The 54546-nt window shown below is 65.5% G+C and carries 63 protein-coding genes and 1 tRNA gene (1 of these 64 only partly in view); 19 read left to right on the forward strand and 45 right to left on the reverse strand.

Going from position 1 to position 54546, the window contains the following annotated elements:
• Positions 1–16: 16 nt before the first annotated feature.
• From KA217_07425 to KA217_07490, 14 genes are all read right to left on the reverse strand, one after another.
• Positions 17–418: a hypothetical protein gene (locus KA217_07425; protein ID MBP7712276.1), complete on the reverse strand. Its 402-nt coding sequence runs from the start codon at positions 416–418 to the stop codon at positions 17–19.
• Positions 418–1170 (reverse strand): hypothetical protein, encoded by a 753-nt coding sequence (locus tag KA217_07430; GenBank protein MBP7712277.1) that lies wholly within the window; start codon positions 1168–1170, stop codon positions 418–420. The genes KA217_07425 and KA217_07430 overlap by 1 nt, the downstream gene beginning before the upstream one ends.
• Positions 1171–1172: 2 nt before the next feature.
• Positions 1173–1376 carry a hypothetical protein gene (locus tag KA217_07435; protein MBP7712278.1) on the reverse strand — a complete coding sequence of 68 codons (204 nt, stop codon included), beginning with the start codon at positions 1374–1376 and terminating at the stop codon, positions 1173–1175.
• 4 nt (positions 1377–1380) lie between these two features.
• A complete protein-coding gene (locus tag KA217_07440) occupies positions 1381–1806 on the reverse strand; it encodes a hypothetical protein (protein MBP7712279.1) in 426 nt (141 codons plus the stop codon).
• Positions 1807–1816: 10 nt separating this feature from the next.
• Complete coding sequence (locus tag KA217_07445; GenBank protein ID MBP7712280.1) at positions 1817–2095, reverse strand: hypothetical protein; 279 nt, start codon at positions 2093–2095, stop codon at positions 1817–1819.
• A complete protein-coding gene (locus KA217_07450; GenBank protein ID MBP7712281.1) occupies positions 2095–3117 on the reverse strand; it encodes a major capsid protein in 1023 nt (340 codons plus the stop codon). Before KA217_07450 ends, KA217_07445 begins: the two co-directional genes overlap by 1 nt.
• 74 nt (positions 3118–3191) lie before the next feature.
• Positions 3192–3569 carry a head decoration protein gene (locus KA217_07455; GenBank protein ID MBP7712282.1) on the reverse strand — a complete coding sequence of 126 codons (378 nt, stop codon included), beginning with the start codon at positions 3567–3569 and terminating at the stop codon, positions 3192–3194.
• A gap of 3 nt (positions 3570–3572) precedes the next feature.
• Positions 3573–4880: a S49 family peptidase gene (locus KA217_07460; GenBank protein MBP7712283.1), complete on the reverse strand. Its 1308-nt coding sequence runs from the start codon at positions 4878–4880 to the stop codon at positions 3573–3575.
• 1 nt (position 4881) lies between these two features.
• Positions 4882–6414, reverse strand: a complete 1533-nt coding sequence (locus tag KA217_07465) for a phage portal protein (protein ID MBP7712284.1) — start codon at positions 6412–6414, stop codon at positions 4882–4884.
• Positions 6415–6416: 2 nt separating this feature from the next.
• Positions 6417–6638, reverse strand: coding sequence for a hypothetical protein (locus KA217_07470; protein MBP7712285.1), 222 nt, complete (start codon positions 6636–6638; stop codon positions 6417–6419).
• Positions 6638–7030 (reverse strand): hypothetical protein, encoded by a 393-nt coding sequence (locus KA217_07475; GenBank protein ID MBP7712286.1) that lies wholly within the window; start codon positions 7028–7030, stop codon positions 6638–6640. Before KA217_07475 ends, KA217_07470 begins: the two co-directional genes overlap by 1 nt.
• A complete protein-coding gene (locus KA217_07480; protein ID MBP7712287.1) occupies positions 7030–7521 on the reverse strand; it encodes a hypothetical protein in 492 nt (163 codons plus the stop codon). The genes KA217_07475 and KA217_07480 overlap by 1 nt, the downstream gene beginning before the upstream one ends.
• Before the next feature lie 17 nt (positions 7522–7538).
• Positions 7539–9500, reverse strand: coding sequence for a phage terminase large subunit family protein (locus tag KA217_07485; GenBank protein ID MBP7712288.1), 1962 nt, complete (start codon positions 9498–9500; stop codon positions 7539–7541).
• Positions 9500–10048, reverse strand: a complete 549-nt coding sequence (locus KA217_07490; protein MBP7712289.1) for an elements of external origin — start codon at positions 10046–10048, stop codon at positions 9500–9502. The genes KA217_07485 and KA217_07490 overlap by 1 nt, the downstream gene beginning before the upstream one ends.
• Positions 10049–10165: 117 nt before the next feature.
• On the opposite strand from KA217_07490, the gene KA217_07495 reads away from it, so the two are divergent.
• From KA217_07495 to KA217_07515, 5 genes are all read left to right on the forward strand, one after another.
• Positions 10166–10363: a hypothetical protein gene (locus tag KA217_07495; GenBank protein MBP7712290.1), complete on the forward strand. Its 198-nt coding sequence runs from the start codon at positions 10166–10168 to the stop codon at positions 10361–10363.
• A 94-nt stretch (positions 10364–10457) separates the two neighbouring features.
• Complete coding sequence (locus KA217_07500) at positions 10458–11021, forward strand: DUF3489 domain-containing protein (protein MBP7712291.1); 564 nt, start codon at positions 10458–10460, stop codon at positions 11019–11021.
• A gap of 129 nt (positions 11022–11150) precedes the next feature.
• The gene (locus KA217_07505) at positions 11151–11510 is read left to right on the forward strand and encodes a hypothetical protein (protein ID MBP7712292.1); all 360 of its coding nucleotides are present in this window, start codon (positions 11151–11153) and stop codon (positions 11508–11510) included.
• A 97-nt stretch (positions 11511–11607) separates the two neighbouring features.
• Positions 11608–11970, forward strand: coding sequence for a hypothetical protein (locus KA217_07510; GenBank protein MBP7712293.1), 363 nt, complete (start codon positions 11608–11610; stop codon positions 11968–11970).
• A complete protein-coding gene (locus KA217_07515; GenBank protein ID MBP7712294.1) occupies positions 11970–12194 on the forward strand; it encodes a hypothetical protein in 225 nt (74 codons plus the stop codon). Before KA217_07510 ends, KA217_07515 begins: the two co-directional genes overlap by 1 nt.
• Here the strand turns inward: KA217_07515 and KA217_07520 are convergent.
• The 21 genes from KA217_07520 to KA217_07620 all read right to left on the reverse strand — a co-directional run bounded on the left by KA217_07520 (position 12154) and on the right by KA217_07620 (position 28453).
• Positions 12154–13389, reverse strand: a complete 1236-nt coding sequence (locus KA217_07520; GenBank protein MBP7712295.1) for a site-specific DNA-methyltransferase — start codon at positions 13387–13389, stop codon at positions 12154–12156. The two genes, KA217_07515 and KA217_07520, sit on opposite strands and share 41 nt — an antisense overlap.
• The gene (locus KA217_07525; GenBank protein ID MBP7712296.1) at positions 13386–14798 is read right to left on the reverse strand and encodes a site-specific DNA-methyltransferase; all 1413 of its coding nucleotides are present in this window, start codon (positions 14796–14798) and stop codon (positions 13386–13388) included. The genes KA217_07520 and KA217_07525 overlap by 4 nt, the downstream gene beginning before the upstream one ends.
• A 328-nt stretch (positions 14799–15126) precedes the next feature.
• On the reverse strand, positions 15127–15513 hold the full coding sequence (locus KA217_07530; GenBank protein MBP7712297.1) for a helix-turn-helix domain-containing protein: 387 nt from the start codon (positions 15511–15513) through the stop codon (positions 15127–15129).
• Positions 15506–15709: a hypothetical protein gene (locus KA217_07535; protein MBP7712298.1), complete on the reverse strand. Its 204-nt coding sequence runs from the start codon at positions 15707–15709 to the stop codon at positions 15506–15508. Before KA217_07535 ends, KA217_07530 begins: the two co-directional genes overlap by 8 nt.
• A gap of 1 nt (position 15710) precedes the next feature.
• Positions 15711–16175, reverse strand: coding sequence for a hypothetical protein (locus KA217_07540; protein ID MBP7712299.1), 465 nt, complete (start codon positions 16173–16175; stop codon positions 15711–15713).
• Between the two features lie 126 nt (positions 16176–16301).
• Positions 16302–18593 (reverse strand): hypothetical protein, encoded by a 2292-nt coding sequence (locus KA217_07545; protein MBP7712300.1) that lies wholly within the window; start codon positions 18591–18593, stop codon positions 16302–16304.
• On the reverse strand, positions 18586–18813 hold the full coding sequence (locus tag KA217_07550; protein MBP7712301.1) for a helix-turn-helix domain-containing protein: 228 nt from the start codon (positions 18811–18813) through the stop codon (positions 18586–18588). Before KA217_07550 ends, KA217_07545 begins: the two co-directional genes overlap by 8 nt.
• Entirely contained in the window at positions 18810–19547 is a 738-nt protein-coding gene (locus KA217_07555; protein ID MBP7712302.1) for a hypothetical protein, read from the reverse strand. The genes KA217_07550 and KA217_07555 overlap by 4 nt, the downstream gene beginning before the upstream one ends.
• Complete coding sequence (locus KA217_07560) at positions 19544–20032, reverse strand: hypothetical protein (protein MBP7712303.1); 489 nt, start codon at positions 20030–20032, stop codon at positions 19544–19546. The genes KA217_07555 and KA217_07560 overlap by 4 nt, the downstream gene beginning before the upstream one ends.
• A 9-nt stretch (positions 20033–20041) precedes the next feature.
• Positions 20042–20671, reverse strand: coding sequence for a hypothetical protein (locus tag KA217_07565; protein ID MBP7712304.1), 630 nt, complete (start codon positions 20669–20671; stop codon positions 20042–20044).
• A gap of 5 nt (positions 20672–20676) precedes the next feature.
• The gene (locus KA217_07570) at positions 20677–21537 is read right to left on the reverse strand and encodes an ATP-binding protein (protein MBP7712305.1); all 861 of its coding nucleotides are present in this window, start codon (positions 21535–21537) and stop codon (positions 20677–20679) included.
• Positions 21537–22295, reverse strand: coding sequence for a hypothetical protein (locus tag KA217_07575; protein ID MBP7712306.1), 759 nt, complete (start codon positions 22293–22295; stop codon positions 21537–21539). The genes KA217_07570 and KA217_07575 overlap by 1 nt, the downstream gene beginning before the upstream one ends.
• Before the next feature lie 2 nt (positions 22296–22297).
• Positions 22298–22579 carry a hypothetical protein gene (locus tag KA217_07580; GenBank protein MBP7712307.1) on the reverse strand — a complete coding sequence of 94 codons (282 nt, stop codon included), beginning with the start codon at positions 22577–22579 and terminating at the stop codon, positions 22298–22300.
• A gap of 5 nt (positions 22580–22584) precedes the next feature.
• Entirely contained in the window at positions 22585–23061 is a 477-nt protein-coding gene (locus tag KA217_07585) for a hypothetical protein (GenBank protein ID MBP7712308.1), read from the reverse strand.
• An 11-nt stretch (positions 23062–23072) separates the two neighbouring features.
• Positions 23073–23336, reverse strand: coding sequence for a helix-turn-helix domain-containing protein (locus KA217_07590; protein ID MBP7712309.1), 264 nt, complete (start codon positions 23334–23336; stop codon positions 23073–23075).
• A 174-nt stretch (positions 23337–23510) separates the two neighbouring features.
• Positions 23511–23975 (reverse strand): hypothetical protein, encoded by a 465-nt coding sequence (locus KA217_07595; GenBank protein MBP7712310.1) that lies wholly within the window; start codon positions 23973–23975, stop codon positions 23511–23513.
• Positions 23972–25384 carry a recombinase family protein gene (locus tag KA217_07600; protein ID MBP7712311.1) on the reverse strand — a complete coding sequence of 471 codons (1413 nt, stop codon included), beginning with the start codon at positions 25382–25384 and terminating at the stop codon, positions 23972–23974. The genes KA217_07595 and KA217_07600 overlap by 4 nt, the downstream gene beginning before the upstream one ends.
• Complete coding sequence (locus tag KA217_07605) at positions 25381–25854, reverse strand: DUF2924 domain-containing protein (protein ID MBP7712312.1); 474 nt, start codon at positions 25852–25854, stop codon at positions 25381–25383. The genes KA217_07600 and KA217_07605 overlap by 4 nt, the downstream gene beginning before the upstream one ends.
• 385 nt (positions 25855–26239) lie before the next feature.
• Positions 26240–27124, reverse strand: a complete 885-nt coding sequence (gene bla, locus KA217_07610; GenBank protein MBP7712313.1) for a class A beta-lactamase — start codon at positions 27122–27124, stop codon at positions 26240–26242.
• Positions 27125–27184: 60 nt separating this feature from the next.
• Positions 27185–28033: an ImmA/IrrE family metallo-endopeptidase gene (locus tag KA217_07615; GenBank protein MBP7712314.1), complete on the reverse strand. Its 849-nt coding sequence runs from the start codon at positions 28031–28033 to the stop codon at positions 27185–27187.
• An 84-nt stretch (positions 28034–28117) separates the two neighbouring features.
• On the reverse strand, positions 28118–28453 hold the full coding sequence (locus KA217_07620; protein MBP7712315.1) for a helix-turn-helix transcriptional regulator: 336 nt from the start codon (positions 28451–28453) through the stop codon (positions 28118–28120).
• 244 nt (positions 28454–28697) lie between these two features.
• On the opposite strand from KA217_07620, the gene KA217_07625 reads away from it, so the two are divergent.
• Positions 28698–29933, forward strand: a complete 1236-nt coding sequence (locus tag KA217_07625) for a hypothetical protein (GenBank protein ID MBP7712316.1) — start codon at positions 28698–28700, stop codon at positions 29931–29933.
• Between the two features lie 3 nt (positions 29934–29936).
• Positions 29937–30887: a hypothetical protein gene (locus KA217_07630; GenBank protein MBP7712317.1), complete on the forward strand. Its 951-nt coding sequence runs from the start codon at positions 29937–29939 to the stop codon at positions 30885–30887.
• 263 nt (positions 30888–31150) lie between these two features.
• On the opposite strand, the gene KA217_07635 is transcribed toward KA217_07630, so the two are convergent.
• Positions 31151–31226: transfer RNA gene (locus tag KA217_07635), tRNA-Phe, on the reverse strand.
• A gap of 104 nt (positions 31227–31330) precedes the next feature.
• Between KA217_07635 and arfB the strand changes: the two genes are divergently transcribed.
• The gene (arfB, locus tag KA217_07640; GenBank protein ID MBP7712318.1) at positions 31331–31753 is read left to right on the forward strand and encodes an aminoacyl-tRNA hydrolase; all 423 of its coding nucleotides are present in this window, start codon (positions 31331–31333) and stop codon (positions 31751–31753) included.
• Here the strand turns inward: arfB and mutY are convergent.
• The 6 genes from mutY to KA217_07670 form a co-directional block, all read right to left on the reverse strand.
• Positions 31729–32859: an A/G-specific adenine glycosylase gene (gene mutY / locus KA217_07645; protein MBP7712319.1), complete on the reverse strand. Its 1131-nt coding sequence runs from the start codon at positions 32857–32859 to the stop codon at positions 31729–31731. The genes arfB and mutY overlap by 25 nt on opposite strands.
• The gene (locus tag KA217_07650; protein MBP7712320.1) at positions 32856–35171 is read right to left on the reverse strand and encodes an AsmA family protein; all 2316 of its coding nucleotides are present in this window, start codon (positions 35169–35171) and stop codon (positions 32856–32858) included. The genes mutY and KA217_07650 overlap by 4 nt, the downstream gene beginning before the upstream one ends.
• 241 nt (positions 35172–35412) lie before the next feature.
• Positions 35413–36909, reverse strand: a complete 1497-nt coding sequence (locus KA217_07655) for a Ni/Fe hydrogenase subunit alpha (GenBank protein ID MBP7712321.1) — start codon at positions 36907–36909, stop codon at positions 35413–35415.
• Positions 36910–36968: 59 nt separating this feature from the next.
• Positions 36969–37508, reverse strand: a complete 540-nt coding sequence (locus tag KA217_07660) for an NADP oxidoreductase (protein ID MBP7712322.1) — start codon at positions 37506–37508, stop codon at positions 36969–36971.
• Complete coding sequence (locus tag KA217_07665) at positions 37501–38232, reverse strand: (2Fe-2S)-binding protein (GenBank protein MBP7712323.1); 732 nt, start codon at positions 38230–38232, stop codon at positions 37501–37503. Before KA217_07665 ends, KA217_07660 begins: the two co-directional genes overlap by 8 nt.
• A 10-nt stretch (positions 38233–38242) precedes the next feature.
• Complete coding sequence (locus tag KA217_07670; GenBank protein MBP7712324.1) at positions 38243–40033, reverse strand: NAD(P)H-dependent oxidoreductase subunit E; 1791 nt, start codon at positions 40031–40033, stop codon at positions 38243–38245.
• A gap of 435 nt (positions 40034–40468) precedes the next feature.
• On the opposite strand from KA217_07670, the gene KA217_07675 reads away from it, so the two are divergent.
• The 10 genes from KA217_07675 (at position 40469) to KA217_07720 (ending at position 49504) form a co-directional block, all read left to right on the forward strand.
• The gene (locus tag KA217_07675; GenBank protein ID MBP7712325.1) at positions 40469–40789 is read left to right on the forward strand and encodes an ATPase; all 321 of its coding nucleotides are present in this window, start codon (positions 40469–40471) and stop codon (positions 40787–40789) included.
• Between the two features lie 4 nt (positions 40790–40793).
• Positions 40794–41813, forward strand: a complete 1020-nt coding sequence (locus KA217_07680; protein MBP7712326.1) for a V-type ATPase subunit — start codon at positions 40794–40796, stop codon at positions 41811–41813.
• The gene (locus KA217_07685) at positions 41814–43706 is read left to right on the forward strand and encodes an ATPase (protein ID MBP7712327.1); all 1893 of its coding nucleotides are present in this window, start codon (positions 41814–41816) and stop codon (positions 43704–43706) included.
• Between the two features lie 80 nt (positions 43707–43786).
• Positions 43787–44239: an ATPase gene (locus KA217_07690; protein MBP7712328.1), complete on the forward strand. Its 453-nt coding sequence runs from the start codon at positions 43787–43789 to the stop codon at positions 44237–44239.
• Entirely contained in the window at positions 44239–44559 is a 321-nt protein-coding gene (locus KA217_07695; protein ID MBP7712329.1) for a hypothetical protein, read from the forward strand. The genes KA217_07690 and KA217_07695 overlap by 1 nt, the downstream gene beginning before the upstream one ends.
• Entirely contained in the window at positions 44556–45206 is a 651-nt protein-coding gene (locus KA217_07700) for a V-type ATP synthase subunit E (GenBank protein MBP7712330.1), read from the forward strand. The genes KA217_07695 and KA217_07700 overlap by 4 nt, the downstream gene beginning before the upstream one ends.
• On the forward strand, positions 45199–46980 hold the full coding sequence (locus KA217_07705) for a V-type ATP synthase subunit A (protein MBP7712331.1): 1782 nt from the start codon (positions 45199–45201) through the stop codon (positions 46978–46980). Before KA217_07700 ends, KA217_07705 begins: the two co-directional genes overlap by 8 nt.
• Positions 46977–48371, forward strand: a complete 1395-nt coding sequence (locus KA217_07710) for a V-type ATP synthase subunit B (GenBank protein ID MBP7712332.1) — start codon at positions 46977–46979, stop codon at positions 48369–48371. Before KA217_07705 ends, KA217_07710 begins: the two co-directional genes overlap by 4 nt.
• A 7-nt stretch (positions 48372–48378) precedes the next feature.
• Positions 48379–49005: a V-type ATP synthase subunit D gene (locus KA217_07715; protein ID MBP7712333.1), complete on the forward strand. Its 627-nt coding sequence runs from the start codon at positions 48379–48381 to the stop codon at positions 49003–49005.
• Positions 49006–49186: 181 nt separating this feature from the next.
• Positions 49187–49504, forward strand: coding sequence for a hypothetical protein (locus KA217_07720; GenBank protein ID MBP7712334.1), 318 nt, complete (start codon positions 49187–49189; stop codon positions 49502–49504).
• Between the two features lie 51 nt (positions 49505–49555).
• Here KA217_07720 and KA217_07725 read toward each other — a convergent pair whose 3' ends face one another.
• Positions 49556–51031, reverse strand: coding sequence for a CRTAC1 family protein (locus KA217_07725; GenBank protein ID MBP7712335.1), 1476 nt, complete (start codon positions 51029–51031; stop codon positions 49556–49558).
• Positions 51032–51343: 312 nt separating this feature from the next.
• Between KA217_07725 and KA217_07730 the strand changes: the two genes are divergently transcribed.
• Entirely contained in the window at positions 51344–52183 is an 840-nt protein-coding gene (locus KA217_07730; GenBank protein MBP7712336.1) for a Dam family site-specific DNA-(adenine-N6)-methyltransferase, read from the forward strand.
• Positions 52184–52239: 56 nt separating this feature from the next.
• Here KA217_07730 and KA217_07735 read toward each other — a convergent pair whose 3' ends face one another.
• A complete protein-coding gene (locus tag KA217_07735; GenBank protein MBP7712337.1) occupies positions 52240–52584 on the reverse strand; it encodes a histidine triad nucleotide-binding protein in 345 nt (114 codons plus the stop codon).
• Positions 52581–54546, reverse strand: the 3' portion of a protein-coding gene (locus KA217_07740) for an SUMF1/EgtB/PvdO family nonheme iron enzyme (GenBank protein ID MBP7712338.1). The gene runs 14 nt beyond the window's last position; 1966 of the gene's 1980 nt are visible here — the last part of the coding sequence; its start codon lies off the right edge, out of view — the gene reads right to left on this strand; the stop codon is at positions 52581–52583. The genes KA217_07735 and KA217_07740 overlap by 4 nt, the downstream gene beginning before the upstream one ends.

Genomic DNA, 54546 nt, shown 5'->3' on the forward strand with positions numbered 1-54546 from the left:
CGGTGCCCAGCGCGGATCAGGCGGGCAATGGCACTGTCCCAGCCGAGGTCGTCAGTGAGCGCAGCGTCGGCGCGAGTCGCTGGGCCGCGCCCTGAATCGCCGGGACGACGTGCGCCACGAAAAAATCTGCGTTCACCTCGAACACGGCGGCGGCCAGTTGCACGGCGTCCGCAAGCTGAAGGTCGTTGATCCACGCGCGTTCACGCCGGGTGGTGATCGCCAGCAAATCCAGCACGGCATCGCCGTGCCGTCCCAGCAGCGCCATCCAGTCCGGATCGCTGGTGATTTCCTCGGCCAACGGGCGCACCACGGCCAGCAGCCGTGGCAACTCGCCCAGACGGATCGGCGTCAGTTCCAGCGCGGTGCCGGACAGCGTCACGACCACAGGCTCAGGGGGAAAGGTCTTGAAGCCGTCCATCACAGCAGCACCAGACGTCCGAACTGACCGAGATCACCGCCGACTGGCTTGGTCAGATCCGCCAGCACTTGGCCCGACAGCTCGAACTTCAGCAGTTCGTCCGTGATGATCGAGAGCTCCTTGGCCGGGTTGATGGCCACGCGGTAGAGGTCGATCACCACCTCGCGGTTGCCGTCGGCGGTGTTGAGTCCCTCGAAGCGAATCCAGCGCTCGGGCAGCGGCTGAGTGAACATCGCCGTGCTCTGCGCTGCGCCATAGGCGTAATCAACGGTGAAGGGCTCGGTGTACGGGCCACCCGACGTGGCATCCAGCACCACGAGCGAGCCGTGCTTGGCGTTGACGCTGTACTGGCTGAGGGGCAACGTCTGGGGCGTGGCGTCGGAGTCCTGCACCTGCACGGCGGACACGTTTTGCATGGCCAGCGGGTACAGACTGCCCGGGGTGACCGGGTTGGGCAGCAGCTCGCCGGTCACAGTGCCGGGGGTGATCGTGGTCGTGGTGCCATAGAGCGCGAGCGCCAGGTTGGTTGCGATCAGTTCTTCCAGCGTGCAGGCGAATTCGCCTTTCTTGGTCTTGATGAGTTGCAGGTCGGTCAGGCGCTGGCCCGACTGCGCTTCCTGGTGCTCGATGGTGTCCACCGACAGCGACACCTTCAGCTCGGGCACGTTGCCGACGAAGGTCATTCCGGCCGGGTTGCCATTGTCATCACGCGCGCCGATGTAGACGCGACCTTGTCCGGAAAAGTAAGCCATGTTCAGTCTCCTTGGGTGGCTGCAGTTGTGGAAACACCGGACGTGGCATCACGGCGGGTGGGTTTGGAATCAGTGGCTGGGGTGGCCGCTTTGGCCGAGCCTTGTGTGATCAGCCAACGGGCGCTGGCGTCATTCAGATCAAGGCGATCACCCACGGCGAGGCGCTTGCCTGCGTGGGTATGGGGTTTCAGTAGTTCGATGTGCATGGGTTCATCCTGTTTGGGTGAGGTCGATGGCGTGGGTGCGGTAGCGGATCTCGTAGCGGGCGGGGAGCGCGACGGCCCCGGCGTCGGCGTCGTCGAACTCCCATTCGCAGTCGATCTCGCGCACGGCGATGGCCAGACCGCCCAGATTCGGGTCGGCGAGCATTGCCGCGTGGGCCGCGACCAGCGCCTGGTCGGCGACGTCGAAGGCATCCGCACCGCGTGCCACCACGGCAAGCCGGACGATCAGCAATCGGTCGACCAGGTGGTTGGCGTGGGCGGTGATGCTGTCGCCATCGACGAACAGCAGCAGCGCTGGACTGGCCTCGCGGGTGACCGGCACGGCAGGCATGCGCAGCACCGGTATCGGGGCAATCGCAGATGCCAGGCGCGTGACGATCTCCCGCAAGACGCGCTCGCGGACGGAGTTCATGGGGCGTTCCTCAGAGTTGGGAGAGCGAGGCGCGACGCTCGGTGCCGTCGCCGATGGCGCGCACGTCGCGCACCTGATAGGTGTTGCCTGCCACCTCGACCGCGTCCCCGGCAGCCAGCGTCAGCCAGGACGCCGGGTAGTCGATCTGGTAGTCCCGCGATAGCGCAAAACCATCCAGCACGGTTTCGTCCGGGGCACGGAAGGCGCAGTGCACGGTGCTGCCTGCCACCGTGACGGCGGTCAGCAGTCCTGCGCTGCGGGCCGCCTCATACAACGTCGCGACATCCATCAGGCTGCAACGAGCTTGATCAGCACGCCCGGGCGGTGGCACATCGGCAGCGGGTTCGACTGCGTGTGCAGATCGGTGCCCCGATCAAACTTGCGTGGCTCCTGCTTGGCATACAGCGGCTGGCCGATGGTGTTCACGGTCTCGTTGAAGTCCGCTGGCGCGAAGTAGGTCGCGAAGGTATCCACCGTGCCGACCGGGAAGGCATGGGCTTCCCCTGCGGCGATGAAGCGGCGCGATCCCAGCGTACCGTCGGCGTGCACAAACGAAGCCTGGCCCCGGTATTCCTCGAAGGTGATGCCGCTGTAGCTGAAACCCGAGCGCATGTCGTTAATCAGCACTGCGCCCTGCTGCCAGTTCTGGTAGGCGGTCTTGACCTCCTTGTGGGTCGTCAGCGCCCGGAAGAACTCGGTCGAGCACAGCACATGCACGCCGGTCGAGAACTCGCCGGTGAGCCCATCTTCCATGAGGCCCAGCAACTCGAGGCAGGCAGTCTTGATTTGCCCGTTGTCGGCCGCCGTCGAAAACTCGAAGGACACCGATTGCGCGGTGATGTCGAACTCGTCGAACAGATCGACGAGCTCACTGCCATCAGCGTCGAGGATCTTGCCCTTGAGCGCACCCATGCGCAGATGCTCCAGGGTGATCGCGTGCTTGTTGCGCATGGTCTCCAGATGGCGGGCCATGACACCGCCGATGGCTTCCATTTCGGTTTCGGAACCGAAGGCGCGCAGTCCTTGCACTTCCTCGGGCAGCACCACGTCGTCGTGGGGGATGTGCGGGATCACGAAGGAGCGCAGGTTGCGCTTGCCACGTTCACCCACCGTGCCGGGCGAACCGGGCGCCCGGGTGGGCAGCAGGTTCAGACGACCGGCGTACTCCTCGACGATGATCTGCCGGGTGCGCACCGGCTTGGCCGGGAACAGGTTGAGTTGCTCCAGCCGCCCATAGCGGTTGGGCAGGAGGTTGATGGCGGCCGTCAGGCTGGCCATCGAGAAGCCGGGGTTTTCAAAAGGGTTCTGCATTTGGGATCTCCAGAAATGACGAAACCCGCCAGCGGCGGGTTTTGGGGGGAGTGAAACGGAGCGTTGGAAGTGGGTCAGGCGCTATCGCGGGCCAGGACTCCACGTTCTGCGAGTTGCTTGATGGCAGCCACTTTGTGCGCAGTGCTGATGCCGGTCGGCCAGATCAATGCGCCGCGCGCGACGATGGCGTGGCGGGCGATCAGGATCGCGTCCTCACGGTCAATCAGCGTCGCATCGACGTCATTGCCGAGCACGCCGACGGCGGTTTCCGTGCCGTCCGAAGCGCTCGGGTCGATGGCCTTGAGCTTGGCGGTAGCCGTTTCGCGGCCCACCACGGTACCCAGCGACAGGTTCTGCGCGGCCGCGACGGTGTCCTGGTCACGCGAGTAGAGATTCGGCGCTTCGTACTTCAACAGGTCGCCGAGATTCTTGGGTTGAGAGACAGTGGGCATGGCTTACTCCTTGGCGGTGAGTTTCTTGACGGCAGCGACCACCGGACTGTTTTCCGGGTGCTGGCTGGTTCCTGCCTCGGCGGTGATACGCGAGGCAATTTCGGGTTGGTCGGCACGGGCGTCGAGCAAGGCGCGGCGCACCTGCGCTTCCGAGAAGCCTGCTGCGAGGAATTCCGCCGTGCGTTGGGACTGGCCCGCGATCAGGCACATCTCTGCAATGGCCTGAGCTTGGCCGCGCCCGCTGGCGAAGGACTGCGACAGTGCGGCTTGGGCGGCAGGCGTCGGTTGCGGATCGCTGTCGGTTTGCGGCTGGTCGCCCTGTGGGTCGGTGTCGGCCGGATGCTTAAGGTTTTCGTGGTCGTCTTTGGGGTCGGTCATGGTGTTCTCCAGGGTGAGAGGTTTGCTTCGGGGCGGGTTTGAAATGGCTTGCGCGGACAGGCTTCGCGGCGAGGCGCGGGCCACGCCGGGCTGCGCCAGCCGCTGCTTGGCCGCCAGCGCGTCGGTGAACTCGGTCATCACCGCATCAAACGGCATCACTGCGTCGGCGAGGCCTGCTGCCACCGCCTGCTCGCCGTAGAACAGCCCCGCCTCGGTGGCGCGCACGGCATCCGGATCGAGGCCGCGCATCTGTCCGACCTGATTCACGAAGATGTCGTAGAGACGATCCACCTCGGTCTGCAACGCGGTAGTGGCCTGGGGAGTGAGTGGCTCGTGCGGGGAGAAATCGTTCTTGTGGCTGCCCGCGAAGACAGCGGTGTAGTTCAGGCCGTCTTTGGCGTCCTTCACCGACTGGTCGACGTGCAGCGCGATCACGCCAATCGAGCCGACGCCAGCGGTCTGCGACAGCGTCAGGCGCTGGCAGGCAGCCGCGATGGCAAAAGCTGCCGAGTACGCGGCATCGTTGGCGTGCGCCCAGATCGGCTTGATGGCGCTGGCTGCGCGGATGCGCTCGGCCAACTCGAACACACCCGATGCCTCGCCGCCGGGCGAATCCAGATCGAGCAGGATGCCCGCCACCTGTGGGTCGGCCAGCGCGGCGTCCAGTCGGGCTTCGATCTCGCCGTAGGACATCAGGCCAGAGGCGGCTTCGATACCCATCGAACGTCTGACCAGCGTGCCGACCACCGGGATGACGGCAATGCCCGCCTGCCCCGATGTGGTGCTCTGGCGCGGCATGGGCAGCGGCATCGCCATGTCCAGATCGGGCAAGCCGATGCGGGAACCCAGCACGGAGAGGATCACGTCGAGTTTGGGACGCGCAATGAGGAGCGGCGTCCCGTAGAGGCGGGACGCCAGATGAACGAGTTGCATGTCAGTTGTCCTGTTGGTCTTGCGGCACGGCCACCGTGGCGGCCGCATTTATGGGAGCGCCCGATGTCGATGGTTGGGGCGCTTTGTCGTGACGCGGGTCAGAGTCGAAGACCAGTCCGAGCGCATCGGCACGCTGGTTGTCGGCGGCGATCTCGCGGTCGATGTCCTCGGCGTCGTAGCCGAAGGCCGAGATGGCTTCCGATCGAGACAGCAGCCCGGCGCGAATAGCAGTCAGCATCGCGTCGAATTCCTTCTTGGGATCGACCCACTGCCAACCCTGTGGAATCCATTTGGCCGCGAAATAGTCGCGCTTCTTCTCGGTGAACTGCGGCAACGCCAGCGCGCCTTCAAGTAGCGCCTGCTCCATCCAGGCACGCCAGATCGGGCGGCACAGCTGGTGGACGATCACGCCGTGCTGGATGGCCTCACAGCGGCGGCGAAACTCCAGCAGCCCAGCCCGGATCGACGAGTAGTTCACTTGCGTCAGGTCGCCGGTCAGCATCTCGTAGGTGATGCCCATCGCCGCTGCCACCGCCCGGAACTGCATGCGCAGGAATTCGGCGTAGCTCGCGCCAACGTCGGCGGGCTGACTGAACTTCACGTCCTCGCCGGGCTCCAGGATCTGCATCGTGCCCGGCTCCAGCCCGGCCAACGCTGCACCACTGGCATCCGGCAGTCCTTCACCCATCAGGTTGTCCTCGGGTGACAGGCGCGTGATGAAGCCCGCGAACATCGCGGCGGTTTTCTTGCGCACGAGCTCGGCGTCGTCGTACTGGTCGAGTTCGTTAAGCTTGACCAGTGCGCGCGCCAGCCATGGTTCGCCCCGGATCTGTCCAGGCCGCAAGGGACGAAACAGGTGGATAATTTCGCTGGCCGGCACACGCACTGTGTCGAGACCGCCCACCACGCCACCGGTGCTTGACATCGGGGCCAGTGAGCCATCACCCGGATGCGAGCGATACAGGTGGTAAGCCACCCGCCGTCCGAGCTTGTCGAACTCGATACCCGCACGGATGACGTTTCCGGAAGCCAACTCCTGATTCAGAGTGGCTGGCAGGTGTTCGGGTTCGAGCAACTGCAATTGCAGGCCCACCGGCAGGCCATCCTCCGGGCGGCGATAGCGCAGCCGCACCAGACATTCCCCGCCTTCGAGCATGGCGCGACAGGCCAAGGCCTGCAGTCCGTAGAAATCAGTCAGTCCGGCGGCATCGGCTTCCTCGCACCAGTCCCACCACAGGCTGTGGATCGCTTCGCGCAGGGGCTGATCGGCCAGCATGCTCTGCGGCTTGATGCCGGTGCCGATGGCGTTCGAGACAAAGGCTTCAACGCCTGCCGCTGCCCAGGCATTGCGGCGCACCAGATCGCGGCTCTTGGCGCGCAATTCGTTCTGGGTGAACGCCAGTGCTGCGACTGCGCCTGGATTGCCGACCTGCCACGCCAAGGCGCGACGGCCGCCACCGATACCGTCATAGAACGGGGCTCCGCCAAGCAGACTCATGCCGACGCGTCTACGCATTCGGTCAAACCATTGCATGTTCAGAACCCTTTGCCGGTGGTGACCCGGATCTGGCGTGGCGCGCCAGGCCACAGTCCGGTGTCTACGGCCTGCTCGAAGAGGTCGCGCTTGACCGCCGCAATGGCGGCCTGGAGTTCATCGACGCTGCGATACTCGACGGTCTTGTCGCCAAAGGTCACGCGCTTTTCGCCCTTGACCAGCGCCGCTTCCAGTGCGTCGAGGTGTGCTTGTGTGTAGGCCATCAGCGGTACACCGTGAGGTTGATTTCGGAGGAGTCGTCGAAGGATGCGGACGTGGTGGCGCAACTGATGTCGACGTACTGAGCGGTCTTCTGGTCGGTGCTGGATCGCACGATGGCAATGCGCTGCGTGCCACTGTTGGTGCTGCTGCGGGCAAGCGCGGTCCAGCAATAGTTGGCGTCGGGCATGGCAACGGCGAAGGTCACGCGGTAGCGACCCGCCGCCGTCCGGGTCACGCTGGCCACGTTGTGCGATGCACGCACGACGACCTGCGTGCCGACATAGCCGAAACACACCCATGCCCGGGCCACGCCGGGGTGGGTGGCGTCGATCTTTGTCCTGACCTCGAGTCCGACACGACTGGCCAGCGCACTGATGCGCGATGCGAGGCTCATCAGACCAGCGCACCCACAAAGACCGCGACGAAGTCTGTGTCGGTATTGCCGACATCGGTGGCTGCGACGGCACCGATGTTGCTGCGCGCCTGAAGTTGCTCGGCCACGGTCAGCGACTGCGCCGCATCGAAGCGCACGCGGTTGTTCACGGCGGCGAGCAGCGCATCCAGACCGCTGGTGCCGTTCTGCAGCAGTTGCTGGATTTCCACCAGCGTGTCGTACGCGGCATCGGCACCGCCCAAGATCTCGGTCTTGAGCGCATCGAGCAGTGAGACGATCTTGTTGGACGAGTACGTGGTCGTGGCCGCGACGTGCGCATCGTCGATCACCGCCGACGACACCACGGCGGCTTTCAGTTCGTTGATGGCCGCGACCAGATTCGACTTGTCGGTGGTGGTGAGGTTGGCCAGGTTGCCTGCCTTGGCGCGGACGTCGTTGAACTCCTGCGCGACGCGGATGACCAGGCTTTCGATACGGGTAGCAAGACTCATGTTTTCTCCTTGGGGTGTCAGGACAGCCAGCGGCTTTTGATCACGCGCCGACCGGTGTTACGGTTGCCAGAAACAGCGAGGCCACCGCGTTGGGTGGCCTCGTTGATCGATTCAGTAGGTGTTTCAAGGGCTGGCGGACTGGCCAGCCCCAGTTGTCGCTCCAGTTCCCGCCAGTGACGTTCCTCGAAGCGATCCAGACCCGCCGCCGATGCAGCCGCGCGGGCGTAGACGTAGCAGTCGAGCGCCTCATTGCGCTCACGCATCTTTTGCCACTCACGCACCGGGAAGCCGTTGCGGTCGCGGCGGGTGATCAGTTGTTCCGCGCAGAGTTGCTGGATGAACTCAGCGTCGATCTTGGGCAGATGGACGAACCCGGCCGGGAACACCGTGGTCAATCCGTCCTCGCCAACATCTGCGCTCTTGCGCAGGTTGTTGTAGAACTCGAGCTTGGCGATGCTGACCGCCACCGTGTACACCTTGATGCCCCGGCGCAGCTTCTTGCCACCCTGCGAGACATCGATGGCGGTCGGCGTGCCGATCAAGGCTGCACCGCGAGGCACCCCCTTGACCGCCATCACACGCGAATCGCGGCAAGCCCGCACAAAGGCGTAGGCCTCCTGCGTCGCAAAGCCGGTATCCAAGGCAAAACGCACCAGCGGCATCGCCGCGCCGGAGGCGTGTGTCCAGGTTTCGGCCAGCATTTCAGCAAGGCGCTTCCATACCGCATCGCGGGCGGTGTCACCCATCAGCACGCGGTGCTCAACCAGCCAGGACTCCTTGCCGCGCCCAAAGGCCCAGACCGACGCCTCGATGCGATCTTTCTGCACGTCGGCCGCGCCGACCAAGAGCAGACCGCCTTGTGGCACGCTGCCGACGCGGTAGTCCTCGCGGCGTTCGACCAGTCGTTGCCAGTCTGGCGCTTCGCCTTCCTCGACCCAGGTTTCGCCTAGCTCGGTGTTCTTGAAAGTTTTGATGGCAGCCGCCGAGCCGGATTCTTTGCTCACTGCGCTCTCCCACGCAGCGGCAATCTCGCGCCAAGCACGCCAGCCCACCGGGCTGTACAGTGACGACAGGTGGAATCCCGCAGACTTGCCCGGGCCATCGGTGAACATCGCGCGCCACTCGCCGTGCTCCAGCATCCACGTCTTGTGATGCTCGGCAATCGCGGTATCACATGACTCACAGATGTAGGCAGCGGTTTCCGGTTGCCCTTTATCCCAACGCAGCTGCTCGAAACGCAGCCACTGACGGTGGGAGCAATGCGGACACGGCACAAAGTAGCGACGTTGGTCACTGGCCTCGTACTCGCGCTCGATAGCCGACGCCCCTGAGATCGTTGGGGTCGAGACGATGAAGATCTTGCGCCGCGCGAAGGTGCGTGTACGCGCCTCGGCTAGCGAGATTGCGTCCCCTTCACCCTCGACGTCCAACGGATAGCCGTCGACCTCGTCGAGGAACAGATACCGCACAGGCATCGAGCGCAGCCCGACCGCGCTGTTGGCCCCGGTCATCACCAGCACGCCACCCCGGAACTCCTTGGCCAGGATGGTGTTGCCGGAATCCCGGCTGCGCGCCGGTGCAATCAGTTCAGCCAGTGCGGACGACTCCTCGATCAGCGGATCGATCCGCTGCTTGGAGTTGCGCTTGGCCATCTCCACTGTTGGCCACACCGCCATCATTGGCCCGGGTGCGTGATGGATCACATAGCCGATCCAGTTCGATCCCATCTCCGTCGCGCCAAGCTGCGCCGCTTTCATGAACACCACACGCTCGACCGACGAGGTCGGCGACAGGCAATCCATGATTGCTTTCAGGTACGGCGTGCGGCTGGTGCGCCAGCGACCCGGTTCGGCAGAGGCTTTGCTGGAGAGCATCCGGTGGCGATCTGACCATTCGGACACGGTGAGCAGCGGGTCGGGAGTCAGTCCTTCGCGCCACGCGCGTTCAATCTCGGCAGCGCCTTCGTAGTCCATGTTCATCAATCCACCCTCGGGCGCATCTCGCCCAGTTCCTGCAGGTGCTCACGCACCGCCGCCTCCAAGGCGATGTGCATCGTGTGGGGATCGACGCCGAGCTTCGCTGCCATTTGTGCCGAGATGCGTGCGGGCCAGTTGAGCCAGGCATCGCGTTCGGAGCGCGCCAGCTTGAAAACATGGGCGATGGCCTGCGGCCGATCTACCAGCTCGCCCTTGAGGCGGGCCAGGCGCACCTTGTTGGTTTGCGCCTTGACCACTTCGTTGACCGTCCGCGCTTGCAACAAGGACGTGCCACCTGCTGCGGATGTTGCCAATGAGGCTGCTTGTCCATCTGCTGTAGGTCCGCTGGACTCCGGGACGGCGACCTTGACCGCGCGGGTGGCCGTGCCACTGCGCGGTGCATCGGAATTGCGCGCCCACTCGCGGTCGACGCGCTCGGCATCAATCGTTCCGTCTGCCTCCGGCGTGATCCGCCCAGCAGCGATGGCCTTGCGCACCGCTGCATCGGACACCCCTCGGTGGCGTGCGTAGGCACGAATCGAAATACCCATATTTCCCCTTCGGGGCACCTTCAATCATTTGTTCGTCATTCATGCGGATTGAGCTTGGCTTCCATCTGGAACAGCGCGTTCATACGTTCGTCATCAACACCATGAAAGGACACGGACATGAGCAAGCTCGAACAACTCCTGACCCAGATCGCGCAAAACAAGCTGGGCATCGAAACCCTGGAAACCCGCCGCTCGGACAGCCTCGATTTCCACGATGTGGCGGTCTGGTGCCTACGCGATGCGCTTGAAGCCGCCTTCAACGCGGGTCTCGAGCAGGGGCGCAATGCCAACCCGTCAGACAAGGCCAACACCTGATTGCGAAGCGAAGACGCCAAGCAAAAAGCGCTTGGCTTCACTTGAGAACAGCGCGTTCATCACATCACCGTCCACCACATCGAAGGAGCAAAACATGACCACCACTCAACTGACCCCTGCCCAGCACGCGATCCTGGCCCACGCGGTTGAACACACCAGCGGCAAGATCGACTGGTTCCCCGACAACATCAAAGGCGGCGCACGCAAGAAGGTGCTCGACGGACTTTTCAACCGCGCACTAATCACAACCGACGGCACCGGCTGGTTTGTCGCTGCGGAGGGCTACGACGCCCTGGGCATTCCGCGTCCCGACGTGAACAGGAAGGGCGTCGGTCAGTTCGAAGCCAATCTCGACCGGATCATCGCCAACGCTGAAGGCGCGCCTGCGGCCGCGAGCGATCCCGAACTGGAAGCCGCCGTAACCGCCGCCGAAGCAACGTGGGTCAAGCCGCGCACCCGCGAGAACAGCAAGCAGGCCGAAGTGATCCGGATGCTGCAACGCCCCGAGGGCGCAACCATCGGCCAGATCTGCACCGCCACCGGTTGGCAGGCGCACACGGTGCGCGGCACCTTCGCCGGAGCCTTCAAGAAAAAGCTCGGCCTGAACATCGTCTCGGACAAGCCGCAGGGTGGCGAGCGGATCTACCGCATCGCCTGAAAACGAGCACAGCGAGTTTCGGCGAAGCCAAAAAGATGGCGAGAGGAGCCATGAATAGCTTGGCTTCTCTCCCCACCAGCGCGTTCATACAGATGTCGTGATTGACGACGCCAAACCAGGAAAACCGCCATGAGCACCATGACCATCACCATCGAACGCACCCCACGCACTCTGCAGTTCGCAGGCCAAAGCCTCCAGGTCGAAGAGTTGAGTGTCCGCCTGCCGTTTGCACGCAAACCTGCCAACCTCGGCGAACTGGGCGGGAGCGACCAGCACAAGGTCTACGTCACCGAGACCAAGGAGCTCACCCCTGCCGAATTCGACGCCTTTGGGCGCAGCCTGCTGGTGTCACGCGACTGGCTGCGTGGCAAGGGTGGCGGCACTGGCGACGGCTACCTCTGCGTCGAGGTCACTGCTCCCGGACGCCCTTACCTCTACGTCAATCCCGAGGGCGGTGATTACGCCCGCTACGTAGCCCGTCTCGGGTAAGCGAAATTGATCGAGGAAGAGGCCAGGAACAGCTTGGCTTCTCAATCGAACAGCGCGTTACTACAGGTGTCGCAACGATCAACCCGGAGAAGACACCATGACCACCAACCAGATACCCGCCACCCAAAACGAAGCCTGGGGTTTTTGGGGCACGATGAACGAACACGCCAGCGCCGCATGGCCCCTGGCCATGAACGCCATTTCGGACGCCACCCACCAGCCCCTCGAATCGGTGCGGACCTTCCTCGACAGTCGCCACGGACGCCACTTTGCCGACGACGTCCAGAACGGCTTGTACCAAGGCCAAGCCTTGCAGGATGCGATCAAGGCCGCCACCCAACGTTGGATGGGCTGGACGATTGGCCGCCAGACCAGCAAGCAGTACGGCATCCCGCGCGGCCTGCCTTACCTGACAGGCTTTGTGATCCACTGCGAAATCTGCGAAGAGATGGCTGCCTGATGAAAACGCCCGCCACCGAACGGGAGCAGGCGCTGCGTTGGCTGATTGCCAACCGGCGTCCAGACGTCTCCATCGAGCAGGCTGTGCGCGTCATGTGCATGGCACTGCCGCGCGATCTCACCACCCTGCAAATCCTGCGGCGCGTCGCTGAGGAAGAAGAGGCCAAGCAGCCTGGCCAGCCATTCAACTGGCGCACAATTCCTGGTCTGCTGCCTCGCGGATAGCCGTCTGGCCGGTGAAGTCCTCCCACCGGCGCACGATCACATCCACGTACTTCGGATCGAGTTCGATCAGCCGCGCGACGCGACCTGACTTTTCGGCCGCAATCAACGTTGTGCCAGATCCACCGAACGGATCAAGCACCACGTTACCCGGGCGGCTCGAATTGCGGATCGCCCGCTCGACCAGCTCCACCGGCTTCATTGTCGGATGCAGATCGTTCTTCTGCGGCTTCTTGATCGCCCACACATCGCCCTGATCGCGGTCACCACACCAGTGGCGTTGCGCACCCTCGGGCCATCCGTACAAGATCGGCTCGTACTGGCGCTGGTAGTCGGCACGGCCCAGCGTGAAGGTGTTCTTGGCCCAGATGATGAACGTCGACCACTTGCCACCGGCGGCGCGAAAGGCGGCCTGCAGCACATCCAGCTCGCTGGATGACATCGCCACATAGATGCCGCCCCGGCAGTTCGCCACGGTGGGCGTCAATGCTGCCAACAGGAAGTCGTAGAAGCCATCGCCCAGGTTGTCGTTGAGGATCGCGCGGTCCTTGCCGCGCATCTTGTCCTTGGCGCTGTTGGCATAGTTCACGTTGTACGGCGGGTCGGTGAAGACCATGTCTGCCATGTCGCCTTGCATCAGCCGGGCATAGCTCTCTGCCACGGTCGAGTCACCGCACAGCAGTCGGTGCTGGCCCATGATCCAGACATCGCCCGGGCGCGATATTGGAATTTCGCCAACCTCCGGTACCGCGTCCTCATCGGTCTGACCCTCGTTGTCCGGCTCTTCGCCCGCGATAAGTTCGGCCAGCGCGTCGGTGTCGAAGCCGGTGATGTCCAGATCGAAACCTTCCAGCTGCAAAGCCTCAAGTTCGATCCGCAACATCGCGTCATCCCAGCCAGCGTTCTCCGCGATGCGGTTGTCTGCGATGACCAAGGCGCGGCGCTGGGTCGGGCTCAGGTGATCCAGTACGACCACGGGCACGATTTCCAGCCCGAGTTTCTGCGCAGCGGCCAAGCGGCCATGCCCAGCGACGATGATGCCGTCACTGCCTGCAAGGATCGGATTGGTGAAGCCAAACTCGGCAATCGATGCGGCGATCTGCGCCACCTGATCATCCGAGTGCGTCCGCGCATTGCGGGCATAGGGCAGCAGTTTGGCTGTCGGCCACTGCTCGATCTTGTCGGCCAGCCAGTTCATGCCGCCACCTCCATTTCGCGTTCAGTGGCGATCTCGTCGAAAGATTGGCCGGTGGCGATCAGCGTGACCGGCACGCCGGGGTGGTTTTGCTGAAAGCGCTTGATGGCCACGTCCACGTACTCCGGCGCAATCTCGACGCTGCGACAAATGCGGCCAGTGCGCTGCGCGGCCAGCATCGTCGTGCCACTGCCGCCGAACGGCTCGAACACGATGTCTCCGGCGTCTGTGTAGGACTCGATGGCGAACTCCGGCAACGCCACCGGGAAGACGGCGGGGTGATCAATGTCCTGACCGATCTTGCCCTTGTGGCGCATCACGCGAATCACTGAGTCGGGGATTCGGGTGTCCTGCGTCGGTTGACCCTTGTGCGTCCAGCCGCCGACCTCGCCATCCTTACCGCGCATCGCCGTGGACGACCCGTCAGCGCGCAGGTGCGATTCCTGGCCTGCGTGCTTGCAAGGCACGATCTTGTTGGGTTTGCGGGTGCTGCGATTGAAGTGGAAAACAAACTCGAAGCTGGGAGCCAATCGGCCCTGCCAGTCGCCGGGCATGCCTGGCCCCTGATCCCAGACGTACCACGCGAAGCGCCGCCACCCTTGCTGACGCATCCAGGACAGCCAGCCGTCCCAATAGGGGATAACTTCGTTGTCGCGGTGGATCAGCCCAAGATTGACCAGCACCTGTCCGTCGCCCGCCATCGGCAGATGTGCGAACACACCGCGCATCAGGACATCCCAATCGGCAATGCCGCCGGAGGTGTAGTCGCGCTGGTTGCCATACGGCGGCGAGGTGAAGCAAAGCTGCGCGGTGTCACCCTGCATCAGCGTGGCGACCACGGCTGGGTCGGTGGCGTCGCCACAGATCAACCGGTGCGAGCCGATGGCCCAGACATCGCCCTCGCGCGACACCGCCACCACTGGTTTGTCAGGTACGTCATCAGTCGTATCGGGTTCGTCGGCATCTGCATCATCTTGCGCCGCAGGTTTTGCTTCGGTGGGCGTGGCATCTGCCAGCAGCGCATCGATCTCGATGTTCTCGAAGCCGGTCAGCGCCAGTTCGAAACCCGCTTCGGAAAGCTCCGCCAGTTCGAGCGCCAACATCTCCTCATCCCAGCCAGCGTCAAGCGCCAGCCGGTTGTCGGCGATGACCAAGGCGCGCTTTTGCGCGGTGGTGAGATGGGCCAGTTCGATCACCGGCACCTGATCCAGCCCCAGCTTGCGTGCAGCAGCCAAACGACCATGGCCCGCGATGATGCCGTTGTCGCCATCAACCAGGACCGGGTTCGTCCAGCCATATTCGACGATGCTGGCGGCGATCTTGGTGACTTGCGCCTCGGAATGTGTGCGCGGGTTGCGGGCGTAGGGAATCAGCGCCTCGACCTTGCGGTACTCGACGTTGAGCGTATTCAAAGATGGTGTCCTGAAAATAGAAAACCCGCCGACGACAACCGTGGGCGGGTTTTGGGGTTGGTGCGAACTGACGGGGTGCGAACTGCGAACCGTGCGAACCTTGGTTCGCACCCTGACGCTAAAAAAGCGCCGCGCTCGCGCCCCCCGCATTGGTTTTTGGCCAGGAAGGACCCGTTGATTTCTGGGCTGCTTCCTCTGCCGTCACCTCTGTCCAGACGATAGATGAATACTACGCAAGATCAGGTCGTTTTGTTGCAGGGGCAAAAACCGCTGATTGCCGCGTGATGGAGCACATCTCCGACCATACGCGCCAAATCACGCCAAAACCCTACGCGATCACCACACCATTGAGTTGATCTGCGACCGTCTGCAATGCCCGCTGCCAATGCCGCCATGCCGTCGTGCGGTCGCAGGCAAAGCGGATCGTGATGTCCCGCCAGCCATAGCGCTTCGCGCGCATCCATACGAGATGACGTTGCTCAACTGTGAGCCACTGCACCCAGCGCATGACCTCCAGCATTCGCTCAATCGCGTCTGGACTCGGCGGAAAGGATCGGTACACCCTCTCGTCCGCTGCAAAGGTCTCCCATTCGCTCCGGACAATGGCGGGCCAGCAGTTGAAGTATCCCTGTACTCGAACAGGAGGCAACCGTCGACTGGTGCTTGCGGCCTCTTCAAACCGAGCAGCAACGTCATCGATAGTCCACTTAGTCATTGCGTCGCCCTCCGTAGAGTCGGTCACCGATGCGTCGCACGATCTCGCGCTCGATGAAGTCCAGACGTTCGTCGGACGCGTTGACCACCAGGATGTGTTGGTCACGCCAGCCACGTTCCTTGATCGCATCCAGATCCGTGGCCTGAGGTTGCAGACGACCGAGGGGGCAGCGGTATTGGGGTGTCGGCACCTTCATGTCACACCTCCTGCGTCTCGACAGCCCAGTGCAGCAAGGCCAGGGCGTCGGCTTCGTTGTCGTCGACTGGGGTGTGACCACGCAGGCGGACGGACGCGATCATGTCGTCCTTGCCCGCATTGCCCTTGCCGGTCGCGTGCTTCTTGATCGTGCCGACTGGAACACCCTGGTAAGGGATGTTGTGATGCTCACACCACGCGGTCAGGTGTCCCATGAAGCCACCGTAGGCGTGCGCCGCATCAACGCCAGCGTGCCGTCGAACCTCCTCGAAGAACACCGCGTTGATGTGGTTGCTGGCCGAGAGCAATTCGTTGAGCCAGCGCTTGAAACGGAGGAAACGCATGCCGCCTCCTTCAAATCGCTGCGGCTTGAAGTGCTCCGTGCCGCTGGTGATAGTGCCGTCCAGGTGCTGCAAAGCCCACCCGGTGTGTGTGCCCAGATCAAGGGCCAAGATTGTCGTGTTCATCGTCGTACTCCAGTTCGGGGGGCGAGTGACGGATGCGACGGGTTCTTTGGAAAACAGCCTTTACGTGCGCGCACGCGTAGCGCGTCAATCAGGAAACCCGTCAAATCCGTCACTCGCCCGGATTGCTCAGTCATCTCGGTAGGGGTAGCCGTGGCTGTACGGCTTGGGCCTGAGGGCTATGCCCGTGATCCCACGTGCGCCCCCGGTCAGCCGACACTTCTCGAACTTGCGGGCCGCCATCAGTTCGGAAAAGCGCTTGACCGAGCCCACGTACTCACCCGCGCGCTCAGCCCATTCACGCCAGTCGGCGAACAATTCGGAAACGCCTTCGCGGTGGGTCTTGGCCAGTAAGCAACGCTCTTCGATCCACTGCCCGAGCGCGTCCTCGGCCTCGAAATACTCCTCGGTCGCCGACACCACACTGGCGGGCGGCTTCAGTCCTTGGCGTTGCCAGAGGCTGCAACCCTCGACCGCCCACGCCAGAATGCCGTCCCGCTCCTTGAGCAGTTTTTCGGTCAGCCTGCCGTCACGTCGTTCGGGCGGGATCGTCACCGTGAACGGGATCAGGTGCAGTCGCCGCTTCATCGCCTCATCCACGTTGCGGATCGATGGCTTGTGGTTGCCTGCGATCACCAACTTGAACTGCGGCACGTACTCGAAGAAGTCCTGGCGCATGAAACGCGCAGACACCTTGTCGCCACCGGTGATGGCCTTGACCTTGGATTCGTTCCAGCGCCGACCCTGTTCGGTTTCGATGGAGGACACAAAGCGGGCACCGCGCAGGCCCGCCAAATCGGTCGGATGCCTGTCGGTGCGCGCCTCCATGAACGTGTCCATCGGCGCGTTGGCCGCGTAGTCGCCCAAGATGGTGGTCAAGACGTTGACGAACACCGACTTGCCGTTCGCGCCGGTCCCGTACAGGAAGAACAGCGCGTGCTCGCTGGTCACGCCCGTCAGGCAGTAGCCAACCATCAGTTGCAGGTAGGCAATCAGTTCAGCGTCACCGCCTGTGACGTCGGCCAGGAATGCGCGCCACGTCGGACTGTCGCCCTGCGGTGTGGCCGTGGTCACCTTGGTCATCCGGTCATCGCGCCGGTGCGGTCGCATGCGGCCCGTGCGCAGATCAACCACACCGCCTGGTGTGTTGAGCGCCCAGACGTCGGCATCCCACTCCTCGGCGGTGGACGCGTGCTTGGGATCGGAGCGTGCGATTTTCTCGACGGACGAGATCGTGGCGGAGCTGGCCAGCTTGCCTGTGAGCCGAGGGCTGTCCGCCTTGAGTGACGCCATCCGGCAGATACCGCGCGCCAGATGAGACACATAGAGCACCTGATCCGGATTCCAGCGCACGCCGGTCCAGACCAGCCATTTGCCCCAAAGCGCGCAGTAGCGCCAGTCCTCGCCATAGCGGCGTGTGAAGGCCGAGGACAAGCCGTCCTCCGTAGTCCAGTCGACACCGGTCAGCAGATCCGGTGGTGGCGTCTCCTCGACCGACCGCATCACCGGCATCCGCTCGCCGACGGCGAGGAAGCCCCTCACATCGAAGCCGTCCGGAATGGCTTCAGCCGCATCCCATCCTTCCGGCTTGTCATCGGGTGGCACCAGGATGGCGACCGTGGTCGCACCCGCGTTCAGGATTGCTTGCGATGCACGGTCAGCGTAATCCCAGCCTGGCGCGTCCCGGTCAGGCCAGATCAGCACGGATTTGCCCGCCAGCGGCGACCAGTCGGTCTTATCGACGGGAGCGTTTGCGCCATGCATGGCCGTGGTTGCCACCACGCCGATGGCGATCAGGGCCTGCGCACACTTCTCGCCCTCGACCAGCACAACGTGACCAGCGGCAGCCAGCCCCGGCTGGTTGTACAGCGGGCGCGGATCGGGCGGAGTCATCTTGCGCCGCTTGGCATCCCACGGACGGAACTCCTTCTTGCGCCCGGGTGGGTCGTAGCGGTACACGACCGCAATCAGTTTGCCGGTGGCATCGAAGTAGTCCCACTTGGCCGTGGCCGGGCCGAGATCATCAACCGGAGCTTCCTTCTTGGCGCGGCGTACCGGCACTGATCGCGAACGACCGAGCAGATCAGCTGCCTCGTCGAGCACCCGGGGAAAGTCGGTGTGGACGTTGGCCCCGAGGTAGGCGGCGATCAAGGCAAAGATGTCACCGCCATCGCCCGTGGCACGATCCGTCCAGAGACCAGCCTTGTCGCCTTCGAGTACCACCTCAAGGCTGTCGCCCGGGCTGCCCAGGATGTCCCCGATCAGAAACTTGCCACGACGCTTCTTTCCTGCCGGAAACATCGTGGTCAGGACTGATTCCATCCGTGCGATCAGTTCAGTGCGAATCTCGTCCCGCTCGCTGTCATTGACGTTGCGCCGGCCCGTTTCTCCCGGTGGTGATGTGTCATTGAAATCAAGCATCGGCACCACCCTCGTGTGACGTCTGCTGCGCAGCGATCCAGGCTTCCAGCTCGTTGGGTTTGAAGCGAACCAGTTTGCCGACGCGGTAATGCGGAATGCGACGCTCCTGTCGCTCCTTGGCTTGAGAGAGCCAATACGACGGCAGATTGAACATCAGTGCAGCCTGGCGCACGTCGATCAGCTGCTCGCCCAGTACGTGATTCAAATTCGAGGTATTCATGCTTGTGTCCTCCAGCAGCGGTCTTGCCACGCGCACATCCGGCATTCAAAGTGGGTCGAGTCATGGAAGGCGCGCGGCAGGAGCTCTCCCGCCTCGGTCGCCGTGATGACCTTGACCGCCCGATCCGACATGCGTTGGGCCAGTGCTGCGTCAAAGGGCACGAGCTCGGTGTAGATCTCCATCGTGTCGGCGTTGAGTGCCGTGAAGATCGCCGGGTGCTCGTGCAGTTCGAGATAGGCTTGGTAGATCGCCACTTGCGCGGCGTAGACGGGCTTGGAGAGAGTCAGGCCCTTCTTGTCCAGATCGCTCCAGGACTTGTTGCCGAGACACTTACATTCCCAGAGCGCGGGATAGGCGAAGCCCTCGGGGCCGCCGACGATGACGCCGTCGATGTGGCCCTGCAGGCGGCCATCGGCCACCGAGAAACCGAACTGCTCGCCGTCGGCCTTGCGGGTGCGCAGGTCAAAGCCCGCGTCCCGGAGCCACGCAACCATGCAGTCCTCCATGACGTGACCGCGTTCGAAGATCCGCAGCATTCGGCCCGGGGTGTCACGCCCGTGGTCGATGGGTGCCTTGGCGTACTCGAACTGCAGCGCTCGCTCGCAGGCCACGCCGAGACGTGAGGCCCCGAGGTACTGGCGCTCGGACTGGCGGGCGCGAGCCTGTTGCAGGCCCGTGTCCACCAGGGTGGTGACCTGACCCGAGATGCTCGATGAGGAGTTGAAGTCGATCATGGCTTCTTCCCCTTCGGCTCTTCCCAGGGCAGGTCGTCCTCCAGATCCGCGAACGGGTTGGCCAGAGGGTCGGGCGCAGGCGTCATGCCGCGTACCGGTGGGTACTTGCTCGCCTCGTGGTGCGCGACCATTGCCTCGGTGTAGCAAGTGACGATGGCGTCGATCACTTGCAGCGCCTCGGCTTCGGAGTAGTCGCCCAGCGGCTTGGTGAATCCAATCTCGCCCGCAGCCTCGCCGAAGGCCTTGAGGCACTTCTTCATCGCGGCCAGTTCGACATCAGATGGATCGATCATGGCGACCCCCGTACTGTCGACGCGACCTTCCTTGACCCGCAGCCAGTTGCCGTACAGCGCATGAAACGCGTTTTGGCAGCGTTGTGAGCAGAACACCCAGTCGATGGGATAGCGCCGGGGATGGCCGACACCGTGACGGTTGTCGGTGTGGCCGAATCCCCGGGCCTGTCGTTTGCAGACCCAGCATTTCATCGGCCTCCCTCACTGTGCCCACGACGGCTTGCCGGTCACCGGTGCGCGTTGTGGAGCCGGTGCCTGATACGCAGGCGCAGCCGCCTGCGCCGGAGCGCCGGAATGTCCACTGCCCGGAGCCTTGGGCGGCACGCCCATCAGTTTTGCGTAGTCGGGGTGATCAGGCTCGACCGCGATCTTGACCACGTTCCGGTCTTGGCCCTTGCCATCCTTCTCAATGTCCACGCGCGCCAGAAACTCCAGGCCATCCAGTTCATGAAAACCCTGGATGCGGCGCGCGGCGGCGGCCTGCGGGCTGTTGTCCTGAGGATGGACGTTGCGGGCGCTGTTGAGCGCGGCGCGGATAAAGCTGCGCCCCATCTGACCCCAGGTCGGCCCCTTCTTGGAGTGCAGGCCGATGTTGCTCCACATCTTGCGCTTGGCATGGTCGCCCGCCGTGACGACAAACTCGGCGGCGAGGTAGACAGAGCCGGTTTCGAAGGACTCGGTGGCGTAGCCGCCGCCCCAGCCTTGTCCCGGATCGTCATAGCCACCGGGCTTGATGGTCATGCGCACTGGCACGACAGCGCCCTTGGGGATCAGGTCAAAGCCCGACTGTTGGGGATCGGCATCTTGGAAATCAAAATAGTTGGACGACATGGCGATTACTCCTTGGATTCGGTGGTGTTTTCTGCGGTGGGGGTGCCGGTGCTGCCGGGCATGGGCAATGGCGACTGGCCTGCGCACTTGGCGATCAGTGCGCCGAGATGCGGCGGCTCCAGCAGGTCGAGACGACCGCTGCGGTCTTTGGCCGGGAAGCCGTAGGGATTGACGGTGTGGGTGACGAAGGCGCGGTAAGCACTGCCGTCGTCGGCCTTGATCTCGGCCAGTGTCACGACCTCATCGACAATGCCGGGCAGCTCCAGACTGGTCTTGCTGCCTTCGATCTGTGGCACGAACACCTTGCGGTTGTAGTCATCGAGGCGCTCGTCGAGGATGGCGACGAACACCACGTTCTTGCCCCGTGCGTGCTGCAAGTGGGTCAGTGCGCCGATCATTTCCTGGCCGAGCAGGCCATAGGCCGCGCGCAGATCCGGTTTGCCGGAGCGGTCACTGGTGGCACCGGGTTGCGTCTTGCACCATGCGAAGCACTGCCGGGACAACTGCGTGATCGAGTCGAGAAAGAAGGTCTGGTAGCGGTCGAGCTGCGTCGGGCTGCCAAATTTCTCGATGACGTGGTCGTAATGCGCCTGCGAGAACGCGCTCTCCGGCGGCAGTGACTTGTCCGGGCCTGCGAGGAACACGAAAAAGTCGCGGCTTTCCGGCCACGATGCCGGGCGGATGGTGTCGCCCGGCCAATCGGCCACGGCGAGATCGCCCGCCTCAATATCGAGGAACAAGGTGGTGGCAGGGTCGAGGTCTTTGAGCCGGGTGGTCTTGCCGATGCCGGACTTGCCCAGCATCAGCAACTTCACACCCTTGCGTTCGGCCAAGCGCTGCTGCGCGGAAATGATCGGGAGGAACATCACGCCACCTCCTTCAGTTGTTCCGCGACCGCCGGATTCCAGAGGATTTGGTAGCCGCTGTGACCGTTGCGGGAGTACGGCATGGCTTCGGCCCATGCTTCACCGGCCTCGGTCAGTTCCCACTCGTCCCGGTCGTTGCGGAACTGAAGGCCGCCGGATGCCAGCAACTGGTTCGTGGCTTTGGCTGAGCGACTCAGCAATTTGCCGAGCTGTGTGGCGTTGAGCGAGCAGATCGGCTCGTTGGCGGCAGGCAAAGCGCGGCGCAGCACTTCCGTGGTCAGGCCGGTGTTTTCCTGAATGCAGGTCAACGTGGCAGCCATTGCAATGCCGGTCTTGACGCCCGGTACCTTGGCGACCGCTTCGCCGATCAGCAGGATGGCGGTGACGCGATCTTGGGTCGGCGCGGGCAAGGCAGCCATCGTGGTGGCGGCGGAATACGCGCCTGTCTTGCGGATTGCAGGCAGCACTTCACCGGTGATCCAGCGCTTGAAGCGCTTGGCGGCATCCTTGGTGCTACCGAGGATCAGGGCGTAAAGCCCCGACTCGTTGACGTGGTTTTGGCGTTGACGGCCACCTGCCGTAAGGGTCTCCAATTTCTGGAGATCCTCGGCATCGACGTGGGACTTGATCGCCTGAGACGGATTGCCCATCTCCAGGGCGTCGCAGACATCGGTGGCGTTGAACCACGGCTGCCCGAGTTCATCGACCTGGACGCGCACGGCGTGCGCTTCGAACTGGAAGGGAATGATCGCGCTCATGATCAGTCCTCCCAAGACACATCGGCGATGCGGTCGGCTCCACGCGCGGCACGTTTGCGCACCTCGGTGTGGAGTTCTTCCAGCGCGGTGCGGCGGCGGCCGAGCGCCAGCGATTCCGCGTTGGCTGTCTGGATGGCAAAAGCCAGCTCGTCCACAGTGGCGGCATTGAGCGGGACAACGACGTCCTGACCGTCCGCGCGGCGATATCGGATTTCGTCAGGGAGGTGTTCGCCGTAGATGGACGGCAGCTGTTGACGCAGCGAGGCGATGAGATTGGTGCTCATGGTCATTACTCCGAATCGATGGAAAGGGTGAAAGACGGCTTGCCGGAATCCACGGTGCGAGCGGCGGCGAACTGCTGTTGCAAAGCAGGCGGCCAGTTCGTGAAGCGGGATTCGGAGACGGACAACTTGATGTCGAGGTAACCCTCGACCTTCTCGCCTGAGGCGACGATGCGTTCAGCGATCTCAGCCAGCTGCTTCTGATCCCAGCTGACCTTCTTGGGTAGCTCGAACTTCAGGTGCAGCGGGCCATCGCTGATGTGTGCGGTGCCGAAGTCACGGCCGGACTCGCGCAGCGCGGTGCGTGCCTGCTCGCCGTAGCACTGATCCAGTGCCGCATCGAACTTGGTGCGCGCCTTCTTCAGCCAGTCGATGGCTGCATCGAGGTTCTTGTCGATCTCGTGTTTCTGCGCGGGCGGCAATGCGGCCAGTTGGCTGACCGACATCTCGGCGATGTCGGCAGGGAAGATGGTGATGTCATTCATCGCATCTCTCCTCAAACCGCCGCGCGTTCGGATGTCGAGTCGTGCAGCGCTTCGCGCTCAAACTCGAGGATCGCGTCGACCGGGTAGCCGACACGCTTGGACAGCTTCAGGTAGCGTGGACCGCGACCCTCACTGCGCCAGCGCTGCAAAGTCTTGGGGCTCACGCCCCAGCGTTGCGCGAGCTCGTTTTCGTTGAGCACGCGGCGATCACCGGGTGACATGGTGTTGATCGCCTGCTGTGGCGACCGGGGGATACCGCTGGTTGGTGTCTGCATGGAATGCTCCTGTGACGTTGTTGAGTAACAGGTGTCATTCCAAACTTCGGGTGGCGAACCTTTAAGGGACGCAATGGCGAACCACGACGGAACTCCAGGTTCGCCAATGGCCCAGTGCAGAAAAGCAAACGGCGAGCACATGGCTCGCCGTCATCGGGTGTGTCTGGAAGCAGATCAGGCGTCGGAGAAACCGAGCAATCGACGCTGCGCAGCCCAATCGCGCGGTAGTTGCTCTTGGCGGCCACGCAAGGTGTGCAGATTCAGGTGGCGTGGCTGACGTCCTTCGAATATCGCCTCCACGATATCGGGGGCCAACATGGTCATGCGCAAGACCTCGGCAGCCCAGCCCGGTTCCACTTTGAAGGCATGCGCCAAGTCCGTTGTCGTGGAGTAGGTGCCATCGTCGATCAAGCGCTTCCAGTAGAAGGCCTTGCCCAGCGTTTTGATCATCGGCACATCGAAGCCACCGATTCGGTCCGCGATCTCGGGGGCTGGCGGTATCAGCAGCTTCCGGTTCTGGCGGCGCTTGATCGTCAGGGGCACCAAGGTGACCCGCTGCCCCTCGCTGACATAACTGCGCGCCTCGGCTCCAATCTCGATGCGGACGGCGCGCTGGCGCTGGTGGGTCGTGGCATTCATGCCAAAGCCTCCTCGACACGCTCTTGGGACTCTTCGATCAAGGGATGCGTGCTGATGTCCGCACCGAATCCGATCCAACCGTCCTCCCGCCAAACGATATCCAGGCCGTGCCCGTGTAGTTGCACGCGTTCGATCAACAGCCGTGTGATCCGTTGCTGCTCGGCAGGGAACAGTTGCGACCACACGTCACCGATGCGCTGCATGGCGACCACCACCTGTGCCTCGTCCAGCGTCGACCCCGCCGGATGCTGCTGGCAGGATCTCCACACTGCGATCAGCATTTGCGGCGATGAGAGCGCAGCATGGATTTGCGCCAACACGGCATCTTCGATCTCGGCGGCAGGCAGGTGGCCCACGTCCGGCGTATGCGGAGCCAGGCTGGCACCTGCGTTGCGCCGCTTGTGCAGGTAAGGCACGTAGTAGCGGTACTGCCGACCATTTTTCTTCTTGACGAAGGAGTGCAACATGCGTTGGCCATCCGGTGCGAACAGAAGTCCCGCCAGCAGTGCCGGATGCTTGGCTCGGTGTTCGCGCGGTGCCTGCTTTCGCCTCTCAATGAAGGCGTGTGCCGCGTCCCACAATTCTTGAGAAATGATGGGGTCGTGCTGGGCCGAGTACCACGTCTCGTGATTGCAGATTTCACCGAGGTAAATGCGGTTACGCAGCAAGGTAAAGAGGTACTGCTGATCGATGCTGCGCCCCAATCGCTCCCGGCCGGACTGGGTGACCCATGCCTTAGTGGTATACCCTTCCATATCCAGTTCGCGGACGAGTCGCGCAGCCGAGCCGTGCTCGGCATAGCGGCGGAAGATGTCACGCACCAGCGCGGCTTCACGTTCATTGATGACGAGCTTGCGTTCGACCACGTCGTATCCAAGAGGCGGGACTCCGCCCATCCACATGCCCTTGGCCTTGCTGGCGGCGATCTTGTCGCGGATGCGTTCGCCGGTGACCTCGCGTTCGAACTGCGCGAATGACAAAAGGATGTTGAGCGTCAATCGCCCCATCGATGTGGTGGTGTTGAACTGCTGCGTGACCGCGACAAAGGAGACGCCGTTGCGGTCGAAAACCTCGACCAGCTTTGCGAAGTCCGGCAGGCTGCGCGTGAGGCGGTCGATTTTGTAGACGACCACGGTATCGATCTTCCCCGCCTCGATGTCGATCATCAGGCGGCGCAACCCGGGCCGTTCCATGTTGCCGCCCGAGTAGCCGCCGTCGTCGTATCCGTCGTCGACGGCAATCCAGCCTTCATGTCGTTGGCTTGCAATGAAGGCCAAGCCCGCATCACGCTGTGCCTCGAGGCTGTTGTATTCCTGGTCGAGGCCTTCGTCAGTGGACTTGCGTGTGTAGACGGCGCATCGCTTCTTTGGCGTGACTGCGGGAATCTGGTTTCGACGCACTGAGCTCATGCTGCCCCCTTCTTCGAAGCAAGTGCCTTCAAACCAAAGAACACCGGGCCTGACCAATGGCTGCCTGTGATGCGTTTGGCTACAGCGGACAGGCTCTTGAAGCGTTGCCCCTGGTACTCGAAATCATTCGATCCGCGCACCAGCACACGATGTTCAATGTCGTCGTAGATGCGTGTCAGGACGGTACCGGGCAGTAGGCGTTGGCTATCGCCGCGCAGTTGCTTGGGCAAGATGCCGGTTTCGCCAACCTCCTCAAGCTTCTTGCGCAGTGACGGTTTCAAACCGCCAAACGCGCGCTCTTGCATCCGGTAGGCCAGGCGACTTTCCAACCAGACCCGATGGTGGTGATTCGGCCGTTCATCGAAATGGTCGTCCCAGAGAGCCCAAAGATCATCCATCGAAAGATGGGGAATAGCCGCGACGCGGGCGGCGACTGAGGCGGGCGTTGGTGAGGTTGCGTGTGCTGTCATGGGCGAACTCCGTTGTTGTGATCGGGGTTCGCATTCACGCGCTGTTGGCCGGGGAAGCCAAGGCAAACCGGCTCTCTATGGCCAGATTTATTTGAATCGTCCGACGCTGAATTTCTGGTGCGCAGTCGCAACAATGCTGCAGAGAGCAAGTCAGCGATTTCTTCGTGCGCGTGTCGGGGGCTTGGGGTGCCCCGGTCGATGGAGATGAGTTCGATGTCGTGCATGATGGCAAGCGTTCCTTGAGGTAACGCTGCTCATGCTAGAAACCAAGAGCACTTCGCGTAACGTGATTTAGCGGGAGTGCGCGGTTTTGGCGATCATCGTCACTAGCCAATGCGAGCTCCAATACCTCTCGTTTCCTCGTGCTGTCAGGACGTTTGATGCCTCAACGGAGAATCGCATCTTTGAACACTGCTCCTATTCTTGCAATTGCCTGATTGCTGGCCTGCAAGGATGCTTGGGTTTGCGTGATATAAATTCCAACCACCACCGGCTTCTTCGATGGCGGCCAGATTACCGCGACGATCGAGCGCGAGCCGTAGCCACCCGCACCGGTCTTGTCGGCGATCTTCCAGTCGGATGGAAGAGAGGAGCGCAGGAGCGCTCCGGCGACCTGATCGTCCAGCATCCATTGTGTAAGCTCGGATCGGGATGAGGCTGACAATACGTCGCCAAGAAGTATCTTTCTCAGACTACTGACTATGGCATTGGGAGTGGTGGTGTCACGCAGATCGCCTGGTGAACCTTCGTTTAACTCGGGTTCTTTGCGATCAAGCCGGGTTTCTTCATCGCCGATAGACCGCATGTACGCGTTGAATCCAGTTGATCCTCCAATGGCATCAAAGACAACATTAGCCGCCGTGTTATCGCTATAACTCACCGCCGCCTGACAAACTTTGCCTAATTTGATGGTTTCAGGTGCCAGCGACTTTTCCGTTATCGGCGAATATGTGACCAGCATTTCCCTGTTGATCGATACCGACTGATTCAGCGAGAGCGATTTCCCATCGACTTTAGCGAGCAATGCTGCGCAGGAAAATGTCTTGTGCGTACTATTCAGAGGGAAGCGCTCGTCGCCCCGATAGTTCCAAGTCGTGCTGGTGTTTGCGTCAAACACAGTCATGCCTACCCTGGCTTGCAGAGTATTCTCTTCAGCCCGTACAACATCAATCAGCCTCCCGGTCTCCAGAGCGCAAACTGGGGTAGAGAAAAACGATACAACGACGCATGTAAGCGCGATTTTTGTACCCACGATAGCTTTGATTCTCAATTTAGCTTTCTCCTCATTACATTTTAAGGGCTCGCTGATGCCGCTACTCAAGCGTTCGGTTTAGCGTACCGGCAATTGCCCATTTGAGACGAACTGATCAAAGCTGTCAAAGCTCTCGCCGTCTTGCCAAGACCGATCCCATGACCGTGGTTCAGCGCTTTCCAGTAGGAGCAGCGTGAGGATTCGATCACGTGCGCCGTAACTGTGCTTGAACTCCCACAGTTTCATGTGTGCTGCCTCTTCCGGGCACCAGATCGCGGCTGACATTTCCGTGCCATCCCATTCTTGCTCGACACTGGTATCAGCTGCCAGCGTGCCCGGCAATGGCTCCTGTGGATCACCATTGCGCCGGATGCGCGCCCGCGTCCTGACGGCACTGCTGCTGCGCCATTCGTACTTCACGAAGCCATTGTCCCAATAGACGAGGATCGCACGCTGCTTGGTGAACTTGATAAAGCGGATACACAACGCCTCGAACGAGACCTGGAAACGCTTGGCGATCGCACTGAGGACATGTAGATCAATACGCTGATTCGATATCCACTCGCGCAGCAGATCGCCAGGCATCAGCAGGTTGCTGGCGAACTCGTCCGCTTCACGCTCAATTTGGCGAAGGCCATCGATACCGGTGTGAACGCTCTGGCTGTCGCAGTTGAAACTCTGCTTCTGACTGCGATGCAAGATAAAGTGGCCCAGCTCATGGGCAATAGTGAAGCGTTGACGCTCACCTCGAGCCTTGCCGTTGTAGGCAATACCCCAAACTGCGTGGTCATCAGGATCGCGGGCCAGCATTCCTTCGAACGCGTCGCCAATGATTTCGACCGGCGGCTTGATCTCCCGAACACCCGCCCCATAAGGTGTGGACGGCAACATCTGGCGGACAATTTCCAAATCGATGGCGTCGGGCATGCCCTCGCTGTACCACGCCCGCAACCACTTGATGACGTGGCTGGAGGCAATGGAACCCGTCAGTGCCTGCGCGTCGCTCAATCCTCAGTCTCCGCTCTTGCGCGAAAACATCATCTTGAGAACGTCTTGGTAGTTCTTCTTCTCTTCTTCTGTCATCCCAGCGTACTCGCGGAAGAAGGCCACATCTTCTGGACTGGCCTGAGGAACCTGTTCAATGGGCTCGCCCATGATGTCCTCCATCGTCACGCCCAGTACCCTGGCCAAGGCCTGGACCCGTTCAGCGGAGGGACGCTGGCCGTCCTTCATCTCCAGTTCCCATATATACGCCTTGGTACAGCCGACTTCGTCGGCGACCTGTTGCAAGGTCAATTTCTTCGCCTCGCGTAAGCGTCGCAGGCGTGCTCCGAACGCTGAAGCCATAGCGATGCTCCTGTAGGGGAAAACAGTCAGTTAACAAAAACAAGACCGCCAGTATAGCCGCGAGATACAAATGAGGTCTAGATGTGCCGATTTGATTGACAAGCGGAAATCTGAGGTTCAGAATCGCGCTTGTATCTCGCTACTTTACTTGTGCGAGGTGCGTGTTCAGTAACCCAGTCGCTGGCCAGTGCAGTCCGTACATCGGTCGCAGACCTTCGACGCCGATCCAGAAAGGACGATCAAGATGAAGAAGACCTTTGTCGACGTGATGCTCGAGCTGCCGGTGGATGCCACGCTGCGCGACTTCCTGACCACCCACAGCCTGCCGGTGCCCCATGGCTTTGCCTGGGATGACACACCTGAGACCAGCCAGTTTCTGGTCGAAGCGGTTAAGGTCTGGCCCGACATTGCTGCCCGCGACCGGATGACAGCCAACCTCATGGCCAGCGTTCAGTTGGGCGATGCGGCAGGCAAGCAGGCGATGTTTGAGGCGGCCGTGGCCGATGGTGCTGCGCTGGCGGGCTTGGCGCTGTGTGCAAGTGACGTCCACCGTTCCTTCTGGCTATACGTCCACCACCCGGCGCTGTTCGAGCGCGCCTATGACTTCAGCTTTTGGGAACAGCATGGGCAGCAGACGCAGCAATACGACCTTGGCTTGAAACGCCAACCGAACGGTTCGGATGCCAATCTGACAGCGTTGCGTCATGCCATCTCGGCTTTCTACAAGCGCGAACTGCAATGCGGAGACGGCAGCGTGGCGCACTTGGTCGAGCGCAGTCCGGGGGTGTTCCTGTTGTCGGTCCATGTCAAGGACATGGCGATGCTGCGCCTGGAGTTCGAGGGAGCGAGCCTGAAGCGCCGGGTCGGCAACCCCAACATTCACATGGTGCTGGAGTACGCCAAGTCCACCGGTGTCGTGCGCACGCTGGTGCGCGGCGGGGCAAAGTATCAGCAAATGCTGGTCGAGGCCTTCGCGGAGCATGTGCTGGGCGTGAAAGCAAGCGCTCACAAGATCAAGTCGCCGACTCTGGATCTGTCGATGCTGCGCACCGGGTTCGATGTGCCGGAGGTCTTTGAGGACGGTTTTTCGATGGTGCAGCTCAAGGCACTCACCCTGCTCAGCCCCGACACAGCGCTGAAGATCGAATGCACGGCGATGCAGTCCAGCCAGCAACGCTCGGTGCACGATTTGCTGAAGGAGAAACTCCCAGGCCCGCTGGAGGGTCAGTGGGCGGTGACAGCGGCACAGGTCAATCTCTATTACCCGCCCGAGCCGGGCAGGACTCGCCCCAAGGTGGTCACCATCGAAGTGACCAGCAAAGGGCGGCTGAACCTGCACAAGTTCGACGCCAACATGCAGGCGCAACTGGAGGGTTACCTTGTCGCGGTGGGCATCTTGCAGAAGGGCCAGACCCTCAGTGCCCAGGAATTGCCGCCAGAGACCGACGCAGTCAGTTCATCATCGGCCTACGAGGACTGATCAATGGCGACGCACGATGCCTGGGCCTTGGTTTGCCGTCTGTTCGCGGGTGGCACGCCGGTACTGCGTGCCACGCTGTCGCCACGCGAGGTATCTGCTTTGTCTGTGCTCGGCAAAACGGTCAGGCCAGCAGTGCTGGATCAGTCTTTTGTGCTCTGCCCCCACTGCCAGCAGCATCGGGCGCAGGTCTGGAGTGACGGCCGGGGCGGTCGGATCTGCCGTTGCCCGGAGTGTGGCCAGGTGCCGGTCGAGGCAATCGATGGTGCGGCATTGGCCCTGGATGAAGACTGGCTGCGGCAGAAAATGCGCCTCGCGCTCGACATCGAGAGTCGCGACGACGTAGATGATTTGGGCGACGGTGCTTGGCGGCTCGGTAACGCCCGCCGATCTCCGGTCGTGCTGGCCCGAGATCTGACGAGAGTGCTGCATGAGCCGACCTTGCTGGATCGTGTCCGAGTTGCGGGTAGCAACATCCGAGTCATCACTCCCAGGCCGCGCACGACTCGTGGATCGCCATTCGGCTCAGGAGTGGAATGGCTGGCGCTGGAAGAACGATTCACGTTCTATGGCGGCGGGATCTCGTTCATCCCTTCGGCACCGTCTGCAGCGCCAGCAGTGGCCGATCCGGCCGCACCTGTGAACGGGCCATTCTCAGCGGACTTCAAGTGGGCGACGCTGCCGGACGTGCAGGCCACGCCGATCCGGTTCACCGATGGTCAGGCTAAGGTCTTCGAGTCGCTGTGGTCGTTCAAGGGAGTCGAGGTGGACGGAGAAAGGATCATGCAGCGCGCTGGCCAGAAGAGCGACAAGCCGATTGACCTGTTCAAGATCAAGTCGAAGGACAAGGGCAAGCCGGAGCACGAGGCTCGACTGGCGGCCTACGGAGCACTCGTCGTCACGCAGCAACGCGCAGGCTTGTATTCCATGCCTTGCGCGGCGGCAGTGTTGGCGTGACGGACTGCTGCTCCAAGCAAGCCCGACAACGAATGGCAATGGCACGCGCACAAATCATGGTCGCAAAAGGCCATGTGCGTGTGCCACGGCGAAGAAGTTAGCGCCGATTTCGAGAGAAGAGAGGGCGGAACGGAGCGCAACTGGGGATGTTCCTGCCAGACCACAGGACCCCGGTCGCACACGCAGAATGTGCGGGAACCCCGCGTGGCATGCGGGAAGCACAAATGAAAACGCCCAACTGAGAACAGTTGGGCGTTGAATTTTGGTGGCCAGGGACGGAGTCGAACCGCCGACACGGGGATTTTCAGTCCCCTGCTCTACCAACTGAGCTACCTGGCCAAGGGCAGGACAGGCATATTAGTCGGCCCCCGGTGGAGAGTGCAACCTGTAACCCGGGTTCCGGGTTTCCGGCCCCGGGTGCAGAAGGCGCGTGAGGAGCTCGCATGATTGTCGTGACCCCTGCCATGGTCCTTGCGGACGAGGAGCTGGAGCTCAGGTTCGTCCGTGCCCCCGGACCGGGGGGGCAGAACGTGAACAAGGTGGCCACGGCCGTGGAGCTGCGTTTCGACGCGGCGCGGTCGCCGGGCCTGTCCGAGGCGGTCCGCACGCGGCTGCGCACGCTGGCGGGCCGGCGCCTGACGGCGGACGGGGTGCTGGTCATCCAGGCCCACCGCTTCCGGACCCAGGAGCGCAACCGTGAGGACGCCGTCGATCGGCTGGTGGCGCTCCTGCGGGCCGCGGCCGAGGCGCCGAAACCAAGGCGCGCAACGCGCCCGACCCGCGCTTCCCAGGAGCGCCGGATCTCGTCCAAGAAGCAGCGGGCCGTGACCAAGCGCGGGCGTCAGCGGCCCGAGGACGGCGGCTGAGAGGGGCTCCGGCGTAGCGTCCGGGCGAGGAGTCGCCCGCACCCCCCGGGCAGTTCCGCGAGCCGCGCAAGGAGGGCCGCCACGGGTGCGGCAAGGCCTCCGGGGGCCGGGCTGCCGGGCATGTGCCAGAGGGTCGCGCCGCTCTCCGAGAGGGCGCTCTCGGGGCCCGAGACCTCGACCACCACCGGTGTCACGTCGAGGTGGAAGTGGCTGAAGGTGTGCCGGAAGGTGGGCCACGCCGTGACGCTTTGGGGCCGGGCGCCGAACCGGAGCAGGCACCAGTGCTCCACCGGCTCGTCGACGCCCGCCTCGGGGAAGGCCCAGAGGCTCGCCCAGACGCCGGTCGGCGGCCGGCGCTCGAGGAGCACCGCGCCCCCGGTGTCCCGGACGATGAGAAAGCGGGTCGCGCGCGCGGGCAGTGGCCGTGCAGCCCGGGGCCGGGGGTAGCGGTCGACCTCCCCGGAGGACCTCGCCCCGCAGTCCTCCGCCACCGGGCAGCGCTCGCAGGCGGGTCGCCGGGGCAGGCAGAGGGTGGCGCCCAGGTCCATGATCGCCTGGGTGTAGTCGGAGACCCGGTCGGCCGGGGTGTGGGCCTCGGCGAGGGCCCAGAGGCGCCGCTGCGTGGGGCCGGCGCCCGGCCATCCGTCCACGCGGTGGTAGCGGGCGAGCACGCGCTTGACGTTGCCGTCCAGGATCGCGTGGCGCTGGCCGAGGGCCAGGGCGAGGATGGCGGCCGCCGTGGACCGCCCCACGCCGGGCAGGGTGGCCAGCGCGGCCGCATCCCGGGGCAGCTCGCCCCCGTGGAGGTCGCGGATGCGGGCGGCGGCCCGGTGCAGGTTTCTCGCCCTCGCGTAGTAGCCGAGCCCGCTCCAGAGGGAGAGGACTTCGTCGAGGGAAGCGGCCGCGAGGGCTGCGGCGTCGGGAAACCGGGCGACGAACCGCTCGAAGTAGGGCGCGGCGGTCGCGACCCGCGTCTGTTGCAGCATCACCTCCGAGATCCAGACACGGTAGGGCGTGCGCTCCTGCTGCCACGGCAGGTCCTTGCGCCCCTCCCGGTCGTGCCAGGCGAGCAGGCGGGGTGGGAAGGTGTCGAGTCCGTCTCTCAGTTGAAGAATCCGCGGAGCAGGTTCTTCGCCTTCTCTCCCTTTTCGCCGCCGAGCTTGCGGTCGATGGCGTCCTCGACCTTCCGGCGCAGTTGCTCCCGAGCGCCGGCCTTGACGGCATCGTCGAGCTCGAGCCGGTAGGTGAGATTCTGCAGCGGCCCGGAGACGTGCAGGGGGATGGGGACCCCGCGCAGGTCCTCAAGGTCCCGTCCGCCCTGTCCCTTGCCGGTTCCGACGATATTCGCCGTCAGGAAATAGTCGATCGCCTGGCGGCGCAGATCGGCGGTGCCGCGGCCCTCCAGGCGGAGCAGGGGGGACTTGGCCTGGAGGTCGTCGTTGCGGGCGACCCCGGCGGAGATGCGGAACGTCCCGTGGAGCTCCGAGAAGTCGGTCTCCGCGGGGCCCTCGCTCTCGCTGAGCGGTTGGCCCTCGAGTCTGGCGCGGGCCTGACGGATGGCGCGACCGATGTCGAAGCCTTGGATCGCGCCGTCCCGCAGGCCGAATCGCCCGTCTCCGTTGAGCGAGCCCAGCGCGGTGTCGGCGTCGGCCGCGTCGAACTGCACGCGCAGGGTTAGGTCTCCGCGCCCGGACACCGTGGCCTTGCCGGCCATGGCCTCCAGGAGCGAGGTCATCTGCACGCCGCTCAGGCGGTGGTCCAGGTGGACGCGGGGCGGGCCCCGCCGCAGGTCGATCTCCGCACGTCCGCTGTGGGTGCCCTGGAACAGGTGCGCCTCGATCGGGTCCAGACGCAGGACGCCCCCCTGGGTGGCGACCTTCACCGAGAGGTCGGTCACCCGGGCCCCGGCCGCCCGGACCTCGTCCGCGCGCAGCCGCCCCTGCAAGTCGGCTCCGAGAATCCATGCGGGCACGGCCACGGGCACGGGTACGGGCGTGGGCGTGGGCGTGGGCGTGGGCGCGGCACCGGCCGGCTCCTCGCCCGCCGCGGGGCCCCGGCCCTTCGGGCCCGTCTCCGGCCCGGGCGCGGCGGCGACCTCCGCACCGGCTGGCGGGGTGGTCTCGCCGGGTGCGTCTCCCGCGGCTGCGGGCGTTCCGGCCTGGGATGCGGCACCGTCCGGTGCCCCGCTCCCGGGTGCCGGAGCGCCTTCGCCCGCCCCACCCTTGCCCGGGGGCAGGTAGCGGTTGAGGTCCAGCCGGTCCAGCAGCAGGTCGAAGCGCGCGGCGGGCCCTGCGAAGGAGGTGACCTCGACCTGGCCCTCCAGCGTCGAGTCGTCGACCCGCAGGCTCACCGGGCTCACGGTGGCCGACCCGGCGTTCCCGGCGACGCGGGCCCCGAAGGCCACGCGGCTGAGCGCCTTGGGGTCGGCCGTGCGCGGCGGCTGGCCGGTGAGGGCCTCCAGGAGGGGCCGGAGGTTGGTCTCGCGGGTGTCGATCGAGGCGCTGTAACGAAGCGCCCCCTCAGGCCATTCCACCACGGCCGAGGACTCGGCCCCGACCCCCGCCAGGACCAGTTGCAGCGGCCCCGTCCGGACGGTCTGGCCGGAGAAGTCGGCGTCCAGCTGGCCCGTGGCCGTGAAGTCGATCCCCTCGCGGGGAAGCCCGGGTCCCGCCGCGTGCACCGCGACCTGCAGGTCGCGCACCCGGTACTGGCCGCGGTCGGGGTCGGTGTCCACCCGGGCCTTCACCTCGAGCTGGCCCCGCAGCCCGGAGGCGGTGTCGCTTCCCTTCAGGGTCAGGGTGAGCGGGACAGGGGTGCCCGGTGCGATCGTGCCCGTCCGAAGGTCCACACCCTCCACCAGCACGCGGCGGCCCGTCGCCTCGTCGGTCCAGGAAACGCGGCCTTCCCGCAGGCTCACTCCGCCGACCGCCAGGGTGAGGGGCAGGACTGCCGGGGTCGCCGCGGGTGCGCCCCCGGGGCCTGCGGGTGACGTCTCAGCAGGGGCGGCAGCGCCAGCCACCGGAAGGTCCTGCCAGTTGGTGCGGCCGTCGCGGCTGCGCACGAGGCGCACGTCGAGCCCGTGCACAAGGACGGTGTCCGTCTCCACCTGCCGGTGCAGCAGCGGCAGCAGTTTGACCCGCAGGTCCGCGCGCTCGATGGTGGCGAACGTCGGTTCCTTGAAGCCGGCCGGGTTGCCCATCGTGACCCGCCCCACCTCCAGCCCGAGCCAGGGGAACAGGGAGAGGCGGACCCGCCCCGGCACCTCGACCGGCCGGCCGAGGCGCTCGCCGAGCTCCCGGGCGACCATGCCCTTGAAGTCGTTCGGGTCCACGACGAAGAGGACGAGCACGACGGCGAGCAGCACGGCGACGAGGAGCAGGCCGGCGGTCCAGCCGAGCAGATGCAGCAGGATCTTCATGGGGGCGAGGTGCGGGCTTGCGGCTCTGCCCGAACCTTACGATAGGGGAGGGTGGTTGGCAAACGCGGCCGGGCGCGGGCGTCAGACGCCGCGCAGGAAGGTCGCTGCGGGGCGCGGGGTCTCCGCCAGGGGAAGGTTTCCGGGGTGCGGGCGGGTGGGGCGGTACGGGCGGTACGGGGGCCGTACGCGGGGTGGGGCAGGAAGCCCGGCGGACCCGGAGGCCCGCCGGGCGAGGCTGGGGTTACTCGAGGGGCACGCCGCAGGTGGAGAGCCCGCCGGCCCCGCGGCTGACCTTGTCCACCGTCTCCCCACGGGAGTTCAGAAGCTCCACCTCCAGGGGCATCTTGCCGAGGGCGTGGGTCGCGCAGGACAGGCAGGGGTCGTAGGCGCGGATCGCCACCTCGATCTGGTTCAGCAGCGGCTCGGTGAGCTCGTGGCCGTCCAGGTTCTTCACGGCGACGTCGCGGATCGCCTCGTTCATCGCCTGGTTGTTGTTGGTGGTGGACACGATCAGGTTGGCCTTGGTGACCAGGCCCTCCTCGTTGATGCGGTAGTGGTGGAAAAGGCTCCCGCGCGGGGCCTCGACCAGGCCGATGCCTTCCTCGCGCATCTCGCCGCGCCGCACCAGCTCGCTGCCGCCGATGTCGTCGTCGAGGAGCAGTTCCTTGATCATCTCAGCGGAGTACAGCAGCTCGATCATCCGGGCCCAGTGGTAGGGCAGGGTGGCGTGCACGGGGCGCCCGCCGCTGATCTTCATGAAGTCCTTGCGCTCGGCCTCGGCCAGAGGGGTCGAGATGAAGTCGCAGTTGTTCACGCGCGCGAGCGGCCCGACCCGATACCAGCCGCGGTCCGGCCCGAGCGAGCGGATGAACGGGAACTTCATGTAGCTCCAGGGCTTGATCGCCTCGTGGATGTAGTCGTCGTAGTGCCGGTAGTCCACGTGGTCGAAGATCGTCTTGCCCTCGGGGTCCCTCGCCCGCAGCCCTCCGTGGTAGAGCTCGAGGGCCCCGTCGTCGCGGATCATCCCGAGCATGTTGCTCGGGAAGTTGGCGAACTCCATGTGGTACGCGGGGCTCTTCTCGTAGAGTCCCTTGCAGAGGTGAACCGCGTCGCGGCCCCAGGCGATCATCTGGTCGATGTCGGCCAGCAGGTAGTCGCGCTCCTCGTGCGAAAGGCTCTTGTTGACGCCGCCGGGGATCGCACCCGTGCCGTGCACGCGCTTGCCGGAGGTCACGCGGATGACCTCCTGCCCGTACTTGCGCAGCTTCACCCCCTGGACCGCGATGGCGGGGTGATCCTGGATGACGCCCACGATGTTGCGGTGCGGGACGGGGTCATCGTAGCCGAACAGGAGGTCCGGCGAGGCCAGGTGGAAGAAGTGCACCGCATGCGACTGCACGGTCTGACCGAAGTGCATCAGCTGGCGGACCTTGAGGGCGGTCGGCGAGATCTCGTCCACCCCGATCAGCATGTCGGTCGCCTTGGCGGCGGCGAGGTGGTGGCTCACCGGGCAGATGCCGCACAGCCGCTGCACGACGACCGGCAGCTCCCAGTAGGGACGGCCCTGGATGAACTTCTCGAAGCCCCGGAACTCCACGATGTGCAGGCGTGCCTGGTGGATGTGGTTGTCGTCGTCCAGCAGCAGCGTCACCTTGCCGTGCCCCTCCACGCGGGTCACCGGCTCGATCACGACGCGCTTCAGGCCCTGGGGATTGGCGGCGGTTTCTAGACTTGTCATGGTGTTGCTCCGTTGCAGGCGGGCGACTCCGCGGCGGTGATCAACGTGACCGGCGTCACCTAGTCGTAGTGGATCTGGGTGTACGGGAACGCGATCGGCTTGCCCTGGATGAGCTCCGTGAGAAAGGTCCAGATGGCGTCGGCCGACGGCGGGCAACCGGGCAGGAAGTAGTCGACCTTGACGACCTCGTGTAGCGGCCGGACCTTGTTCAGGAGCAGCGGGATCTCGGCGTCGTTGGGGACCATGGGGTTCTCGATCCCCATCCCCTCCACGTAGGACTCCCGCAGGCACTCCTCGAGCGTGAACTGGTTGCGCATCGCGGGGATGCCGCCGTTGGTGGCGCAGGCCCCCATGGCGACCAGGATCTTGCAGTGGTGCCGGAACTCCCGCAGCACTTCGACGTTCTCGGCGTTCGCGACGCCGCCCTCGATGATCCCCACGTCGCAGGGGCCGATCTCCTTGATGTCGGTGATCGGCGTGCGGTCGAAGTCCACCACCTGCACGAGATCGAGGATCCGCTCGTCGATGTCGAGCAGCGACATGTGGCAGCCGAAGCAGCCGGCCAGTGAGGCGGTCGCGACCTTGATCTTCTCAGGCATGGGCGTTCTCCTCGTCGTGAGCGGCGACGTCACCCACGACGCTGATGTCCTGCTGGTCGTAGAGGCGCTCACCGATGGGCACTTCGAAGCCCTTGTGCTTGGGCAGGATGGCACCGACCGGGCAGACGTGGAACGCCTTGTCGTCGACGGAGAAGTCGGTGTCCCCGAGCTTGCCGCTCGCGGCGTTCACGATGAGCTTCGCGTTGATCCCACGGCCCGTGACCCCGAACACGTTCTTCTTGTCCACGTCGCGGCTCGCCCGCACGCAGAGCTCGCACAGGATGCAGCGGTTGAAGTCGAGCACCACCTCCGGGTGGGAGGCGTCGATGCGGCGCAGCGGGAAGAAGTGGGTGAAGTGCGGGCTCAGCATGCCGGTATAGTAGGCGAGCGCCTGCAGCTGGCAGCGCCCGCTCTTCTCGCAGGCCGGGCAGACGTGATTGCCCTCGACGAAGAGCATCTGCAGCAGCGTGCGGCGCATGTCCATGATCTCGTCGCTGCTGTTGTCGATGACCTGGCCGGCGGCTGCGGGCGCCGTGCACGCGGACTGGAACCGCCCGTTGACCTTGACCACGCACAGCCGGCAGCTGCCGTGGGGAACGAACTCTGGATTGTGGCAGAGGTGCGGGACGTAGACTTCGGCGGCGAGCGCCGCGTCCATGATCGTCTGGCCCTCGGTGAACGGGACCTCGCGGCCGTCGATGGTGATGGTCTGCTGATCGCTCATGATCGATCCCCTACGCGATGTGAGCGCGAACGTCGTCGCGACCGGTGAGGGCCCGCGCCTCGGAGAGCGCCCCGTCCAGATCGAACGCGGGCTCGAAGTCCTTGGACTTGAGCTTCTGGTTCCAGATCTCGGGGAATTTGTCGAGGCTGCCGAGCACCGGGTTGGGCGCGGTCAGCCCGAGGCCGCAGTGGCTGGCCTGCTTCATGACCTTCCCGAGGTGCTTCATCTCCTCCAGGTCGTACTGCGTCCCGTTGCCGGTGGCGACCTTCTCCACGAGATCGCGCATCAGCGAGGTGCCGACGCGGCAGGGAGTGCAGAACCCGCAGCTCTCGTGGGCGAAGAAGGCCGCGAAGTTGCGGACGACCGCGAGGAGATCGCGGCTGTGGTTGAAGATCATGAAGGAGCCGCCGGTCGCGACGTCCTCGTAGGCAATCTTGCGGCCGAAGTCCCGCTCCGGGACGAGCTGCCCGGCGGGGCCCGCGACCTGCACGGCGGCGGTGTCGCTCGCGCCGCAGTCATCCAGGATCTCCTGGATGGTGATGCCGAAGGGGTATTCGTACACCCCCGGGCGCGCGCAGTCGCCCGAGACCGAGAGGAGCTTCGTGCCCGGAGAGGTCGCGGTCCCCTTGGCGGACCACCACGCGCCGCCGTTGGCGGCGATCTTCGCGGCGGCGGAGAAGGTCTCCACGTTGTTGACCACCGTGGGCTCGTTGTCGTGGCCGTGGGTCACGGGGAACGGGGGACGTTTGCGTGGGACTCCGCGCTTGCCCGCGAGCGATTCCAGCAGCGCCGACTCCTCGCCGCAGATGTAGGCGCCCGCACCGAGGTGGATCTCGATGTCGAAGTCGAAGCCCTCGACGCCGAGGATGCTCTTGCCGAGGAGGCCGGCGCGCCGGCGCTGCGCGAGCGTGTACTCGAGCAGCTCGAGCATGTAGCGGTACTCGCCCCGCAGGTAGAGGAAGCCCCGTCGGGCGCCGATGACCCGGGCGCAGACGGTCATGCCCTCGAACAGCAGGTTGGCGTGGCCCTGGAGGAGCACGCGGTCCTTGAAGGTCCCCGGCTCGCCCTCGTCGGCGTTGCAGACCACGAAGTGTTCGTGGCCGGCTGCGGCGCGGGAGAGCGCCCACTTCTGCGCGGTCTTGAAGCCCGCGCCGCCGAGGCCGCGCAGGCCCGAGGTCATCATTTCGTCCAGGATGGCGTCCGGCCCCTGGGCGAGGACCGCCCGGATGCCCGAGCCGTCGATGAACGGTGCGCCGAGGAGCAGGTCGCGGCGGCGGACGTTGTCCTCGACCTCGCAGTAGATGCCCGGCCACTTCTGCAGTGGCACCCCGCGCTCGATCAGGTCAGCGATGGTGTCGACGCGCGCGGGCGTCAGGTGGGTCAGCGCGAGCCCGTTGACGAGGATCGCCGGGCCCTGGTCCGGCATGCCGGTGCAGGAGGTGTTGTCCACCGTCACGCGCCCGTCGGCGCGCGGCACGCCGGGCTCCACGCCGAGCCGCTCGCACAGGCGGGCCATCAGGTCCTCCTTGCCGAGCATGCGGTCGACGATGTTGTCGCTGAACAGTACGTCGTATTGGCCGCGCGGGGTCCCGTGCAGGAACGAGTAGAACTCGACGACGCTCCGCACGTTCATGGCTGGCACGCCGATGGCCTGCCCGACCGTTTGCACGGCGTCGTCGCAGACGCAGCCTTGTTGGTCCTGTACCGTCCGTAAGACCTGCAGGAGGTTCCTGCGGTCCCGTCCGTACCGGTCCACCACCTCGGCGACGAAGCGCTCGAGCCCTGTCTGTGCGCTGGTCATCCTCGAGACCCCTCCTGTCAGGCCGCGCCCGTGGGCGCCCACAGCACCCCTCCCGGCAGGGACGGGCACGGAAAGAATATGAGCAAGTAATGATGTTCCATCGGCCCCTCTGATACATGATGCAGATCAAGACGGGCGGGGCGGCACGGGTGTCTTCGTCTAACCCATCCGGGATATCTCCACTGGCCGTGCAAGGTTCGCTCGCGCAGCGAGAAAGGTAATTGTTGTTAAGTTTGTTTTCGCGTGACCGTGCGCGGAAGACCGTGGAAGACAAACCGAAGCGCGCGCGCTCGTGCGACGCCCTTCATACTTGCCCCAGATCACGAAATGCGTTCAATGCTCACCGGACGCGTGCGCTGCGCCTTGCAGAGTGCATAAGAAAAGAGTTAAATTCTCAACTACTAATTTACCTCCCATACCGCGAAGGTCCCCCCCATGGACGACACCCTCAAGCGTCTGCTGGACACCGAGCTCCGTGCAGGAGAAGCCGTGCAGGAGGCGAAGGGCAAGCGTGAGGAGATCACTCACCAGTCCCTCGAAGAAGCGCGGCGGGCTGAGCAGCGCTTCCACGCCCGGGTCGGTGAGCTCCACGCGACGAGCCTCGAGAAGGCAAAGGTGAGGGCCGACCAGTCCATCGCCGAGTTGCGGCGGCGCTACGATGAGCGGGGGAAAGAGCTGCGCCAGGGCGCGGAGGCTCGGGAGAACGATGCCATCGAAGCGGCGCTCTCGGTCCTGTTGAAGGGAATCCGGAGCTGACGCCGTGGGTGGCGCCCGCTATGCGTACCTGAACACCCGAGTGTCGCTCTTCGCGGCGCGTCTGCTGTCCCGGGAGCGTCTCGAGGCACTGGTGGACCAGCCAGGCGCCGAGCTCCCTGAAGCCGGCGACGTCAGCGCTTTCCTCTCTCCGGGCGGGCCGGACCCCGTGCGTCTCGAGCAGACGCTCCTCAGCCGGACCCGCCACGACTTCCAGGTTCTCGCCCGGCCGGTGCGGCCCAAGGAGCGCGCGCTCCTCACCTACGGGTTCCTGTGGTTCGAGCTGATGAACCTGAAGGCGATCATCCGGGGCAAACTGAGCGGATTGCCGGAGAAGGCCATTCGCGTGCAGATCCTCGACTTGGGCGCATACGCCACACTGCCGGTCGACGAACTGTTGCGCGCGGAGGACGCGGCGGAGATGCTGCGCCGCCTCGAGGCCACCGTTTACAGCGACATCGCGCGGCACGCGCGGCGGGTCTATGAAGAGCACAAGGACCTGTTTGCGGTCGACGCAGCCATCGACCGGCGGTACTTCGCCCAGCTGCTCTCCCGGGTGCGCAATCTCGGCGGGGCGGAGCAGGCCGCCGCGGAGGACCTGGTCGGGCGGGTGCTCGACCGGTTCAATCTCGCCTGGCTGCTGCGGTATCGCTTCTCCTACAACCTCCCGCCGCCCGAGGCGTACTACCTGTTGGCCCCGGCTGGCCGAGTGCTGAAGGCCCAGCGCCTGCAGGCGCTCGCTCAGCTCGGTTCGCTGGAGGAGGTCGTGGAGGCCCTGCCGACGGAGATAAAAGAGCGTCTGGCGGGCGTCACCTCGGTCAGCGAAGCGGACAACCGGCTCGATGAGATGATGCTGGACGCCGCCGCCGAGGCACTGCAGAACCCCGCGCGCCCCATCGCGCGGGCCTTTGCCTACCTGGTCGTGCGCGACGGCGAGATGCGCCGCTTGATTGCGATCGTGAAGGGCCGGCGCATGGGGATGCCCACCGACCTCGTCCGCTTTGCCGCGAACCTGGAGTCCGCCTGAATGTTCAGCCCGTTGCCGATGCAGCGCGTCAGCCTGCAGACTCTGCGCGAGGCCGCGCCCCAGGCGGCGGTCATTCTGGCCCGCATCGGGGTCTTTAACCCGGAGACCATCGACGTCCCCGAGGGGGCGCTGCCGGATTCCCCGGGCGAGCGCTTCCGCGAGGTCTTCCTGAGCGGGAAGGCCCGTCTCCTGAAGATTCAGACCGGGGGCTACTGTCCGCTCGACATCGCGACCGACCTCACGCGCGTCGTGGACCTGGACGAGCTGGAGCGCACCAACATCTACCTCGGGGACCTCTGGCACGAGCTCTCCGAGCTCGAGGAGGAGGAGCGTACCCTCGAGGAGCGCGGAACCTCTCTCAAGCAGCTCGGCGAGAGCCTGGAGCGCTTCGCGGCCCTCGACGTGGACCTCGGCGTGCTGCAGCGGCCGAAGGAGTTCCTGTCGGTTCAGGTGGGCACGGTGAACCGCGCGAATCTGCGGCGCCTGGAAGAGGCGGCCTCCCTTGCGGGGCACTTCGTTCGCCCCTTCTATGAGACCAAGGGCGTCGTCTATCTGGTGGTCGCCGGTCCCTCCGAGTCCGCCCACGACATCGAGGCGCTGTTGCGGACCGCGGAGTTTCGCGCCCTTTCGATCCCGGAGGAGTTCCGGGACCACCCCGAGCAGATCCGCACTGAGCTTGCGGCCAAGGCCGAGGAGCTGAAGCGGGAGAATCGTGAGAAGGCGAAGCAGATCGATATCGTGGTGGCGAAGCACCAGGACCGCCTCGCGACGGCCTGCCGGACCCTCGCGGTCGCGGAGCCGTACGCCGAGCTCGCGACCCGGATGAAGGCCATGGGCGGTCTCGCGGTGGTGGAGGGCTGGATCCCCAGGGACGACGTCGAGGCGCTGGGTGACGCGCTGCGGGGCGGATTGTCCGTGCCCTACGTGCTCACGGCACGCGACCCGCTCCCGAGCGAGCGGCCTCAGGTTCCCTCGGTCATGCGCCATCCCCGCTGGATGCAGCCGTTCGTCGCGCTGGTCTCCAACTACGGCATTCCGCGCTACGGCGAGATCGACCCCACTGTGCTCTTCACGGTGAGCTTCATCGTGATGTTCGGCATGATGTTCGGTGACGTGGGCCACGGTGCGGTCATCGCGATTGCCGGTCTGCTGTTCCGCAAGCGGCTCCCCGAGGTTGTTCCGGTCATGATCTCCGCCGGCATCTCCTCGGTCGTTTTCGGCTTCATCTACGGCAGCGTCTTCGGCAACGAGCACGTTCTGCACCCGCTCTGGATATCTCCGATGTCCGATCCGCTGCGGATGCTCAAGGTGGCCCTCTACTGGGGCATCGGGTTCATACTTTTCGCAAATGCGCTCACGTTCTACAACCTGATCCGGGAGGGCCGGTTCGCGGCCGCGCTGTTCGACGCCCGCGGTGTCGCCGGCTCCCTGCTCTACATCGGAGGCGTCTACGCGGGCCACCGCTGGATGGGCTCCGGTGTCCTGGGGCTGCCCGAGGCGCTCGCTGTCCTGGTTCCGCTGGCGATGGTCATGGCCTTCCATTGGTTCCATTTCCACGGCCCGATCGGTGAGCGCCTCCTGGTCACCATCGTCGAGGGCTTCGAGTCGCTGATGGGATACCTGGCGAACACCCTCTCGTTCCTTCGCGTCGCCGCCTTCGCACTCAACCACGTGGCACTCTCCCTGGCGGTGTTCACGCTGGCTGGCATGCTCGATACCGCAGGCCACTGGATCATGATCCTGATTGGCAACCTCTTCATCATTGTCGTCGAGGGCGCCATCGTGATGATCCAGACCCTGCGTCTCGAATACTACGAGGGCTTCTCGCGCTTCTTCCGCGGCGACGGCCGGGCGTTCCAGCCGCTGCGCCTGCAGGGGCTGGTTCGCTGGTAAGCGATACCGGAAATCGGCACTGTCCGAGACATAACCACACGTCGCATCCATTCACTCAACCTAGAAAAGGAGCACATGTCATGTACTGGCTGCTTGCCTTGATGTCCATCAGCCTCCTCGGCGTCGTTGCACTCGGCTTCTTCTTCGAGGTCCGTCCTGCCCCCCGCAACCCAGCCGTCTTCGGTTGGCTGAGGGGCGCCGTGGGCCTGAACCTTCTCACCTACTTCGGCGCGCTGGTCGGTGTGCTCTTCCTGGGCGTGAACGACGTGATGGCCGCCGAGCCGGCGGTGGCAGCGGAGGCGGCGAAAGAGGTCTCGCTCGGCCTTGGCCTCGCCCTGATTGGCATCGGCCTGCCGACTGCCGTGGCCACCGTCGCCGCGGCCATTGCCGTGGGCCCGGTGGGTACCGCCTCGCTCGCCGTGATCGCGGAGAAGCCCGAGGTCTTCGGCCGTACGCTCGTGTACCTCGGCCTGGCGGAAGGTATCGCGATTTACGGTCTGGTGGTCACGATCCTGCTGCTGGGAAAGATCTGATGCGGATCATCGCCATGGGCGGCGCCGCGCTCGTGCAGGGGTTCGCCCTGCTCGGCGCCGAGGCCTTCGAGGACGCAACCAGAGAGGACCTGGATCGGGTGCTGGGCGACCTCCTGCGCAGTCATGACCAAGCGCTGGTGTTCGTGGAAAGCGCATTGGTGGCGCGCGGGGGCCGGAACCTCGACCGGGTCCGAAGGGAGGGGGGGCGCATCATCGTGAGCGAGATCCCCGCCCTGGACGCGCCCGAAAGCTACCGGCCGCCCGTCGAGGCACTGGTGACCCGGGTGCTGGGGCCCTCGGCCCTTGAGGAGAGGACATGAATCCGAACGATCAGGTCGCGTCGCTCGAGCAGGCCATATTCGAGCGCGCGAAGAACCTCGCCGACGAGCACCTGCGGCAGGCGCAGCGGGCGCGGGAGCGAATTCTCGCTGACTCCGCGGAGCGGCTGCGTCTGCTCGAGGAGAAGGAGATGTCGCTCGCCAAGAGCCGAGCGGAGCGCGAGTTCCGTCGGCTCGTCCAGTCGGCCGAGATCCACATGCAGGCCGACATGGACCGGATGCGCTGGGGGCTGGTGCAGTCGGTCATGCAGGGGGTGAACGGCCGGCTCAAGACGCTGCAGGCGAACGACGAGTCTGGGCTCGCCCTGTTGCGTGCCCTGCTCGTGGAGGCCGCCTCGGCCATCGAGCGCGACGAGCTGGTGGCTCGGGTGAGCGTCTTCGATCACGGTCGGGTTCAGGGGCGGTGGGACCTGGAGTTCCGTAACGCGGTGCCAGGCAAGACGATCGGTCTCTCCCCGGACGCCTGCCCCTGCTCGGGCGGAGTGCTGGTGGAGAGCGTGGACGGGCGCATCAGCGTGGATAACACCTTCGAGGGCCGCATGTCGCGGCAGAAATCCGACCTCGAGCGGGTGATCCTGGAGCGTCTGTTTGCCTCGGCGGGTCAGATGGGGATGCTCTTCCATGGGTAGGATCATCGAAATCAACGGGCCGATCGTGACGGTGGAGCTGCCCGGGGTGCGCAACGCCGAGCAGGTGAAGGTCGGCGACTTGGGGCTGGTGGGCGAGGTGATCAGCCTCGACGGCACGACTGCGGTCGTGCAGGTCTACGAGTCCACCGAGTCGCTCAAGCCCGGCCAGTTGGCAGAGGCCCTGAACCGACCGCTGTCGGTGGAGCTCGGGCCGGGTCTCCTCGGCCAGATCTTCGACGGCGTGCAGCGCCCCCTGCCCGCGATCGCGAAGCTTTCGGGCGACTACGTGGCGCGCGGTCTCGCCGTGCCTGCGCTCGACCGGGAGCGACGCTGGGAGTTTCGCCCGAACGCGAGCCTCCAGGCGGGCAAGCCGATCGACGCAGGGGTCATCCTGGGCACGGTCCAGGAAACGGACACCATCGAGCACCGGATCCTGGTGCCACCCGACGTGAGCGGTGAGCTCCTCGAGCTCGCGCCGCCGGGTGAGTACACGGTCGAGGAGGCGGTGGCGCACGTTCGGGATCACCGGGGCGAGGTGCACAAGCTGCGCATGTACCACACGTGGCCCGTGCGCCGGCCGAGGCCCTATGTCATACGCGACCACGCGGCGGCGCCGCTCATCACCGGCCAGCGTGTGCTCGACACCTTCTTCCCGCTGCTGAAGGGCGGAAAGGCCGCCGTGCCCGGGCCGTTCGGTGCCGGCAAGACGGTTGTGCAGCAGCAGGTCGCCCGCTGGTCCAACGCGGACATCGTGCTCTACGTGGGCTGCGGGGAGCGGGGCAACGAGCTCGTGGACGTGCTCGAGACCTTCCCCGAGCTGAAGGACCCGCGCACCGGGCGCTCGCTGATGGAGCGGACCTTCCTGGTGGCGAACACCTCGAACATGCCGGTGGTGGCCCGCGAGGCCAGCATCTATGTCGGCGTGACCATGGCCGAGTACTACCGCGACCAGGGCTACGACGTGGTGATGGTGGCGGATTCCACCAGCCGCTGGGCCGAGGCGCTTCGCGAGGTCGGCGGGCGCCTGGGGCAGATGCCCGTCGAGGAAGGTTACCCGGCCTACCTCGCGTCGCGTCTTGCCGCCTTCTACGAACGTGCGGGCCGCGTGAAGACGCTGGCCGGTTCCGGAGGGTCGGTGACGCTGATCGGCGCGGTGTCGCCGCCGGGCGGTGACTTCTCCGAACCGGTGACCAGCCACACCAAGGAACTGGTGCGCACCTTCTGGGCGCTGTCCAAGGAGCTCGCGGACTCCCGGCACTACCCGTCGGTGAGCTGGAACGACAGCTTCTCGGACTACGTCTCCACCGCCGCCGGGTGGTGGGCTGAGCACGTAGACAAGACCTGGGCCGAAAAGCGCGCCGAGTGTCTTGCCATCCTCGCCCAGGCGGACGAGCTCGCGCGCATCGTGAACCTGGTCGGCCCCGAGGCGCTCTCGCCGGAGCAGCGCTGGGTGCTCGAGGGCGCGGGACTGGTGAAGGAGGGTGTGCTGCAGCAGAGCGCACTCGATCCTGTCGACAGCTACTCCTCGCCCGAGAAGCAGTACGAGTTGATGGCGCTGATGCTCGAGATCTACCACCAGGGCCGGGACCTGCTGAAGCTTGGAACGCCGGTGGAGCAGCTCTCCGGCCTGCCCATCATGGGCAAGGCGCGGCGATTGAAGTCGGCGCACCGCAGCGAGGCGATCGACCAGATCAGGGCCTTCGGCGACGAGATCCGTGCGACGTTCGACCCGATCCGCTCGGAATACAGCGCGGCCAAGGGGAAGCAGGCATGAAAGAGAAAGAATACCGCATGGCTACCGCCGCCCGGGGCGCCCTCCTGTTCATGAAGGGCGTGCCCGACGTGGCCCTCGGCGACCGCGTGCAGGTCCGTGACCACAAGGGCAACCTGCGCAACGGTCAGGTCATCAAGACCTCGACCGAAATGGCGCTCGTGCAGGTGTTCGAGGGCACCGAGGATCTCGACCTCGACCGGACGTGGGTCCGGTTCCTGGAAGAGCCCTTCGAGGTCCCGCTGTCGCCGGCGATCCTGGGCCGCATCTTCAACGGCGTCGGCGAGCCCCGCGACGGGCGCCCCCCCATCGTCTCTTCCCTCAAGCGGAACGTGAACGGCTCTTCGGTGAATCCCGCCTCGCGGGCCTACCCGAAGGAGTTCATCCAGACCGGGGTGTCCACGATCGACGGCCTGAACTCCCTCGTGCGGGGCCAGAAGCTGCCGATCTTTTCGGGCTCCGGTCTGCCGCACAACCGGCTCGCCGCGCAGATCGTGCGCCAGGCCAAGCTGCCGGGCGAGGAGTCGAACTTCGCCATCGTGTTCGCGGCGATGGGCGTGTCCTACACGGACGCGCGCTTCTTCGAGGAGGAGTTCGAGTCGAGCGGCGTGCTCTCGAACGTGTCCATGTACATCAACCTGGCCGACGACCCACCGATGGAGCGGCTCATCCTGCCGCGCACGGCGTTGACGGCCGCCGAGTACCTGGCCTTCGAGCAGGACCGGCACGTGCTCGTGGTCATCACCGACATGACCCACTACGCCGAGGCCCTGCGCGAGGTGGCGACCGCGAAGGGCGACGTTCCGGCGCGCAAGGGCTATCCGGGCTACCTCTATTCGGACCTTGCGGAGATCTACGAGCGCGCGGGACGCATCCGCAACCGCCACGGCTCGATCACGATGGTTCCCGTGCTGTCGATGCCGTCCGACGACATCACGCACCCGATTCCCGACCTGACCGGTTACATCACGGAAGGTCAGATCGTGATGTCTCGCGAGCTCCACAACCAGGGCGTGTACCCGCCGGTGAACGTCCCCCCGTCGCTCTCCCGGCTGATGAAGGACGGTATCGGCAAGGACTTCACGCGCGAGGACCATCCTCGCGTGGCGAGCCAGCTCTACGCCTCCTACGCCCGGGCGCTCGAGGCCCGCAACCTGGCCTCGATCATCGGTGCGGAGGAGCTCTCCGAGCGCGACCGGCGTTATCTCGCCTTCGCGGACGCCTTCGAGAAGCGCTTCGTGGGCCAGGGGGAGGACGACGACCGTAGCATCGACGGGACGCTGACCCTGGCCTGGGAGCTGCTGTCCCTGCTGCCGTCCGACGCGCTGGCACGCGTGACCGAGGCGGACATCAAGAAGTACTACAACGCGGAAGCCAACGCGGCCGAAAGCTGAGGGCGCCGTGGAACAGCGACTGAAAGTACCGCCGACCAAGAGCAACCTGCTGCGCCTGAAGCGGCAGGTTGCCTTCCTGGTGCAGGGCCACACGCTGCTCGAGCGCAAGAAGGATCTGCTGACGCGCCTGGTGTACGAGCGGCTCGGCCACTACCGCAAGCTTCGTAAGCAGACCCGCCAGTCGGTGCAGGACGCCTACCGCTGGCTCGGGATCACCCACATGCGCATGGGCAAGCAGAAGCTGGGTCAGGTCGCCATGGGGCTGCCGCTCAGCATCGACGTGCACATCCTGCCGCGCAGCAGCCTGGGGGTGCAGTACCCTGCGGTGACCGCGGAGCGCCTGCCGCTGCAGCCGGTGGCGGCGCTCGGCACCGACGCCACCCTGGACGAGACCCGCGCGCGGTTCGCCGAGATGGCGGTGATGCTCGCCCGGCTCGGCGAGGCGGAGACCGCGCTCTGGCGCCTGCTCGAGGAGCAGCGCAAGACCCAGAAGCGGGTGAACGCGCTCAAGTACAACGTGATCCCGCGCTACCGCAACACCATTGCGTTCATCGTCTCGACCCTGGAGGAGGAGGAGCGCAACACCCTCTTCCAGATCAAGGTGCTGCGGGAGCGGGAGGCCCGCCGCGCTTGAGGAGGGCGCCCGTCGCCCTCGCGGGTGAACTTGACGTGTGTTAGGTCCTGGTGCACCATTGATGCAGATCATTTCTGTCCGTGGCGCTCGGAATAGAATTTTGGATCGTAGCGTAGCGGCACCAGAAGACTGACGCGGTTTCAGGAGTCTTGTTCATCACTCGCGTGAGGAGGCAGCAGTCATGACCAAGATGTCTCGTGTGCTGGCAGCGGCGGTGTTGGTGGGGGCGACCGGGATTGCGGCGGCGCCCGCCCATGCGTTCTTCGGCTGGTTCAACCCCTGGAACTGGACGGGCGGCGGTTACCCCTATGGCTGGGGCGGCTACCCGCACGGTTGGGGCGGTGGTCCGTATGGCTGGGGTGGCTATCCCGGCTACGGTTGGGGTGGTTTCCCGTACAGTTGGGGCGGCTATCCCTATGCCTGGGGCGGCTACCCGTACTACACCGCTCCGGTGGTCGTAGCGCCGGCGGCTTCGTCGACTTCCTCCGACAAGAAGTAGGCAACGCACGCCACCCCCCGCGCGGGGGGGTAAGCCATAAAAGGGGTGAGGCTACTCACCCCTTTTTTTCGGCCCGCTCTCTCCCTGCTGGACCAGTGGCTTCCGGCGGGTCTCCACGACCCGGTGCACGGTGCCGGGCCCGAGATCGGTCTCGTGCTGGGAGACGCCGTCGGGCCACTCGATGGCCACGAACGCGGCGCGCCCCGCTTCCCCGAGTCCGACGACCCGGGGGGTCAGCCCCTGGCCTGGGCCCGAGTGGGACCGATGGGCCTCGAGGGACGCCCGCCGGCCGTCGACCTCGACGCTGACGCGGGCCCCGATTCCCGAGGGGTCGGAGCGCAGCGCCTGGCTGGGGTCGGTCACGCCCGAGAGCTCGAGGGCGAGGAAGGGGTACCTGCCCGGTCCGGGGGCGGCGACGGCGAGCGGAATCGGTCCACCGAGCGACAGGACGGAGGGGCCGCGCGCGGGGTCGGCGGGCCAGGCGAGCGCGCCCGCGAGGGGATCCTCTTCCGGCGCCTGCGTTTCCGTGAGGGTCTTCCCGCTCGCGCCGAGGATCTGCCAGCCTCCGGGCCGCGCCAGGAGCAGCTCGAGGGCGCCGTTGCCGTCCGTGTCGACCACGGCGAGCTGGGCCCACGGGCCCTCATCCTCGAGGCGCGCAAGAACCTCCGCCCGGAAGCCCCCGTCCAGGGGGAGCCAGCGGTACACGCTGCCCTGGGGGTGGACCGTGTAGACCTCCGGCGAGCCGTCCCCGTTCAGGTCGGCGGCCAGCGCCGTGAGCGCCGGCGCGGCGGCGAGGGTCTCGTAGCCCTGGGCCGGCTGGTAGTCGCCGGCACCGCCGTTGAGGTACACCCCGTGGGGAGGCTCCTCGTTCAGCACCAGGAGGTCCACGTCGTGGTCCCGGTCCAGGTCGAGGGCGACGGCGGTGCGCGAGCCCCGCCCCGTCCCGGCGACCTCCATGCCGGCGGGGAGGGGCAGGAACGTGCCGTCCCCCTGGTTGGCCAGCAGCTCGTTCGGGCCGTCCCCGTTGACCACGAAGACGTCCAGGTCACCGTCCTGATCGGCATCGAGAAGGGCGGCGTCCACGCTGCGGTAGGTCCCCGCCGCCGTCCCGCCGCGCTCGCCGGTCGCCGCCCACTCTCCGGCGGCGGTCTGGAGCCACACTTGATTCGGTCCCCGGCGGGCGAGGAACACGTCCGTGCGCCCGTCCCGGTTCAGGTCACCCCAGGCGGCGGCCATCACGCCCGTGACCGCTGCGAGCGGGTGGGCGGTGTCTGCCGCGAACGTGCCGTCGGCTGTCGCCATCAGGACGAGATTGCGCGGCGGCGAGCCCGCAACGACCCTGGGCACGAACAGGTCGAGCCGGCCGTCGCCGTTCAGGTCGACCGCGGTGGCGGCCGCGGGCCGGTCCACCGCGAAGGCGAGGCGGGGCAGGCCCGAGACCGCCAGGGGCCGGGTCGGCTCGAACACCGGCCCTGGCGGGACGCGAAGCTTCTGCAGAGCCTCGGCGGTCCTCGGCAGGGCGCGCATGACGGGGACGGGGGCAGGGGTCTGCTGAACGGCCGCTGGCGGGGTGGGGACCGGCGGCGCGGTCTCCTGCGCGGCGGGCGGCGGCGAGGGAACCGGCGGGGCGACCGCCGGGGGGGGCTCTGCGTGCCCTGCGAGGGCCGATGTGAGAAGGGTTGCGGTGCCGAGGAGGCGAAGGGAGAGGGGTGCCATGAGACTCCGTTCGTGCAAAGGGCAGGGTCTGGCCAATATCCATGGACTTCCGGCCGCGGCAGATGATGCGGGTCAAGTGGGGAGCTGCGGGACGGCAGGGCGCGGCTGTGCCAGAATTCCGCGATGCCCCCCCGTCCCCGACGCCCAGCGGCCGCCGATGCCGTCCTCCGGGATCGGCAGGGGCACGTCCAGCCGCCGCTGAAGTGGGCGGGCGGGAAGCGCTGGCTTCTGCCGCACCTCGAGCCACTCTGGGCCCCGAACCGGGAGCGCCGGCTGGCCGAGCCCTTCTGTGGCGGGCTCGGGGTCGCCCTTGGCCTTCGCCCGGAGAGGGCGCTGCTGAGCGACGTCAACCCCCACGCCGTGAACTTCTACCTCTGGCTCCAGCGCGGCCTTGCGCTGGACGTGCGCGCGGAGAACGACGAGACGCTCTACTACGCCCACCGCGAGCGCTTCAACGCGCTCATCCTCGGCGGGCAGGCCGAGAGCCGGGAGGCGGCGGAGCTCTTCTATTACCTGAACCGCAGCGGATACAACGGGCTCTGCCGCTTCAACCGCAAGGGGGCGTTCAACGTGCCCTTCGGGCGCCACGCCCGCATCCACTACGTACGCGACTTCGCTCCCTTCCGGGAGGCGCTGGCGGGGTGGACCTTCCGCTGCGGCGACTTCGAGACGCTGGCACTCGAGCCCGAGGACTTCGCGTACGCGGACCCGCCCTACGACGTGCAGTTCGTGGACTACTCCAAGGACGGGTTCTCGTGGGACGACCAGGTGCGGCTGGCGCACTGGCTTGCCCGGCACCCGGGCCCCGTGGTCGCCTCCAACCAGGCAACCGCGCGGGTCCTGGAGCTCTACCGTGACCTGGGGTTCGCCATCCGCCTGCTGGACGCGCCCCGCTACATCAGCTGCACGGGGGACCGGTCCCCCGTGAAGGAGATGCTGGCGACCCGGGGGGTGGGGCGCTAGGCGCCCCCCAGAATTCGCGCCCGTGCTTCCGTGCTTCCGCCCGTGCTCCCGCGCCGTCAGCCCGGAGGCCAGCCCATGAGCCGGCCGGCCAGCACGTGCAGATGGACGTGGAAGACGGTCTGGCCCGCCTGGGCGTTGCAGTTGAGCACTGTGCGGTAACCGGGACCGGCGAAGCCCCTGTCGGCAGCGATGCGCTTCGCCGTGAGGAACAGCTTGCCCACGAGCGGGGCGTGGGCCTCGTCGAGGTCGTTCAGGGTGGCAATGTGCGTCTTCGGGATGACGAGGAAGTGCGTCGGGGCCTGGGGGTGGATGTCGTTGAAGGCGAGGACGTCGTCATCCTCGTAGATCACGTCGGGCCGGATCTCGCCGGCCACCATCTTGCAGAAGATACACTCGCTCATCGTTCCTCTCCGCCTCGAGATTCCCGCACCAGGCGTATGCCCACGTTGTCATAGCCCTGGGTGGGCGTGAGCCGGTCCCGCTTCGAGCTACGCAGGGCCGAGGAGGCGCTGCTGAAGGATCCGCCCCGCACCACGCGCCGGGTGCAGTCGCCGCCCTCCCAGACCGAGCCGTCCGTTGGGGCCCCTTCGTAGCTCGGGTGATAGCAGTCGTGGACCCACTCCGCGGCGTTCCCCGCGGTGTCGTGCAGCCCGAAGGGATTGGGTGCGAAGTAGCCCACGCGGGCGGTCTGCCGGGGATGCAGGCCGCTCTTGCAGTCGAAGCAGTGGGCGTTGCCGCGGCCCACATCGTTGCCCCACCAGAAGAGGGTGACGGTGCCGGCGCGGGCGGCGTACTCCCACTCGGCCTCGGTGGGCAGGCGATAGCGTTTGCCGGTCTCGCGGGAGAGCCACTGCGCGTAGGCGAGGGCGTCGTCCCAGGCCACGTGGACCACCGGGTGATGGGCGCGCTCCACCTCACCGCTGCTGGGCAGCCGGCGCTGGGTGGCCCGGGCGAAGCGGTCGTACTCCGCGAAGGTCACCTCGAACCGGCTCATCGCGAACGGGGGTACGGTCACGAGGTGGCGGGGGCGCTCGTCCAGGTTGAGCGGGGTGGGTACTCCGCCCATCTCGAACCGCCCACCCGGGAGCGACACCATCTCGGGGCCCTCGCCGCCCGTGCGGAGCCCGTCGCGGAACGTCCCGGCGGGTGCCGCCTGGGTCCGGTGGGGAGTCACCGGCTGTGCGGGCTCGGGGACCGCCGCGGTCTCGGGCGCAGGCTGAGGCTGCGGACCGGCTTCGCCCTCCGTCCCCTCCGGAATCGCGGTCTGGGCCACGGGAGCGGGGGCCGACACCCCGGGCGCCCCGGAGGAGGGGGGTGTGGGCCGCGTGTGCCAGAGGTAGGCGAGTGCCCCTGCCCCCAGGACCACCAGGGCGACTCCCACCCAGGGCAGGACCCGGCGCCGGCGCCGGGTCGCCGGGGGCTCCGGGGTCCAGGGCCGCTTCGGGAAGGGCGCCGGTGTCCACTCCGTCTCCCCTTCCGCCTCCGCGTCCTCGACCGGCTCGAGCTCCGGGATGTCCGCCTCGTCCACCGGCGCGTGGGCGCCCGCGGGAGCGGGGGCCGCCGGCTCCGTCCTCGCCGCGGGGGCCGCCGGCTCGTGTTTCTCGCTGCGCACCTCGCGGGTTCTGGCGTCCACGCAGACCACGGAGGTGTTGTCCTGGCGCGGTTGGGCGGCGTCCTCGACCGCCTTCAGCAGGGTGCCCACGCAATCCCTGGCGGTGGACGACCAGGCCGAGTGCTGGATGATGGAGCCCTGGCCAAGGGTGTCGAGCCCGTCGGTCGCGAGCAGCACCCGGTCGCCGGGCAGCAGCGTGAGCGGCCTCTCGGACAGGTCGATGTCGGCGATTTCCTCACCGATCATCGCGCTCATGAGCATGTTGGGTGAAAGATTGGGGTCGGGCTCCACGTCCGCCCCCATCTCCTTCATCCGCTTGATGTAGCCGCCGTAGCTGTGGTCGGCGTTCTTCTTCAGCAGCTGGCGGTCGCGCAGCAGGTAGAGGTGGCTGTCGCCCACGCTCACCCACCAGAGCCGGCCGCGGGCGAGAAGGGCGGCGACCAGGGTACAGCCCATGCCCTGGAGCGCGGGCGTCTCCTTCACGGCGGCGCGGATGGCGTCGTTCGCGGCGAGCAGGGACTGCTTGAGGGCGCTGGGGATGTCCTCCGTGGGGTAGAGCCCGGAGAAGGCCTTCTGGAAGGTCGAGGTGGCAATGTTGCTCGCGACGTTCCCTGCGGCGTGCCCGCCCATGCCGTCGGCGACGATCACGAGGGAGGCGGCGTTCGCGTCCTCCCCCTGGCCCAGGTGGGTGATGAGGAACGTGTCTTCCTGATAGTCGCGCGCCCCGTCGATCTGATTGCCCGCGATCTCG

It is taken from the genome of Gammaproteobacteria bacterium (assembly GCA_017999615.1).
In the GTDB taxonomy this organism is placed as follows: Bacteria; Pseudomonadota; Gammaproteobacteria; order JAABTG01; family JAABTG01; genus JAGNLM01.

What these genes read in the sequence shown, in the direction of transcription:
- KA217_07425 (MBP7712276.1), bottom strand. Translation starts at nt 418, where the DNA reads ATGGACGGCTTCAAGACCTTTCCCCCTGAGCCTGTGGTCGTGACGCTG.
- KA217_07430 (MBP7712277.1), bottom strand. Translation starts at nt 1,170, where the DNA reads ATGGCTTACTTTTCCGGACAAGGTCGCGTCTACATCGGCGCGCGTGAT.
- KA217_07435 (MBP7712278.1), bottom strand. Translation starts at nt 1,376, where the DNA reads ATGCACATCGAACTACTGAAACCCCATACCCACGCAGGCAAGCGCCTC.
- KA217_07440 (MBP7712279.1), bottom strand. Translation starts at nt 1,806, where the DNA reads ATGAACTCCGTCCGCGAGCGCGTCTTGCGGGAGATCGTCACGCGCCTG.
- KA217_07445 (MBP7712280.1), bottom strand. Translation starts at nt 2,095, where the DNA reads ATGGATGTCGCGACGTTGTATGAGGCGGCCCGCAGCGCAGGACTGCTG.
- KA217_07450 (MBP7712281.1), bottom strand. Translation starts at nt 3,117, where the DNA reads ATGCAGAACCCTTTTGAAAACCCCGGCTTCTCGATGGCCAGCCTGACG.
- KA217_07455 (MBP7712282.1), bottom strand. Translation starts at nt 3,569, where the DNA reads ATGCCCACTGTCTCTCAACCCAAGAATCTCGGCGACCTGTTGAAGTAC.
- KA217_07460 (MBP7712283.1), bottom strand. Translation starts at nt 4,880, where the DNA reads ATGCAACTCGTTCATCTGGCGTCCCGCCTCTACGGGACGCCGCTCCTC.
- KA217_07465 (MBP7712284.1), bottom strand. Translation starts at nt 6,414, where the DNA reads ATGCAATGGTTTGACCGAATGCGTAGACGCGTCGGCATGAGTCTGCTT.
- KA217_07470 (MBP7712285.1), bottom strand. Translation starts at nt 6,638, where the DNA reads ATGGCCTACACACAAGCACACCTCGACGCACTGGAAGCGGCGCTGGTC.
- KA217_07475 (MBP7712286.1), bottom strand. Translation starts at nt 7,030, where the DNA reads ATGAGCCTCGCATCGCGCATCAGTGCGCTGGCCAGTCGTGTCGGACTC.
- KA217_07480 (MBP7712287.1), bottom strand. Translation starts at nt 7,521, where the DNA reads ATGAGTCTTGCTACCCGTATCGAAAGCCTGGTCATCCGCGTCGCGCAG.
- KA217_07485 (MBP7712288.1), bottom strand. Translation starts at nt 9,500, where the DNA reads ATGAACATGGACTACGAAGGCGCTGCCGAGATTGAACGCGCGTGGCGC.
- KA217_07490 (MBP7712289.1), bottom strand. Translation starts at nt 10,048, where the DNA reads ATGGGTATTTCGATTCGTGCCTACGCACGCCACCGAGGGGTGTCCGAT.
- KA217_07495 (MBP7712290.1), top strand. Translation starts at nt 10,166, where the DNA reads ATGAGCAAGCTCGAACAACTCCTGACCCAGATCGCGCAAAACAAGCTG.
- KA217_07500 (MBP7712291.1), top strand. Translation starts at nt 10,458, where the DNA reads ATGACCACCACTCAACTGACCCCTGCCCAGCACGCGATCCTGGCCCAC.
- KA217_07505 (MBP7712292.1), top strand. Translation starts at nt 11,151, where the DNA reads ATGAGCACCATGACCATCACCATCGAACGCACCCCACGCACTCTGCAG.
- KA217_07510 (MBP7712293.1), top strand. Translation starts at nt 11,608, where the DNA reads ATGACCACCAACCAGATACCCGCCACCCAAAACGAAGCCTGGGGTTTT.
- KA217_07515 (MBP7712294.1), top strand. Translation starts at nt 11,970, where the DNA reads ATGAAAACGCCCGCCACCGAACGGGAGCAGGCGCTGCGTTGGCTGATT.
- KA217_07520 (MBP7712295.1), bottom strand. Translation starts at nt 13,389, where the DNA reads ATGAACTGGCTGGCCGACAAGATCGAGCAGTGGCCGACAGCCAAACTG.
- KA217_07530 (MBP7712297.1), bottom strand. Translation starts at nt 15,513, where the DNA reads ATGACTAAGTGGACTATCGATGACGTTGCTGCTCGGTTTGAAGAGGCC.
- KA217_07535 (MBP7712298.1), bottom strand. Translation starts at nt 15,709, where the DNA reads ATGAAGGTGCCGACACCCCAATACCGCTGCCCCCTCGGTCGTCTGCAA.
- KA217_07540 (MBP7712299.1), bottom strand. Translation starts at nt 16,175, where the DNA reads ATGAACACGACAATCTTGGCCCTTGATCTGGGCACACACACCGGGTGG.
- KA217_07545 (MBP7712300.1), bottom strand. Translation starts at nt 18,593, where the DNA reads ATGCTTGATTTCAATGACACATCACCACCGGGAGAAACGGGCCGGCGC.
- KA217_07550 (MBP7712301.1), bottom strand. Translation starts at nt 18,813, where the DNA reads ATGAATACCTCGAATTTGAATCACGTACTGGGCGAGCAGCTGATCGAC.
- KA217_07555 (MBP7712302.1), bottom strand. Translation starts at nt 19,547, where the DNA reads ATGATCGACTTCAACTCCTCATCGAGCATCTCGGGTCAGGTCACCACC.
- KA217_07560 (MBP7712303.1), bottom strand. Translation starts at nt 20,032, where the DNA reads ATGAAATGCTGGGTCTGCAAACGACAGGCCCGGGGATTCGGCCACACC.
- KA217_07565 (MBP7712304.1), bottom strand. Translation starts at nt 20,671, where the DNA reads ATGTCGTCCAACTATTTTGATTTCCAAGATGCCGATCCCCAACAGTCG.
- KA217_07570 (MBP7712305.1), bottom strand. Translation starts at nt 21,537, where the DNA reads ATGTTCCTCCCGATCATTTCCGCGCAGCAGCGCTTGGCCGAACGCAAG.
- KA217_07575 (MBP7712306.1), bottom strand. Translation starts at nt 22,295, where the DNA reads ATGAGCGCGATCATTCCCTTCCAGTTCGAAGCGCACGCCGTGCGCGTC.
- KA217_07580 (MBP7712307.1), bottom strand. Translation starts at nt 22,579, where the DNA reads ATGAGCACCAATCTCATCGCCTCGCTGCGTCAACAGCTGCCGTCCATC.
- KA217_07585 (MBP7712308.1), bottom strand. Translation starts at nt 23,061, where the DNA reads ATGAATGACATCACCATCTTCCCTGCCGACATCGCCGAGATGTCGGTC.
- KA217_07590 (MBP7712309.1), bottom strand. Translation starts at nt 23,336, where the DNA reads ATGCAGACACCAACCAGCGGTATCCCCCGGTCGCCACAGCAGGCGATC.
- KA217_07595 (MBP7712310.1), bottom strand. Translation starts at nt 23,975, where the DNA reads ATGAATGCCACGACCCACCAGCGCCAGCGCGCCGTCCGCATCGAGATT.
- KA217_07600 (MBP7712311.1), bottom strand. Translation starts at nt 25,384, where the DNA reads ATGAGCTCAGTGCGTCGAAACCAGATTCCCGCAGTCACGCCAAAGAAG.
- KA217_07605 (MBP7712312.1), bottom strand. Translation starts at nt 25,854, where the DNA reads ATGACAGCACACGCAACCTCACCAACGCCCGCCTCAGTCGCCGCCCGC.
- KA217_07615 (MBP7712314.1), bottom strand. Translation starts at nt 28,033, where the DNA reads ATGCCCGACGCCATCGATTTGGAAATTGTCCGCCAGATGTTGCCGTCC.
- KA217_07620 (MBP7712315.1), bottom strand. Translation starts at nt 28,453, where the DNA reads ATGGCTTCAGCGTTCGGAGCACGCCTGCGACGCTTACGCGAGGCGAAG.
- KA217_07625 (MBP7712316.1), top strand. Translation starts at nt 28,698, where the DNA reads ATGAAGAAGACCTTTGTCGACGTGATGCTCGAGCTGCCGGTGGATGCC.
- KA217_07630 (MBP7712317.1), top strand. Translation starts at nt 29,937, where the DNA reads ATGGCGACGCACGATGCCTGGGCCTTGGTTTGCCGTCTGTTCGCGGGT.
- arfB (MBP7712318.1), top strand. Translation starts at nt 31,331, where the DNA reads ATGATTGTCGTGACCCCTGCCATGGTCCTTGCGGACGAGGAGCTGGAG.
- KA217_07650 (MBP7712320.1), bottom strand. Translation starts at nt 35,171, where the DNA reads ATGAAGATCCTGCTGCATCTGCTCGGCTGGACCGCCGGCCTGCTCCTC.
- KA217_07655 (MBP7712321.1), bottom strand. Translation starts at nt 36,909, where the DNA reads ATGACAAGTCTAGAAACCGCCGCCAATCCCCAGGGCCTGAAGCGCGTC.
- KA217_07660 (MBP7712322.1), bottom strand. Translation starts at nt 37,508, where the DNA reads ATGCCTGAGAAGATCAAGGTCGCGACCGCCTCACTGGCCGGCTGCTTC.
- KA217_07665 (MBP7712323.1), bottom strand. Translation starts at nt 38,232, where the DNA reads ATGAGCGATCAGCAGACCATCACCATCGACGGCCGCGAGGTCCCGTTC.
- KA217_07670 (MBP7712324.1), bottom strand. Translation starts at nt 40,033, where the DNA reads ATGACCAGCGCACAGACAGGGCTCGAGCGCTTCGTCGCCGAGGTGGTG.
- KA217_07675 (MBP7712325.1), top strand. Translation starts at nt 40,469, where the DNA reads ATGGACGACACCCTCAAGCGTCTGCTGGACACCGAGCTCCGTGCAGGA.
- KA217_07685 (MBP7712327.1), top strand. Translation starts at nt 41,814, where the DNA reads ATGTTCAGCCCGTTGCCGATGCAGCGCGTCAGCCTGCAGACTCTGCGC.
- KA217_07690 (MBP7712328.1), top strand. Translation starts at nt 43,787, where the DNA reads ATGTACTGGCTGCTTGCCTTGATGTCCATCAGCCTCCTCGGCGTCGTT.
- KA217_07695 (MBP7712329.1), top strand. Translation starts at nt 44,239, where the DNA reads ATGCGGATCATCGCCATGGGCGGCGCCGCGCTCGTGCAGGGGTTCGCC.
- KA217_07700 (MBP7712330.1), top strand. Translation starts at nt 44,556, where the DNA reads ATGAATCCGAACGATCAGGTCGCGTCGCTCGAGCAGGCCATATTCGAG.
- KA217_07705 (MBP7712331.1), top strand. Translation starts at nt 45,199, where the DNA reads ATGGGTAGGATCATCGAAATCAACGGGCCGATCGTGACGGTGGAGCTG.
- KA217_07710 (MBP7712332.1), top strand. Translation starts at nt 46,977, where the DNA reads ATGAAAGAGAAAGAATACCGCATGGCTACCGCCGCCCGGGGCGCCCTC.
- KA217_07720 (MBP7712334.1), top strand. Translation starts at nt 49,187, where the DNA reads ATGACCAAGATGTCTCGTGTGCTGGCAGCGGCGGTGTTGGTGGGGGCG.
- KA217_07725 (MBP7712335.1), bottom strand. Translation starts at nt 51,031, where the DNA reads ATGCGCGCCCTGCCGAGGACCGCCGAGGCTCTGCAGAAGCTTCGCGTC.
- KA217_07730 (MBP7712336.1), top strand. Translation starts at nt 51,344, where the DNA reads ATGCCCCCCCGTCCCCGACGCCCAGCGGCCGCCGATGCCGTCCTCCGG.
- KA217_07735 (MBP7712337.1), bottom strand. Translation starts at nt 52,584, where the DNA reads ATGAGCGAGTGTATCTTCTGCAAGATGGTGGCCGGCGAGATCCGGCCC.